The following is a 55,922-nucleotide window of genomic DNA, read 5'->3' as shown; positions in this document are numbered from 1 at the left end:
CGCCATGACCCGGTCAAAGTTCGCCTGACCGTCCGCCTCGCGCTGGGCCTTGGCTTCCAGCTCTGCCGATTCTTCCGGGGATAGATCAGCGGGCACTGACTGCAGATTCTGCGCTGCCATGGTTGCTCCTATGCAAAGGCCTTCAGGGACTAATTTATTTACCGACCGTTCGTTCAGGATATGCGGAAGGTTCGGAGGGCGTCAAGCAGCGGCGGTTCCCGCTGGTCCCCGCCACCGACGCTCTCTCATTACCTGCAGGTTTTTGGGCAACGCTCTCTCATTACCTGCGCGGAGCGGACCCTTTAGAAGACGCGCAGATTCACTTGCGACGCGCATATTACCTACCGCCCCCAAAATTTCGTGCGCGCATGGGAATTAGCGCGTCGACAACGCTTATGCGCGCCACGGCGACGTCGCCCAGAGCGACGTGCTTCAGTGTCCGTTACGGGCCTTGGCTGTGTGCTTTGCGCGCCGCCGCCTTCGGGTGAAGAGGAAGATGGCCCAGCCTCCCAGTATCACGATGATCCCGAGCAGGGCCTGGAGGGGCGGAGCCATTTCCTTGATCCAGGTGGTGACCACGTACATCAGCCCGATCTCCACCGTGATGGTTTCCCTGAAGGTCTCCACGGTGATGGTCCCGCCCTCCGGATCCGGGGCCAGCAGCCGGAGCACCATTTCATGCTGTCCGGACTCGACGGCGGTGAGGTGCCAGGCCCACTCACCGGCGCCTTCCCTGGGAATGGAGATGAGCTCGCTGCTTGCCCGCTCGATCGTCACGCCGCTGCTGCTGGTGAGATCGGCGCTCATCCGCTCACAAATGGGTGGCTGGCGCCTGGTGGGCTCGCCGGTTCCGGGAAGTCCGGTGGCGGGATCCACCGGTGACGTCGAGAGAGCCACCCGCACCACGAATTCGACTTTGTCGCCCTGCTGCAAGGGGGACGGCGGCCGGAATGCCAGTTTCCCTTCGAAGCAGCGATCCAAGATTTCCTGGCTGCGTTGCCCGGGCGGCGCCGTTGGCGTTGCCGTTTCCCCGTCGGAAGGTAGCCGGGTTGGGGTAGCCGACGGTTTTGGTGGAGGCGTTCCAGCCGTGGGGACAGGATCCACCGGGACGGTTTCAGACGGCCCTGGCGCGGTCACTGATGGGCTGGGGGAAGCAGGACCACCCGGGGGCGTGCACGACGGGAGCCCCATCATGATCGATATCGCGGCAACAAGGGCCAACCACCCGTTACCCGCACGTCGATCAGCCATTGTTTCCTCCGACCATTGAGCGAAACAAGGACACAACCCGCTCAATAGTGGCGGACAGGGCGTTACGCCCGCGTTACCGGCGCCACCGGCACCCAGGTGCGTGCCGCCGTCGTGCGTTCCTGCCCGGTTACCGTCCCCCTTCGATCTTCCGGCTGCGCTGCTCCTGCGCCATGGGCCCATAGGGATAAACGCCGACGCGCGGCTGGCTGGCCTCCGTCAACGCCCCAGTTTCGTCCGGGGTGAGGTTAAGGCCAGCGGCGGCCAGGTTGTCAGCCAGCTGCTCAGTGGTCCGGGCACCCAGGATCACGGACGTGACCGCGGGCCGGTCTGCCAGCCAGGCCAGGGCCACCTGCGAGGCGCTCACACCGTGGTCCGCGGCAATCTTTTCCACCGTTCCGATCACTTCCCAGGTGCGGGGATCGTCATTGCGAGCCTGCCACGCCTCCATCCCGCGCTTGGGATTCTCGCCCAGCCTCGTGGCGCCGGCGGGAGGCTGGTCGCGCTTGTACTTGCCGGACAGCCAGCCACCGCCCAGCGGGGACCACGGCAGCAGGCCGATCCCGGCGTCCAGGCTGGCCGGCACGATCTCCGACTCGATCTCACGGACCAGCAGGCTGTACTGCGGCTGCAGGGTAACCGGCGGGCTCCAGCCGTGTGCCCGGGCAACGTGGACCGCCTTGGTCAGCTGCCAGCCGAGGAAGTTGGAGAAACCGTAGTAGGCGATCTTGCCTTGGCTGACGGCGTCGTTCAGGAAGCGGAGCGTCTCCTCCAGCGGCGTGATGGGGTCCCACGCATGCATCTGGTACAGGTCAATCTGCTCCACCCCCAGGCGGCGGAGGGAGCTGTCCAGGGCGCGGGTCAGGCGGCGGCGGGAGGTCCCGACGTCGTTCGGTGCCGTTCCCATCGGAAAGCGGCCCTTGGTGGCGATCACCACGCGGTCTTTTGCCTCGGGCCGCTGCGCCAGCCAGCGGCCGATGATCTCCTCCGAAACGCCGGCACTGTAAACGTCCGCGGTGTCGATGAAGTTGCCGCCGGCGTCGAGGTAGCTGTCCAGGATGGCATGGGACGTTTCTTCGGTGGCCTCGGCCCCGAACGTCATGGTTCCGAGCGCGTAGTTCGAAACCACGGCGCCGCTGTTGCCCAGTGTGCGGTACTGCATGATGTTCCTCAGTCTTCTGTGGGGGTGGTCCTGTTGGGGTGGTAGGTCCGCCAGCTGTGCTCGGGCTCGAAGCCCAGCAGCCTCCTGGCCTTGCCGATGGAGAGCATGGTCTCGTGTTCACCGAGTTCCCGGGTCACGGTCACGTCCGGGAAGACCTCGGCGGCGAGGCTGGCGCTGGAACGGCTCATCACGGTGTCCGCGTTGGCGATGATGAACGCTTCAAACCCCGGCTTCCCGTTTTCCAGGGCCCGCGCCACCGCCTGCGCACCGTCACGGCCGTCGATGTAGCCCCAGAGGTTCCATTTGCGCAGCGTGGCGTCGGCATCGAAGGACGGGAAGCGTTCGTAGTCCGCCGCGTCCATCACGTTGGAGAACCGCAACGCCACGATGCTCAGCTCCGGATCCCAGCGCGTCAGCTGGACGGCCATCTGCTCCTCGAGGTGCTTCACCAACGAGTAAGTGCTCTCCGGGCGGGCAGGGTATTCCTCATCGACCGGGATGTAGGGCGGGTCGACGTCGAACGGCAGTCCCAGCACCGTCTCACTCGAGGCGTACACCACCTTCTTGATCCCGGCCCGGCGGGCCGCCTGGAACACGTTGTACGTGGAGAGCATGTTGTTCTCGAACGTTGCAGCGTCCGGCAGGATGCCCGGCGCCGGGATGGCACCCAAATGCACGACGGCGTCAAAACCCGTGTGCCTGTCATCCAGTCCCAGCAGCACATCCACCATCTGGCCGTAGTCGCGCAGGTCCACGACGGCCAGGCCCGGGCTCCGGTCCCCCGCACGGTCCAGGACCAGCACCTGATGCCCGTCCGCCGTGAGCCTGCGGACCACATGCCGCCCCAGCTTCCCGCTCCCGCCGGTCACCGCAATTCTCATGAACATGCTCCTTCACAGGGGCGGGGACCTCGGCGGTTCCCGGTCCGGGACGGCGGCGGTTCGATGGCCCACGCGGCCCGGTGTAAGGCACTGGCAAGCCTTCCGTTCAGGGCAGCTAGTCTTCGGCGTGTGCGGAGTGTGCCGCGTGTGCGGCCTGCGGGCGCTGGCACAACCGGCGCATCCGGCAAGGCACTGCGGCTCTCGAAGTTCACGTCGTTGATGAGGAGGTAAGTCAGTCGCGAGAAATCCATGGTCCTTTTCCTGTCACCCCTGCTGGATCCCGGCTCGGGAACCGCTTTCGTGAGGGCGTGAGTACGACGCTACGCAGTTTGAGGGTCCATGTCAGCAGGTTTGCCCAACCCTGATTTTCCTAGGACCGCCAGACCTACCTTCGTTGCAGGGAACCGCCCTGCGTACGTTCCTGCCCGGTTACTCTGCCTATCTTCACGACGGCGCGCCACGACGTCGGCGTGTCCCGCCTCAGATCGTCCGCTCGGCCGGGGGCAACTGGGCAGGAGCGCACAGCCGGGCTAACGGACTTTTGGGCGGGTGTGGTCTGCGGGCAATAATGTCAGACCCTCCCGCCATGATTGGTGTATGGGAAGAGCAGCGGTGGCGAAGGCATATGCGGATATCGATGCTGCCATTGCTGTGATTACTGCCGAGCTGGACGGGACCGGCTCAGGGGCGGACGGTGATGATGATCCGTTGCAGGACATGTCGGATCTTTGCCTGGACATCCTGGCCGGCGCGGCCCGGTCGGAACCGCAGATGGCCGCGGTGAAGGCCCTGGCCGCCTCAGAATACGCGGACACTGTCCGCTCGATGGCCGCCCCTGATGAGCCGGCGATGCCGCGGGAGGCCTCGGCAGCCGCGGAGATCGCCTGCGTCCTGACCCTCGGGCCGCGCGCGGCAAGTGTTTTCCTGTCCGACTCCCACGAGGTGACCAAACGCTTGCCGCTGACACTGTCCGCGCTGCAGGCCGGCACCATTTCCTGGCAGCACGCCCGGGTCATGGTGGACGAAACAGCCAGCCTCGATCCCGCCGGGGCCGCGGCCCTGGAAGCGCACTTCCTGGACCCTGACGCGGCAAACCCGGCCCGCGGCTGCCCTGCCGGGGAAATGCCCGCCTCCCGGTTCCGGCACAAAGCCCGGATCTGGCGCGAACGCCACCACCAAGACAGCATCGAGACCCGGCACGCCACATCCGCCCTGGACCGCCGGGTCGAATACACCCCGGACAAGGACGGCATGGCCTGGCTCTCCGCCTACCTGCCCGCGGACCAGGCCGCGGCGACCTGGAACCGCATCACCGCGATCGCCCGGGGCCTGCAGGGACCCGACGAGTCCCGGACCCTCACCCAGATCCGGGCCGACGTCTACGCCACCGCCCTCCTCAGCAGCGGAAACGCCCACAGCACAGATTCCGGGGACCATAGCGACGCCGGTGCAGTCAACGGAAACAGTGGCGGCGGGGAGACGGGGAATCCCGGGCAGGTCCCCACGCCCCGGGCCGAGGTCCTGGTCACCGTCCCGGTGCTTGCACTGCTCGGCGCCACCGACGAACCGGCCATGCTCGATGGCTACGGCCCGGTCCCCGCATCCATGGCCAGGGACCTGCTCGCCAACGGGGCCGAGTCCTTCCACCGGGTCCTGGTTGACCCGCGGGACGGGGCACAGCTGGAAATCGGCCGCAAGAGTTACCGGCCCACCAAAGCCATGCTGCGCTGGCTGCGGATGCGCGACGGACGATGCACCTTCCCCGGATGCTCCAACCAGTCCCTGGACAACGAAGCAGACCACCAACTGGCCTGGGCCGACGGCGGAACCACCGGCGTATCCAACCTGCGCCAGCTATGTCCCCGCCACCACCGGCTCAAACACGCCAGCACCTGGACACCCACCCCGGCCACAACGAACGAACCACCCGGCTGGATCTCACCCAGCGGCCGCCACTACACCAGCGAACACCAGGACTGGGAACCACCACACCTACCCCAAGAACTGCAGCCTGCCCTCAGGCAGGTCCCGGAACCGGAGGCGGCGGCAAAGCCGGAAACCACCGGCTGCAGCCCACCCCCAACCCCGCGAAACACCTTCGGCGGCCACGCGGACCTTGTCCACATCGGACTGTCCCTGGGGGAAGACGGCCTGGAGCGGTACCTCCACGCCCACGCCTGACCAGCTGCTCTCCGCTTGGGCGTTGAGCAGCCTGGTGCCGGGCATCGCCGAGCTGCGAGCTGGCCGAGCTGCGAGCTGCCTGGCGCGTGGCATCTCTGAGCGGCCTGGTGCCAGGCATCGCCGAGCTGCCTGGCGCGTGGGATCTCTGAGCAGCCCGGAGCCGGGCATCGGTGAGCAGCCCGGTGCCAGACAACGCCGAGCTGCCTGGCGCTGGGCATCGCCGAGCAGCCCTGTGCCGGGCATCGCCGATCAGCTTGCTGCCGGCCTGCATTGCCCGGCTCAGTAAGCTGGCCCCATGGCCATTATTGCTGCCTTGGCGCCCACCCTCGCGGCTCTGGTCATCCTTATCGCGCTCACCCTGGCCGTGCTTCGGGTATCCCGCACGCCCCATTTTTGGGCACCATCCGTCGCCATTCTGCGCGGAACCATCCAGTTGGCCCTCATCAGCCTGGTCCTGGGCGGCATCATCACCAGCTCCGTCTGGGTGGGCGTGGCCCTGCTGGTCATGTTCACGGTTGCCGCCGTCACCGCCACCCGAAGGCTGGCCTGGTCGTGGCGGCGGTTCATTGCCGTGGCCACCACGATGGCTGCAGGCATCGTGGTGACCCTCGCCGTGGTGTTCGGCACCGGGGCCATTGAATTCACGCTGCGCTACGTCCTGGCTGTTGGCGGCATCGTGATCGGCAACTCGATGACCATCGCCGTCCTGTCCGGACGCCGGTTCTTCGAAGCGGTCCACGAGCAGTGGCATGAAGTTGAGGGCTGGCTGGCCCTGGGCGCCACCGGCCGCCAGGCCACCCTGGCCCAGGCGCGGCAGTCGGTTCATGCCGCACTGATGCCTTCAACCGACCAGACCAAAACCACCGGCCTGGTCACACTGCCCGGAGCCTTTGTGGGCGCGATCTTCGGCGGCGCGTCCCCGCTGGAGGCTGGCCGGTTCCAGGTGGTGGTCCTGGCGTCCATCCTCGCAGCCGGCGCGATCACCGCCGTCGCGCTGATCCACACTTTCGCGGCAGTGAAGGTGCGTCCCGACGCACTGTGAGCGGACACAGAGAAATCATCCGGGCGAAACACCCCGGCAACTTCGCCACGGCATGCTTGGCCATACGGGGATACAACGAGTTGGAGGCGGCTCACATGGGAACTCAGCGAATCAGCACTGGCCGGATCCACACCGGACCGGTCCAGACGGAACGGGTCAGCACCAACCGGCTGCAGGCCGGCGACTACATCGAGGCGTGGCACAACGGCAAGCTTTTCCACCAGGGCCGGGTGACCGACGTCGTACCCAAACTGGATCTGTTCTGGATCCTGGACGCACGGACCGGCACCCGCAGGCTGCTGGACCCGGAGGCGCTGGAGATTATCCGGCGCGAAGACACGTCACTGGACGGCAGCGCACCCCGTAACTACCCAGCGGGAGCGCCGAACCGAACCCCTAATGCGGAGCCGATGTCCGCCTGAATTAGGGGGTTCCGCAACCGTTTGCGGGTGTAACGTCGAAATCGGGGACTTGGTTTCGGCGAAGGAGGCGGAACATTTGGACCAGAATCAGCTGGGGGAAACCACCGGCGAGAGCCGGACGGCGCGCGATGCGTCAGCGGGCGAGGACGAACACAGACTTTTGGAGCTTGTCCTGGACAGCCCTGAAATCACATCGTTCCTCACCGAGCTGGCCATCATGACGGCGTCCTGCCTCTCCACCCAGGACAATCTCATTGAGTGCGGCGTGACTGTTGTGCGGGAGAAAGGGCCGGCGGCGGCAGCCTGCAGCGATGCGCGGGCGGCATCCCTGGACGAGCTTCAAAACGGCTTCGGTGAGGGGCCGTGCCTGACTGCCCTGCAAGAGAACACCACCACGCTGATCCCTGACCTCCTGGTCGAGGAACGGTGGCAACGCTACACCGAGGCTGCGCTGGATAACGGCGTTCGGTCCATCCTGGCCGTCCCCCTGAACCTGGGCGGCGAGGCGCAGGGCGTCACCAACCTCTACTCCAGGCGTCCCAACGGGTTCTCCGACATGGACGTCCTGACCGCCGAGAACTTCGTGGCCAATGCATCCCGGTCCATGCAGCTCGCCCTGAGCATGGCACATCTCAAGGGGGTGCACGAGGACCTGGTGGCGGCCATGCAGTCGCGGACCATCATCGACATGGCGGTCGGCGTGATCATGGCGCAGAACGGCAGCAGCCAGGACGAGGCCGTCAGGATCCTCACCCGGGCGTCCAACAGCCGCAACCTGAAGCTGCGCGACGTCGCGTCCACCGTGGTGGGCTCCGTGGGCCGCAGGGATTCGGACAGCCGGGCTTCGTAAGCAAGCGGACAGAAACAGGCACGCTCGGCCACTGCAATGATGAATCTGTGACTATCGCAAAATCGGTTCTGTTGTTCGTCCTCGCCGCAGCCGCTGAAATTGGCGGGGCGTGGCTCGTCTGGCAGTCGGTCCGAGAGGGCAAGGAATGGTGGTGGGCCGGACTGGGAGTCATCGCCCTGGGAATCTACGGCTTCGCCGCAACCCTGCAACCGGACGCCCACTTTGGCCGGATCCTCGCCGCGTACGGCGGCGTGTTCGTGGCCGGGTCCCTGGCCTGGGGCATGATCTTCGACGGGTTCCGGCCCGACCGGTGGGACGTCACAGGCTCCATGATCTGCCTGCTCGGCGTCGCCGTGATCATGTTCGCGCCGCGCAGCGCGGCCTGAATAACCGGCCGGGCAGTACATCCTTGCGTGAATACAGGCTCAGCTGTACTTTGGTTGGGTGGAAACCCTCACGCATGCCCCCGTTCTTGCCCGTTTCGGCTACGCGGTCTCCGACCCTACCCGGGCACGGATACTGCTGGCATTGGCGGATGCGCCCGCGTACCCGTCAGACCTGGCCGAGTCCCTGGGCGTCTCGCGGCAGAGCATGTCCAATCACCTGACCTGCCTGCGGGGCTGCGGGCTGGTGGTCGCAGTTCCGGACGGCAGGCGCACAAGGTATGAGCTCGCCGATGCCCGGCTGGGCCACGCGATCAGGGACCTGCTGGGCGTAGTGCTGGCCGTGGATCCTGCCTGCTGCGCCCCGGACGGGACATGCCTGGCATGACCACCACCATTCAACGAGCGCCCACGGCCGGACGCCGGGCCGTACTGAGCCGCCGCATCCGCCTGTTCGCGGCCGCGACGATCACCTACAACATCATTGAGGCCGTCGCCGCACTCTGGGCAGGCAATCTGGCGGACTCTTCGGCCCTCATCGGCTTCGGCCTTGATTCGGTGATCGAAGTCGCTTCAGCAGTGGCCCTGTCCTGGCAGTTTTCCGCGAAGGACCCGGAACGGCGCGAGCGCCTGACACTGCGGATCATCGCAATCTCATTCTTCGCCCTCGCCCTGTTCGTCTCAGTGGACTCCGTCAGGTCACTGACCGGAGGCGGCGAGGCACAGCATTCCACTCCAGGCATCGTGATCGCCGCCCTGAGCCTGGCCGTCATGCCCGTCCTGTCCTGGCTTCAACGCCGCGCAGGCCGTGAACTCGGCTCCCGCACCGCCGTCGCAGACTCAAAACAGACCCTGCTCTGCACCTATCTCTCCGCAGTACTGCTCGCGGGCCTGGTTCTCAACAGCGCACTGAAATGGTGGTGGGCAGACGCCGGCGCGGCGCTGGTCATCGCCGGGATCGCCGCCCGGGAGGGCTTCAACGCCTGGAAAGGGGACGCCTGCTGCGCCGCCGTCCCGGGCAAGGACACCGCAGGGGACGACGGGAACGCTGATGCTTGCTGCGCTGGCTGCGGATCCGGTGCTGACTCGAACAGGGGCACCGTGCGAATAGAACTCCTCCACATCGATGACTGCCCGAACACGGCCGAAGCACTTGCGCGGGTGGAAGCCGCCCTGGCTGCCTTGGGGCACGACGACGTTCACGTCACTTTGCGGGAGGTCAAAACGCCGGCAGACATGTCCGCGACCGGTTTCGCCGGCTCGCCGACGATTACGGCAGACGGGGCCGACATCTTCCCCGATGCGGCGCCGGCCAGTGATCTCGCCTGCCGGATCTACAGCACGCCGGAGGGTCTGGCCGGCGTTCCCACCGTCGATCAGCTGACGAAAGCATTGGCGCACCATGGCCTCTGAGACCACATGACCACGTTCATTCTGATACCCGGCGCGGGCGGGACAGCCTGGTACTGGAGCCGCGTCGTTCCCCTGCTTCAGGCGGCCGGCCACGACGCCGTCGCCGTCGACCTGCCCGGTGACGACGACGGCGCCGGGCTGCCCGAGTACACGCAGCTGGTTCTCGACGCGATCGGCGAGCGGTCCGACGTCGTGCTTGTTGCGCAGTCGCTGGGCGGCTTCACCGCCCCGCTCGTGTGCGGACGGGCTTCCGTGCAGGAACTGGTCCTGGTGAACGCGATGATCCCGGCACCGGGCGAGACGCCCGGCGCGTGGTGGGACAACACCGGCTGGGATGCCGCGCGGCAGGCCGCAGCAGCGGCCAACGGCTACAGCCCGGAGTTCGACGACGGCACGTACTTCCTGCACGACGTTCCCCCGGACATCGCGGCCGAAGGGGAACCGTACCAGCGCCCCGAAGCAAGCGCGGTGTTTGCATCCGACTGCGACTTCGCGGAGTGGCCCCCAGTCCCGACCCGCGTGCTCGCCGGCGAGTCCGACCGGTTCTTTCCCATGGACTTCCAGCGCCGGGTGGCCCGCGAACGCCTCGGCATTGACCCTGACGTCATAGCCGGCGGCCATCTCCTGGCCCTGGCAAACCCCGAGGGCGTGGCCAACTACCTGCTGCGCCGCTGAACCCGCCAGGCCGTTAAATGGCTTCGCCCGCTTCCCCTTGGGGAGGCGGGCGAAGCCGATCCGCGGAGTGCCCTGCCGGGACTCCCGGCTTCAGCTGATCTTGCGGCGGTAGCTGGCGGTGGCGAAGGCGTAGGCGACGCCGAGAATGGCCACGAGCCAGGCGAGGGAGATCCAGATGTCACTGCCAACGGCTTCCTGCGCGAACAGGGCCCGGATGGTGTTCACGATGGAGGTCACGGGCTGGTTCTCGGCGAACCATGCGACCGGGCCGGGCATCGAATCGGTGGGCGCGAAGGCCGAGCTGATGAACGGCAGGAAGATCAGTGGGTAGCTGAACGCGCTCGCGCCGTCGACAGTCTTCGCCGACAGCCCGGCGATCACGGCGATCCAGGTCAGTGCGAGGGTGAACAGGACCAGGATGCCGACGACGGCGGACCAGGCGGCCACGGATGCTCCGGTGCGGAACCCCATGATGAGCGCGACGCCTATGACGAGCGCCACCGAGACCAGGTTCGCGGCAAGGGACGTGAGCACGTGTGCCCAGAGCACGCTGGACCTCGCGATCGGCATGGACTGGAAGCGCTCGAAGATGCCGCCCTGCAGGTCCAGGAACAGCCGGTACGCGGTGTACGCAACGCCGGACGCGATGGTGATGAGCAGGATGCCGGGGAGCATGTAGTTGATGTACGACTCGTCGGATCCGGTGTTGATTGCACCGCCGAAGACGTACACGAACAGCAGCATCAGCGCGATCGGGGTGACAGCGGTGGTGATGATCGTGTCGGGGCTGCGGAGGATGTGGCGCAGCGAACGGCTGGTCAAGACGCCGGTGTCGCTGAGGACGTGGGTTGTCATCGGACTTCCTTTCGTGCTGGAATCGAGCCGGCGCCGAGGTCGCCGTCGGCAGTGCCGGTGTCGCCGGCGTTGGTGTCGCCGGCGGTGCCGGTGTCGCCGGCGTCGGTCTCGCCGGTGTCACCGACGAGGGCGAGGAAGACATCCTCGAGGGAGGGCTGCTTCTCCACGTACTCGACCTTGGCCGGCGGGAGGAGCCGCTTCAGTTCGGCGAGGGTGCCGTTCTGGATGATGGTGCCCTTGTGCAGGATGGCGATCCGGTCGGCAAGCTGTTCGGCCTCGTCGAGGTACTGCGTGGTGAGCAGCACCGTGGTGCCCTGGCCGGCAAGCCGCTTCACGGTCTGCCAGACCTCGATGCGCGCCTGCGGGTCGAGCCCCGTGGTCGGTTCGTCGAGGAAGATGACCGGCGGGTTCCCGATCAGGCTCATCGCGATGTCGAGCCGGCGCCGCATGCCGCCCGAGTACGTGGCCACCTTCCGGGGACCCGCGTCAGTGAGGCTGAACTGCGCGAGCAGCCCGTCCGCGATCGCACCCGGGTCCTTCAGGTGACGCAACCTGGCGACGAGCACGAGGTTCTCCCGGCCGGTGAGTACTTCGTCGACCGCGGCGAACTGGCCGGTGAGGCTGATCGACTCGCGCACGTCGCCGGGCTTCGCGCCGACGTCGAACCCATTGACGGTGGCTGTGCCGGCGTCGGCCTTCAGCAGCGTGGACAGGATCTTCACCATGGTGGTCTTCCCGGCCCCGTTGGAGCCGAGAAGGGCGAAAATGCTGCCCGCCGCCACGTCGAAGTCCACCCCGCGCAGGACGTGCAGATCCTTGAAGGACTTCTCGATGCCCTGCACCCGGATTGCCGGTCCGCCGGGCCGGCTCCGCGTCACCTCGGTGCTCATGACCCTGCCTCCTTCGCTTTCGCCTTGTCGACCGCCTCGTTAAGACGGGCGCGTTCCTTGTCGATCCACCGCTTACCGCCGTATGCCTGGGCGAAGCTCTCGGCGAACTCGATGGGGTCCTCGCCGACGATCTCGCTCACGGGCGTGCCGTCGATGGCGGCGCGTTCCCACAGGTCCGCGAGGTCCGCGAACATCTGCACGATGGTGTCCCCCTCGGTGACCCCGCCGTAGTACATGAAGTACCGGTTGAACGCGGTCGCCACGGAGCGGTAGGGCTCAGGCAGGGCATCCAGCTGCGCCTTGGCCTGCTTGTACTGCTTCTTCTGCTCGAGCGAGCCGGTCACCAGCTCGATCCATTTTGCTGCCATGTCAGTTTCCTCCCGTGCGGAGCTGTTCCAGCCGTTCGGACAGGAAGCTCCATGTGTTCCAGAATTCGTCCAGTTCTTTTTCGCCCAGTGAATTGAGCGTGTACACCTTGCGTGGCGGTCCTTTTTCGGAGGGCCGCTTCTCGACGTCCACCAGGCCTTTTTGCTCGATCCGTACGAGCAGCGCATACACGGTGCCCTCGGCGATTTCGGTGAAACCCTGCGCCCGGAGCAGCGTCGTGATTTCGTACCCGTAGGCCGGGCTCCCGGTCAGGAGGGCCAGGACAATGCCCTCCAGCGTCCCCTTGAGCATCTCCGTCATTTGCTTGCCCACCGGACACCTCCTTCACTACTCAGTGTTACTAGCTACTAGTACATAGTAACGCTAAGTAGCCGAAGCGCAAGGCCTAAATTTGCCCCAGGAATGAGCCGCCAGGCGTCCGGACCGCAGGCACCGGCGCGGCGGCGTTAAGAACGCGTTAAGAACCCGGGTTTTCCCGCTGGAGGCCGCCGGCCCGGTGCTAGGCTCCGTTGGTTATTCGCCCCGATCCCGCCTGCGTGGGGTACAGAAAGTAACCCGTTGACTGCATCCACCCGCTTCTCCATTCCCGCCAGCGTCCCCAACCCGGAGCGCGACGGCGAACCCGGAAACCGGCTGACCCGGTGGCTGCTCGAACACACGGTCCACCAGCCGGTAGGCCCCGAAACCGCCGAGGACCACGCCCCCACCCAGAGCTGGTGGAAGGTCATGTGCCTCACCGGCGTGGACTACTTCTCCACGCTGTCCTACCTGCCCGGCATCGCCGCCCTGGCCGCCGGGGCGCTGTCCCCGCTGGCCACCCTCCTGATCATTGGCCTGACCCTGCTGGGCATGCTGCCCATGTACCGGCGGGTGGCGCACGAAAGCCCGCACGGCCAGGGATCGGTGGCCATGCTGGAGAAGCTGCTGCCGTTCTGGCGGGGGAAGATCTTTGTGCTGATCCTCCTCGGCTTCGTCGCCACCTCCTGGATCATCACCATCACCCTCTCCGCCGCCGACGCCACCGTCCACATGCTTGAAAACCCCTACCTGCCCCCGTTCCTGGAGGGCCAGGCGGTCCCCATCACCGTGGTGCTCCTGCTCATCCTCGGCGGTGTGTTCCTGCTCGGCTTCTCCGAAGCGGTGGCCGTGGCCATCCCCCTGGTGGGCATCTTCCTGCTGCTTAACGCCGTGGTCATCGGCGTGGGAATGTACGACGCCGTCACCCTGCCGGGTGCCCTGGCCGACTGGACTGCGGCACTCACCTCCTCCGGAACAGGTTTCGGCGATATTGCCGCGCCCGCCCTCCTCGCCTTCCCGCTGCTGGTCCTGGGCCTCTCAGGCTTTGAGACCGGCGTCAGCATGATGCCGCTGGTCGCTGCCGATGGCGCCACCGCCGAGGAACGCCTGGCCGCCCGCGTCCGCAACACCCGCAAGCTCCTCACCACCGCCGCCCTGATCATGAGCGTCTACCTGCTGGGCAGCAGCGTGGTCACCACGGTCCTGATCCCCGCCGAGGCCTTCCACGAAGGCGGCGAAGCCAACGGCCGTGCCCTGGCTTACCTGGCCCACGAGCTCCTCGGTAACGGCTTCGGCTCCGTCTACGACGTCAGCAGCATCCTGATCCTGTGGTTCGCCGGCGCCTCCGCCATGGCCGGGCTGATCAACATCGTCCCCCGCTACCTGCCCTCCTACGGCATGGCCCCCGACTGGTCGCGCGCCGTCCGCCCGGTCGTTCTGGTCTACACCGCCATCAGCGTCCTCATCACCATCGGCTTCAAGGCCGACGTCAACGCCCAGGCCGGCGCCTACGCCACCGGCATCCTGGCCATGATGGTCTCCGGCGCCGTGGCTGTGAGCATTTCCGCAGCCCGCAGCAAGAGGCGGGGCGCCGCCGTCGGATTTTCCATCCTGACCCTCATCCTGCTGTACGCGCTGGCCGCCAACGTGATCGCCAAGCCGGACGGCCTGGCCATCTCCGGCTTCTTCATCCTGGGCATCATTGTGGTGTCACTGGTCTCCCGGGTCAGCCGCACCACTGAACTCCGGGTCCACAACATCGAATTCGACGACAACGCCCGCCGCTTCATCACCGACACCATTGATTTCGACGGGCGGATCAACCTGATCGCCAACCGCCCGCAGGCCCGCGACGCCGAGGAGTACCGCGCCAAGGAAGCCGAGCAGCGGGAGAACAACCCCGTGCCCGGAACGGCCGACGTGATCTTCCTGGAAATCGATGTGACGGACCCGTCGGGCTTCAGTGACGTCCTGGCGGTGCGCGGCATCGAGGTGGACGGACACCGCGTCCTCCGCGCCGAAAGCCCGGCCGCGCCCAACGCGATCGCCGCGATCCTGCTGGCGCTCCGCGACGCCACCGGCGTGCGGCCCCACGCCTACTTTGAATGGGCCGAAGGCAACCCGCTGGCGCACCTCATGCGCTACCTGCTGCTGGGACGCGGCGACACCGCCCCCGTGGTCCGCGAAATCATCAGGGAAAACGAGCCGGACCCCGCCCGCCGCCCCGGCATCCACGTGGGCTGAACCCGTGCCACCGGAGCTGCGGGCCGCCAAGGCCAAGGTCACCAGGGACCGGAAGGAGAGCGCCATCAGGCGCGCCCTGACGCACCCCGTCCGGTCCGTCCCGCTCGCCTTCCTTGCGGTCATCCTTCTCGGCGCCGGCACGCTGACGCTGCCCATGGCACGGACCGTGGAGGATCCGGACATCTGGATGGATGCGCTGTTCACGTCCGTCTCCGCCGTCTGCGTGACGGGCCTTGTCACGGTGGATACCGCCACGTTCTGGACACCGTTCGGGCAGGCCGTCATCCTGGCACTCATCCAGCTGGGCGGCTTCGGCATCATGACCCTGGCCACCCTGCTGGCGCTCCTGGTTCGCAAGAGCATCGGCCTCAAGGGCCAGCTCGTGGCCCAGTCCGAGACCCACACCCTGAACCTCGGCGACGTGCGGTCAGTGCTGCTGCGCGTCGCTAAGATCATGCTCAGCATCGAGGCCGCCACCGCCGTCCTGCTGACCGGCCGGTTCTGGATCGCGTACGACGCCAGCCCGGGGACCGCCGTGTGGCATGGCGTGTTCCACGCGGTCTCCGCCTTCAACAACGCCGGGTTCGGCCTGTTCAGCGACAACCTCATCGGCTTCGCGGAAGATCCCTGGATCATCGTCCCCATCTGCGCGGCCATCATCGCCGGCGGCCTGGGTTTCCCCGTCATCATCCAACTGGTCCGCGGTGACCAAAAAATGAAGAACTGGAGCGTCCACCTCCGCCTGACCATCTACGGCACCCTGGGCCTCCTGGTTCTTGGCATCGGGCTGTTCGCCGCCTTCGAATGGAACCGCGCCGGGACGCTGGGCCCGCTGTCCTTCACCGGAAAGCTGCTGGGCTCCCTGGCCGGCGGGGTCTTCCCCCGCACCGCAGGGTTCAACAGCATCGACTACGGTGCCGCCGCCCCCGAAACCCTGATGGTGACCGACATCCTGATGTTCATCGGCGGCGGCAGCGCCGGCACCGCGGGCGGCATCAAGATCACCACGTTCCTGGTGCTGGGCTTCTCCATCTGGAACGAGGTCCGCGGCCGCGACGAGGTGACCATCGCCCACCGCTCCATCAGTGCATCCTCGCAGCGGCAGGCCCTGTCCGTGGCACTGCTGGGGGTCGCCGCCGTCGTCAGCGGCACGCTGCTCCTCCTGATGGTGACCGACTACAGCTTGGAAAAGGTCCTCTTCGAATCCATCTCCGCGTTCGCCACCGTGGGCGTGAGCACGGGCATCACGTACAACCTCCCGCCGGCGGCCGAATGGGTGCTGATGGCGCTGATGTTCACAGGACGCATCGGCACCGTGACGGTGGCGTCCGCGCTGGCCCTGTCCTCGCACCCCAGGCTGTACCGGCTGCCGGAAGAACGCCCCATCATCGGCTAGGCCCGGCGCGAACGTACACTTGGGGCCCTCGTGGCTGGGCCCCAAGTGTACGTTCGCGCTTAATGGGCGGGGCTGTTGCGGGCATAACCTGATGGGAATATGTTGTGGAGATGTCCACTAGCCCCGAGCGTGACCTCCTCCTTGAACTCCAGGACCTGATTGTCGGCGCCGAGTCCGTGGCCGAGTTCCTGGGCGGTTTCGCTTCCATCGCCGCCGGCGTCATGAGCCGCAGCGCCAATGAAACCATTGAATGCGGTGTGACGCTGAAGCGCACCAAGCGGACAGCGACGGTGGGCGGCAGCAGCCCCAAGGCCATCCATCTGGACAAGATCGAGCAGCGCGTGGGTGACGGCCCCTGCATCGCGGCCCTGAGGACCGGGGTGCCCACCCTTCTGGGCGATGTCCGCACCGACCCGCGCTGGCCGGAGTACCAGAAAGTGCTCTTTGACGAGGGGATCCTCAGCGCCCTGGGCGTCCCGCTGCAGCTTGGCGAGGACTCCGCCGCGGCGCTGAACTTTTTCGCCACCTCCACGGGCGTGTTCACCGCGGACATCATGAGGGAAGCCGCCAGCTTTGCCGATCTTGCCGGCAGCGCCGTCCGCCTGGCCGTCAAAGTGGGTACTGCCCAGGGCGCGGCGGACGACCTGAGCGCGGCCATGGCCAGCCGCACCGCCATTGACCTGGCGTGCGGGATCATCATGGGCCAGAACCGCTGTTCCCAGGCCGAGGCCATGACCATCCTGACCAACGTCTCCAGCCACCGGAACCAGAAGCTCCGCGACATCGCCGAGGAAATGGTGGTCAAGATCTCCGGCGGCAAGCCCAGCACCCACTTCGACGCGTAAAATGACGGCATGACACCGCAGGAACTGGCCAACCTGGCCCACCTGCGCCGGGCCCGTGACCTGATCGACCGCGAGTATGCCCGGCCCTTGGACGTGCCCACGATGGCCGCCGGCGCACTCATGTCCCCCGCGCATTTCTCCCGCCAGTTCAAGGCCGCGTACAGCGAAACACCGTACAACTACCTCATGACGCGGCGGATCGAACGGGCCATGGCGCTGCTCCGTGCGGGTTCGAACGTGACGGATGCCTGCATGGAGGTGGGCTGTACGTCGCTGGGCTCGTTCAGCTCCCGGTTCACCGAGATCGTGGGCATAACGCCCAGCGAATACCGGGCCCGGGAACACCACGCCGTGAAGGCCATGCCCAACTGCATCGCCAAGCAGCACACCAAACCGGACCGCAAGGGCAACAAAGCAGCCCGCGCCACACTGAGCAGGATTGAAGAAGCGTCCTGATTCCCGCTGCCATAGCGTGAAGACATGAACATTTCATTGAAGTACGCACACGTCACCGTCAACGATCTCGATGAGTCCCTCGCCTTCTACCGCGACGCCCTGGGCTTTGAAGTCCGGAACGACGTCGGCTCGGACGGACAACGCTGGGTCACCCTCGGCAGCGCCGCCCAGCCCGACCTCGAGCTCGTCCTTTCCCCTCCGCATGCCGGCCGCTCACAGGCTGACGGAGACGCCATCCAGGAGCTGCTCACCAAGGGCGTGATGCCCATGCTGGTGTTCACCACGGACGATCTCGACGCCACGTTCGAAACCCTCCGCGCGTCCGGCGCCGAGGTCCTCCAGGAACCGATCGTGCAGCCCTGGGGCCCGCGCGACTGCGCCTTCCGCGACCCGTCCGGAAACATGATCCGCATCAACCAGGGCTGAGCCCGAAGAACGCCAACGCCCCGGCCCGGATCCCTCCTTGGGACCCGGGCCGCCGCGTGTCCGCCCTGTTCAAATTCGAGTACCCACTACTCGTGTGCCGCCCGTCCGCTCCCCCGTATTCTCTGAATTGGCTGCAGTAGCGACGGCCCTTCTCACATGAAGGGGGCAATCACGTGAACGACGGTCAGACACAGACCGGTGGAGGCTCGGACGAGCTGGAACTGGACACCGACTGGCGCTGGAACGGCGCCGAACTACTTTACGACCTGACGGCCCCCACGGAGGCCGCATCCCTGGACCTGCTTGCCGACATCGGCGCAGCAGCCCTGACCCGGGCCGCCGACGCGGTCATTGACTGCGTGGTGACCCTCCGGGCGCCCCGACGGAAACCGGTCACGGCCGGCAGCCCGGACGAAGCCGTGCTGCTCACCAGGTGGGACCAGGAGCATTCGCACGGCCCGGCGTCGGAATCGCTGAACGGCAACGTGGCCATCCTGGTCAACGCCGAGTCGCGGGACCCGCGGTGGCCCCACTACCGGCAGCGGCTGCAGGCGGCCGGTTACCTCAGTGCCGTCAGCCTTCCCCTGGACGTGGACCACGGTTACGCCGGCGCGCTGACCTTCCTGGCCGCCGGAGCCAACGTCTTCACCACCGAGCTGATGTCCCAGGCTTTTGGCTTCCGGGACCTTGCGTCCAGGAGCCTGCGCCTGGCCACGCAGGTCCGGCGGGCGTCCGAGTTCACGGAGCAGCTCCGCTCGGCGCTGTCCAGCCGCACCGCCATCGACATCGCCTGCGGCGTGATCATGGGGCAGAACAGGTGCTCCTACAGTGAGGCCTTCGCCATTCTTTCCAACGCCTCCAGCCACCGGAACATGAAGCTCCGCCTCGTGGCCGAGGGCATCCTGGAGGGCTACGGCGGCGCACCGGAAACGCACTTCGAAACCTGACCTTGGGATTGCGGCGTAACGCTTGGCCAATTAGCTCACGAAAAGTTTGCTTAATTGGGAAATCTGGGTAATCTTCCTCTTTAGGCGAGCCTAACCTTGGCTTCCACGAGCCGAGGTGCACTGCCCATGACCGCGAACTATCTGATTGGCCTCCGTGAGGGCCTGGAGGCGACGCTTATTGTCGTGCTCCTAATGGCGTACCTGGCCAAAAGCGGCCGGTCCCACCTGCTCCCCAAGCTGTGGGTCGGCGTCGGAATCGCCGTGGCCGCCTCGATCGGTTTCGGTGCCCTCCTCAGTTTCGGCCCGCGCGGACTGACGTTCGAGGCGCAGGAAGCCATCGGCGGCAGCCTGTCCGTGATGGCCGTCGGCCTGGTCACCTGGATGGTCTTCTGGATGGCGCGGACCGCCCGCACCCTCGGCAGCGACCTCCGGTCCCAGGTTGACCTGAAGGCCGGCGGATCCGGCTGGGGTTTGGCAGTCGTCGGCGCAGTCGCTGTGGGCCGGGAAGGCCTCGAAACGGCACTGTTCCTCTGGGCCGCAGCCCAGTCAGCCGGCTCTTCCACGACGCCGCTGATCGGCGCGCTTCTGGGGATCGGCACCGCCGTCGCCCTCGGTGCCCTGCTGCACCGAGGGGTCCTGAAGATCAACCTCGGAAAATTCTTCACCTGGAGCGGCGCCGCCCTGATCGTGATCGCCGGCGGCGTCCTGGCCTACGCCATCCACGACTTCCAGGAGGCCGGCATCCTGCCCGGCCTGCACAGCCTGGCCTTTGACGTCTCAGCCGCCGTGCCGCCGTCGTCCTGGTACGGGACCCTGCTCAAAGGCACCCTGAACTTCTCCCCCGCCACCACCTGGCTGGAGGGCGCGGCCTGGCTGCTCTACGTCCCGCCGGTCATGTTCTTCTACCTCCGTTCCAACCGCCGCACCCCAACCGCGGCCGCAACCCCCAGGCCGGTCCGCGCTGCCGTCGGCTCCTAAGCTCTTCCCTCTCCCCAACCCGCATCACATCCCCAAAGGAACACCCCCATGCCCAAATCCCCCCAGACCACGCGCCTGCGATACCTGCTGGCCGCCGCCGTCCTTCCCCTGACGCTGGCCGCCTGCACCGACAACGCCGCCCCGGCCGCCACCGGCCCCATCAAGGTATCCAGCACCAATGACGTGTGCTCGGTGTCCAGCACCAGCACCAAGAGCGGCAACATCACTTTCGCCATCCAGAACGACGGCGACCAGGTCACCGAGTTCTACCTGCTCGCCGAAGACGGCCTGCGGATCATCGGCGAAGTGGAGAACATCGGCCCGGGCCTGACCCGCAACCTGGTGGTCACCGCCCCCGCCGGAACGTACACGACGGCGTGCAAGCCCGGCATGCAGGGCGAGGGCATCCGCTCCGCGTTCGAAATCACCGAATCCGGCGACAAGCCCGCGGTGGACACCAACATCAAGGCCCTCACCGACACGGGCACGGCCCAGTACCTGGCCTACGTCAAGGACCAGGCCGAGCAGCTCCTCGCCGGCACCAAGGAGTTCGCCGCAGCCTACGCCGCGGGCGACGCCGCGAAGGCCCGGGACCTCTACGCCGCCACGCGCATGCACTGGGAGCGGATCGAGCCGGTCGCGGAATCCTTCGGCGACCTCGACCCGAAGCTGGACGCCCGCGAGGCCGACCTCGCAGAGGGCGAGGAATGGACCGGATGGCACCGCGCCGAGAAGGACCTGTTCCCGCCCGCCGGATTCGCCGCGCTGACGGCCCCGGAACGCGAAGCACTCGCGGCGCAGCTGGTGGCCGACACCGAGGACCTGGCCGGCCGCACCCGCAGCGTTGAACTCACCGCCGACAAGCTGGGCAACGGCGCCAAGGAGCTGCTGGACGAGGTTGCCACCGGCAAGGTCACCGGCGAAGAGGAAATCTGGTCCCACACGGACCTTTGGGACTTCCAGGCCAACATGGACGGCGCCCGGATCGCCTTCGAGAACCTCAAGCCCGTGCTCGAGCAGAAGAACCCGGCACTCGCGGCCTCGCTCGAGGAGAAGTTCGCAGCCCTCCAGGCCGAACTCACGCAGCACGCCCGCGGCGAAGGCTTCGTCTACTACAACGAACTGACGCCCGAGCAGGTGCAGAAGCTCGCCGCCCTGGTTGACGCGCTCGGCGAGCCGCTGTCCAACCTGACCGCCGCCGTCGTCCTGTGAGCGGCTGCCCGTACGGCGGGGGCCAGCCCGGCACCGCTCCCGACGCCGTCCCCACCGTTTCCGCGCAAGGTGACGCCCCAGCGTCGCGCATGTCCCGCAGGGGCCTGCTGGCCCTGGCCGGCGTGGGCGGTGCAGGTGCCCTCGCCGGTGTGGCCGCAGGCCTGCTCAGCCAGGACGCCCTCGCCGCAGTGGCCGCCCCGGCCGAAGCCGGAACCAATGATGTGGTTCCGTTCCACGGGGCCATCCAGGCAGGAATCACGACGGCGGCTCAGGACCGGCTGCACATGGCCGCTTTCGACGTCATCACCGAGGACCGTGCTGCCCTCATCAAGCTCCTGAAAGACTGGACGGCCGCGGCCGAGGCCATGTCGCAGGGCCGCGAAACCGGAACCACCGGCGCCGTCAACGGCCCCTACGACGCTCCGCCGGAGGACACCGGCGAGGCGATGGGGCTCAGCGCCGGCAAGCTGACCGTGACCTTCGCGTTCGGCGCCGGCCTGTTCGAGAAGGACGGCAAGGTCCGCTTCGGCCTGGACGGCCGCCGGCCCGACGCGCTGATCGACCTGCCGCACTTCCCGGGCGATGACCTGCAGCCCAACCGCAGCGGCGGCGACATCATCGTCCAGGCCTGCGCCGACGATCCGCAGGTGGCCGTCCACGCCATCCGCAACCTCGCCCGCATCGGCTTCGGCACGGTCCGGGTTCGCTGGTCCCAGCTCGGGTTCGGCCGCACGTCCTCGACGTCGCGGAGCCAGCAGACCCCGCGCAACCTGTTCGGTTTCAAGGACGGGACCAACAACCTCAAAGCCGAGGACACGGACCTTCTGAACGAGCACGTCTGGGCCGGGCCCGGCACACGCGACGGCGAAGCCTGGATGCAGGGCGGCAGCTACCTGGTGGCGCGCCGCATCCGGATGCACATCGAGATCTGGGACCGCACCTCGCTCCGGGAACAGGAGGGGCTGATCGGGCGGACCAAATCCGAAGGCTCCCCGCTCTCCGGCGGCAAGGAGTTCACGGCCCCTGATTTCGCCATCAAGGGCAAGGACGGCGAACCGCTGATCGGCATGGACGCGCACGTCCGGCTGGCCCACGCGGACCAGAACGACGGCGTGCGGATGCTCCGCCGCGGCTACAACTACACGGACGGGTCCGACGGGCTGGGCCACCTCGACGCCGGGCTGTTCTTCGTTGCGTTCGTCAAGGATCCGCGCACGCACTACGTCCCGATGCAGATGGCCATGGCCAAGGAGGACACCCTGGCCCTGGAGTACCTCAAGCACACCGGCTCGGCCCTGGCAGCGGTGCCGCCCGGCGTCCAGCCCGGAGGGTTCATCGGCGAAGGCCTCTTCACCTGATGGCGGGCCAGACAATGACCGCCCCGGCGGAGAAGCCAGCATTGTCACGGCCCGGCATCCTGATTCCAGCCCTGTCGGTGGCAGCGGCAGCCGCGTGGTGCACGTCCCTTGCTGTGGGCCATACCCACACCTTCGACGTCGGCATCCACCGGCTGGCGCTGTCCGCCCATGTCCTGGCAATGGTGCTGGCCTTCGGTTCCGTGATTGTTGTGGACTGGGTAGGGTTCCTGTGGCTTGTCGGCAAACGCGGGCTGCGTGATACCAGCAGGCTGGAGCAGGCGGCGGCGCCGCTGATCTGGGCCGGCCTGGCGGGCCTGCTGGTGACCGGCGCGTTGATTCATCCGGACATCACCAGCCCGGCGACACAGCTGAAGATGTGCTGCGTCCTGGGCCTGATGCTCAACGGGATCTCCCTGATTCCGGTGATGCGCAGGCTGCACCTCCTCCCGGAAGGGACCATGTTCAAGGAGGTGTCCGGCAGCCTTCGCGCCCGCCTGCTGGTGGCGCTGGTGCTCTCGCAGGCGTTCTGGTGGACGGCGATTATGGTCGGTTTCGCGAACAGCATCAGCCGGCGCTGACGGGGCAGCGTCCGGACAGGGCTTTATCAGACGCGCGAGTGTCCGCCGGTTTGGGGCGGCGGACCCAAGCAGGATGTGGCCTCGACAGGCCCGACCACGAGGCCCGATTACATTCCGGGGATGTGCTGGGCCTCGTGGACCTCGATTTCGCTGCCCGGCATGTTCAGGTGCGGGTGCTGCTTGGCGAGTTCCAGGGCTGCCTCGGCGTTCTCGGCTTCGATCAGGCTGTATCCGGAGACTTCGAGCCTGCTCGGCGCGGTGGCTCCGCCGGGCGAAACGCGGACGCCGTTGGCCAGCGGGGTTCCGAAGTCGATCAGCCCGTCGCCCACCTTGGCACCCCAGGCGTTCCAGTCCCCCATGGCTGCTTCCATGTCCTCCGGTGCCGGCGGCGCTGCCTCCGCGGGTGTCATCGGGGAGTGGTAGATGAAGAGAAACTTGGACATTTTCTTTTCCTTCTTTCGGGATTGTTCTTCTGTTTACTGCGGGGGGTGCATCGATCGGTCAGACGGTGACGGTCCGGCCGGTGAATGCGATGAGCCGCTCAAGGCTGCCTGCGGTCTCCGCGACGGGCTTCGCGGGCGCGAAACTGCCGCCGGAGCGGACCTGCTCGGAGATGGTCGCCAGGGCCAGACCCTCCACGTAGTCCGTGACGACGTCGGACACGGCCAGGTCCTGGCCGCTTGCCTTCGCGAAGTCCCACGCATGGACCAGCAGCTCGAGGTTCACGATGCTGGCCACCATGGTGGCGGGGAGTTCGGCGAAGCCCATGTCGATGGTGCCGTCAACGCCGCGGCGGGCGAACGCTTCCAGCGTGGGCTGGGCGAGTTCGGCGATGCGGACCTCGGGAGCGGCATCGGCGCGGTCCGTGACGTCGGCGCCCAGGGCGGTACCGATGTTCTTCAGCGACCCGGCCAGGTGCTCGAGGAGTTCGTGGGCAGTGAAGTCCTCGCACGGCGTCGGCTTTTCCCGGTCTTCCGGCGTGAGCTTGCGCAGGACGCCGAGCAGGACTGCCAGCGACGCGTCGGCGGAGATGAGGTGGTCGATGGGGTCCGGGGCGGCGGCCCATTCGTCCGGGCCGGCACCCGCATCCGACGACGCCTCTTTGACCAGGCGTCCCAGGAAGTGGTTCCAGCCTTCGGCGTGCGCTGTGGACTGCTCGGGCGTGAGGCCCTCGTGCACCAGGCGCAGAGACGTGCCGCCGTCGACGGGCTCGAGCGTGATGGTGACCGTGGACGCGCCGGGCGGCAGATCCGTGGCGGACTCCCAGCCCCAGGTGAACACAATGCGCTTGCCCGGCTCGATTTCCTGGAACGTCCCCGCGGCGTGGTGGCCCGGGACGATGGTCCAGCGGTACTCGCCGCCGACGCGAAGGTCCACCCTGGCGGCGACCGTCTTCCAGCGGCGGAGGCGTTCCGGCTGCGTGATCAGGGCGAAGGCCTCGTCGGCGTCGACGGGAAGGAGGATGGTTTTATCGAAGCTCATCTGAGCGGTCCTTTGTCTAGGAAATGAAGTATCTAGCGTGGTGGTGCAGGGTCTCCTGACTGGGGACGGTTTCCGGCCAGCTCGGCGGCGTCTGCGGCCAGCAGGTCCAGCTCGTCAGTCCAGAACTGCTCGACCAGCGCACGGAGCCGGCCCATACCCTCGGGATCGAGCCTGTAGTACCTGTTCCGCCCCTCTTTGCGGGCAGCCACCAGGCCTGCCTGCTCGAGCAACAGCAGGTGCTGGGAGACTGCGGAGCGGCTGACCGTGAAATGGGCGGCCAACTCCCCCACAGGCTGTTCCTGGCGTGCCAGAAGGTGCAAAAGCCGGCGCCTGTTCGGCTCCGCGGCGATCTCCAAGGCATCCAACACAATTAATACGTTAGTCGTCACTAACGCATTAGGCAACCCCCTGCGCTCCCGAAGGCGCGGTTTCTAATGCGCCGGACTCCCCACCCACGTTGCGAACTCCGGCATGCTGCTTTCCACGGCGGCGCCCATTCCGATCCGCGCGTAGCGGCCCACTGTGACGCCCTCGCGGACGCAGGAATTCATCCCGACATGGACGCCGCGGCCCAGGCTCGCCCCGCCGCCCAGCGATGCCCCGGCACAGAGGGTGGCGAAGTCGGCTATGTGGACGTCGCAGCCGAGGTGGACGTTCGGCATCGCCACAACATGCCTCCCCAGGCTGACCGCCGGAGCAACGGTGACGTTATGCAGGAGGATGCTTCCCTGCCCGACAAATGTCATACCCATGAGGGGGATGTCAGGGTCCACCGCCGTCGCAAACCTGCCTTCGGGAAGTCCCAGCTGCGTGAGCCTGCCCACTGCCGCCTCACGCTCAATTTCCGATTCGATGCACACGATGACCTTGGCGTTCACGTACCGCAGCACACTCTCAACGCCCCCCAGGACTGTTGCCCCATCAACGGAAACGCCACGCAGTTCAACGTCGTCGTCAAGGATGCCGAGGACGTCGTACTGGCCACTGCTGCGGACCATCGCCAAAACCTCGCGCGCCAGTCCGCTGGCCGAAACAATCAGCAATTCCTCCACGACGCACGCCCCGGATTTTTCGACAGGATTGACTTCAGATCCCCTTTCCAGCAATGATAAGCATGCTTATAGATCATGGGAAGAGTTGCTTTTCCCAGCCTCCCGATTCTGGGCATGACGCGTGCCCCAAGGCGCCGGAAGGAACGGTTATCGTGGCGGAATCGCCCAGCTCCAACATGAGTGACGTGGTTGCCGGACGCTACCGGCTGGGTGAAGTGATTGGCCGCGGCGGCATGTCGTCGGTGTACTCGGCACGGGACGGGAATTTGGGCCGTGACGTGGCGCTGAAGCTCTTCGCACCCCAGGCGCCCGACGTCGGCGAGCTCAAACGCCAGGAGGCCGAGATCAAGATGCTGGCCACCTTGAACCATCCCAGCCTGGTGACGCTTTTTGATGCCGGCACCGATACCCGCATCCCCACCGAGCCGCGCCCGTTCCTGACCATGGAACTGGCGGACGGACAGGATCTGCGGACCCGCATCAGGCACAGCCCGGTCCCGCTGGACGAACTCGCGGTCATCGGCGCCGGGGTCGCCGACGCACTCTCCTACGTCCACAGCCTGGGGATCATCCACCGGGACATCAAACCCGCCAACATCCTCCTGGCGCAGACCCGCCCCGGCGAGCCGCTGCGGGCCAAGCTCACGGACTTCGGAATAGCCAGAATCACCGACGCCACGCGCCTGACAGCCACAGGGGCCATGGTAGGCACGGCGGCGTACCTGAGTCCGGAGCAGGCCATGGGCTCACCGCTCACCCCGGCCACGGACGTCTACTCGCTGGGACTGGTCCTGCTCGAATGCATCAAGCAGGCAGTGGAGTATCCCGGCAGCGCGGTGGAGTCCGCCGTGGCCAGGCTGCACCGGCCACCCGAAATTCCGTCGGACCTCCCGGCCGAATGGGCGGACCTGATCCGGTCGATGACAGCTATCGAACCCCTGGAACGCCCGGCCTCGGCAGACATTGAGACGGCGCTGCGACATGCCCTTGTTTCGCCCGAATCCGCCCCGGGCAGCCTCGCCCCGGCACCCACGCGGGTCCTGCCCAGCATGCCGTTCAGGGCGCCGTCCATCAGTTCAGCGCCGCCCGCCCCTCCCACGGACCCAATCCCCACCCAGGCCGCCACCCCCGCCCCCAAGGCTCCGGAAGCGCCCAGCCGCGCGCGGACTTCCAGCGCGCGACCCTCCCGCGTGCGGAGGCGGCTCTGGCCTGCAGCGGCATTGATCCTCCTCGCGGCAGCGGGCGGGTCTGTTGCGCTCACGGCGGGCCTGCCCTCGGAGTCCACTGCCGACGTCGTGCCTTACCCGACGGTCACGGGCGCCTTGGGTGACCACCTCCAGGAACTTCAGAAGAAGGTGGAACCATGACGCTTTTCCAGACCCGCCGCAGATGGTTCGAAACACGGCGATTGATTCGGCTGGCCACCGTCCTTGCCCTGGCCACGCTGCTCGCCGGCTGCGGCCCTGCCGAGACCGGCCTGCAGCGCGACGCCGCCCGCCAGCTTCAGGAACAAGTACTCGGCGTCAGCCAGGCTGCGGCCGCCAACGATCCCGCGGCAGCGCTCAAGGCGCTGGAGAGCCTGGAAGCCGGCCTTGCATCCGCAGCGGGCAGCGGACAGGTTTCCGAGGACCGGCGCCGGGGCATCATGACCAGCGTCGCCGCCGTCCGGGCCGACCTCACCGCCGCCGTGGAAGCCGCAGCGGCGAAAGCGGCCGAGGAAGCAGCAGCCGCCGCAGCTGCGGCAGAGGCCGAGAAGGCACGGGCTGAGGCAGAGGCGTCGGCCCAAGCCGCCGCGGAAAGTGCTGCGGCAGCCGCTCCCGCCCCCGCACCGGCCCAGGCCCCCGCGCCCGCACCAGCCAAGGGCAGCGAGGGCAAAGGCAAGGGCAAGAACGGCTGACCTCCCGCCTCGTTGCGGCAGGATATTGCCGGATGCCCTTCAGAGCCTCTTCGATAGACCCACCCTGGTACCGAACGGCAGCATATTGCCGAATTTGGGAGCCCTCCGATTTTGCGGGATTACCGCTCACGGGCTCCTGCGGCCCTGGCCCGCTTGAACGGTGCTGGCCCGAACCGCTCAAGCGGGCCAGGGCCGCTTTTGCGTCCCGGCTCAGCTATTGCACGTAGAGGACGCTGCGGCGGCGACACAAATGCTTGCGACTTCAACCATTGGCGCGTATATTTACTTTAAGCTTCAAGTAAGCGCCTCTCTTGTTTCGAGTGCAAGGAACCCCGGATGACCACGTTCTTCGAGTCCATCGCCGCGTCGCTGACGGCCCCCGCGACTGTCCGCAGCCGGGTGACGGTTCCGCTGCGTTTCCCGGACGGCTTCACCGCCGTCGCCGAAGTCCTGACCTTCCACGGGCTGGCCGACGGCAAGGAGCACCTGCTGCTGGCCTTCGGCGACTGGGACGGCATGCTGCATGACGCGGCCGACGGCGGCAACACGCCCCTGGTCCGGCTGCACAGCGAGTGCCTCACCGGGGACGTCTTCGGCAGCGAGCGCTGTGACTGCGGCCCCCAGCTCCGCGAGGCCGTGGAACAGATCTCGGCCGCGGGCGGCTTCCTCCTCTACCTCCGGCAGGAAGGCCGCGGCATCGGCCTGTACTCCAAGCTCGACGCCTACGCCCTGCAGGACACCGGCCTGGACACCTACGAAGCCAACCGGGCCCTGGGCCACGGCGACGACGAGCGCGACTACACCGCGGCCGCCCAGATGCTCGACGCCGTCGGGGCAACTTCCGTCCGGCTGCTCACCAACAACCCGGACAAGGCCGCCCAGCTCACCTCCCTCGGGATCACCATCGCCGAGCAGGTCCCCACCGGCGTCCACCTGTCCGAAGCCAACCATCGCTACCTTGCCGCCAAACGCGACCACACGGCCCACACGCTCGACCTGGCGCCGGCCGCCGTCGAACGCGTCCTGGACCCGGCCGCAGACGAACCCGCCCCGCCCGCCGTCGAGACTGTCAACACGGCCCCGGGCCCGGGCCGGATCCTGGACCGCGTGGACGCCCTCATCCCCCGGCTGCGGGAACGTGCTGAGGCGACCGAGCAGCTGCGCCGCCTGCCGGAATCGACCATGGCGGAGCTCAAGGCTGCCGGGGTTTTCGAGATGCTGTCGCCCAAGGCGCTGGGGGGATCCGGGCTGGGTGTCGACACCTACGCCGAGGTGGTCCGCCGGCTGTCCCGGGGGTGCGCCTCAACCGCGTGGACGGCCGGCCATCTGGCCGAGCACGTCTGGATGCTGGCGCGCTGGCCGCAGCGGGTCCAGCAGGAAGTCTTCGCCGGCGGGCCCGCTCCCCTGGCGGCCGCAACCGGCGCCCCCGTGGGCACGGCTGAAAAGGTTACGGGCGGCTACGCGATCTCCGGACACTGGAGCTTCGCGTCCGGCGTGATGCACTCGGAGTGGGCTCTCCTGGCAGTCCAGCACCACGGTGTCCGGATGCAGGCCCTGGTGCCAGTGGCTGAGCTTGAATTGCTGGATGTCTGGCACACGGCGGGCCTGCGGGGCACGGGCAGCAACGACCTCACGGCGGAGCAGCTCTTTGTGCCCGATCACCGCGTACAGGACTGGGCCCTGCTGGGCTCCGCGGACAACCCCGGCAGCCGGATCCATCCCGACCCGATCCTCCACACGCCCATGGCCATCCTGCTGAACCTGGTGGCGCCGTCCGCCGCGCTGGGAGCCGCGGAGCACGCCGTTGAACTTTTCCGCGAAGGAATGATGGTGCGCAGGGGCAAGAACACCGTGGAGACCCGGCAGTCGGATTCGCTGCTGGCGCAGGCCCGCTTCGCGCAGGCCTACGGGCAGCTGGCCACGGCCCGGCTGCACTGGGAGGAGGCGGTCCGGCTGGTCGCCGGGGCGGATGCCCGCCTTTCAAACCTGGACGACGGCGGCCGGGCGGCCTACCGGCTCTCGCTCGCCCTCAGCGGGGAAGCCTCCGCCGAAGCCGTGCGCCTGGTGGCCGCGGGATCCGGCGGCAGCGCCCAGCGGCTGGCCCACCCGCTCCAGCGGATCCAGCGCGACGTGAACGTGCTGCTCAGCCATCCGACGCTTGCGATCGACCCGATCCTGGAGCAGGCGGGCAGGGGCCTGCTGGGACTGGTCTTTACGGTCCCGTCGTTCTAGCCGCTGCCGGCTGCCGGCTTCCGCGGCCCTAACCCGCTTGAGCGGTGCTGCCCAGCGCCGCTCAAGCGGGGCCGGACCGCTTTTACTCCCAGGCCCCGCGGGCGTCCAGGCTCAGCTCTTCGTACCGGCCGCGGCTGCCGAGAGCTGCTTCAAGCCCTTTTCGAAGTCGCCGCCCACCAGCTTGTCCATGTTCATGAACAGGGCGAAGACCTTGGCCAGCCCCTTGTTCTCGCCGGTCATGGTCCATTTCACGGTGGTGCCGCCGTTTGCCGGGGTCAGGGTGAAGGACGTGGGGTTGACGGCCTTGAAGGGCTTCGTGAATTCGAGCCGGACCCGGAGGACACTGGGAGCGGTCGACTCGACGATCTCCATGTTTCCGCTGCCGGCCTTGCGGTTGCCGCTCCAGGCGTACTTCGCGCCCACGCCGGCGTCGTTGCCGGAGTAGTGGCGTTCCATGGTGGGGTCCACGGTCTCCCAGGGCGACCATTTGGTCCATTGGTGGAAGCTGTTGATCAGGGGGAAAATTGCCTCGGCCGGGGCCGGAATGAATGCGCTGCGGGTCACTTCATAGGTAGCCATGCAGCCAGCATAGTGGCTGGTCAGGGCTTGGTGGAGGCCAACGCCCCGTTACTCCGCGGCTAGGTGCTGAGGGCACCGATCTTGCGTTCGAGCGCCGCCCGCTCCGCGGCGTTTCCGCACATCTCCAGAGCTTCCCAGAGCGCGGTCCGGGCCTCGTCCCGCCGCCCCAGCCGGGTGAGGAGCTCCCCGCGGACCGACGGAAGCAGATGTGTACCACGCAGTTCGCCGCGTGCGGCGATCGCCTCCACCAGCACCAGCGCGTCGGCCGGGCCGGAGGCCATGGCCACCGCTACCGCCCGGTTGAGTTCAATGATGGGCGACGGCGTGAGCCGGCCGAGTGCCTCATACAGGCCAACGATCCGGGGCCAGTCCGTCCCGGCCACCGACCCCGCCACCGCATGGCATTCGGCGATGGATGCCTGGAGTCCGTAGGCACCCAGCCCGTGCCCGGCAGCCACAGCCCGGGCGAGCGCCGCGCGGCCACGACGGATCGCCGACTGGTCCCAGAGCAGCCGGTCCTGGTCCTCAAGCAGGACCGGCTGTCCGGACGCGTCCACTCGGGCCGGGAAGCGGGCGGCTGTCAGTTCCATCAGCGCGAGCAGCCCGAAGACCTCCGGTTGCGGATCGAGCCGGACCAGCGTGCGGCCCAGCCGCTGCGCCTCGGCGGCGAGGTCACGGCGGATCCAGGAGTCGCCGCCGGACGCGAACGACCCCTCCGTGAAGATCAGGTAGACCGCCTGCAGCACGGAGCCCAGCCGTTCGGCCCGCTCCTTCGGCTCCGGCACGGCGAACGGGACGTTGGCGGCGGCGAGGGTTTTCTTGGCCCGGGTGATGCGGGCCTGGATGGTTGCCACCGGCACCAGGAACGCCTTGGCGATTGCCTCGCTCCCCAAACCGCCCACCACCCTGAGCGTCAACGCGATCCGGGCCTCCTTGGACAGCACCGGATGGCAAGAGATGAACATCAGCGCCAGCACGTCGTCGTCGATCGCCTCCGGATCGAACAGCGCATCCGGCCCCGGCTCCTCCGGGGACAGGTCGCGGGCGAGCAGTGCGTAGCGCTCATCCCCTGCCGCCCGCCGTCGAAATGAATCGATGGCACGACGGCGGCCCGTGGTCAGCAGCCAGCCCGTCGGCTCAGCGGGGACGCCGTTGACGGACCAGGACACGAGCGCTTCGGCGAGCGCCTCCTGGGCCAGGTCCTCGGCGAGGGCGAAGTCGCCGGTAAACCGGGCGAGGGCGCCGACGATGCGGGCGGATTCCATCCGCCACACAGCCTCGACGGCGCCCCTCGCCGCGTTGGAACCCACTGTGTCTCAGGGCTGCCGGTTCAGAGCTGCCCGGTCTGCTCGCGCCAGGCACGTTCCTTCTGGATCCATTCGTTGTCCTGCGGGAACTCGTCGATGGTGGGCACCCGGCGGATCTCGGTCTTGCTTCCTTCGGTCATCGGTGCACGCTTGGCCCACTCGATGGCTTCCTCCTTCGAAGCGACATCAAGGAGGTAGAAGCCGTTGAACAGCTCCTTCGTCTCCCCGTACGGCCCGTCGGTGACCACTGGCTGCTCCCCGGTGAAGTCCACCACGACGCCCTCTTTGGGGTCGTCCAGGCCTTCCGCCGCCAGCAGCACTCCGGCGCGGATCAGTTCGTCGTTGAACTTGCCCATCGCGGTCAATGCCTCGGTGAAGTCGACGTCCGTGAACTTGGCGAGTGACTCGTCGGTTGCCCGCATGATCAGCATGTACTTGGCCATTGTGGTTCTCTCCTTTGGATACTTGGAAGGTCGCCTTTCGACCTTCTCACCCATAGGTCGAACGGCGCCACGGCAGATCGACACACGAAAAGAAAAACTTTTGCCTTAGCTGCGGGGGTGCGGCCGGTGGCGCTTCGGCTTGCCGCCCACCAGGTCACGGACGGCCGCATCCAGGCGGTCCTGGCCGGCGGGGCCCTTCGTGCCGTCGGGGTCGTCCGCCAGGGCAACGAGGTCTGCGGCCACGACGGCCAGTTTCATGTTGGTCCGGCTGCTGAGGCGGATCAGCAGCCTGAACGCTTCGTCGGAGCCGACGCGGAGCCTGCCCATCACCAGTCCCCGCGCCTGGTCGATGACGCTGCGGGTGGAGGTGGCCCGTTCCACTGCCTCGCGTGCCGCCTCCTCGGTTTCCCGCTGAAGGGTGGCCGTCAGGTCCACCATCATGCCGTCAATCGCAGACACCCTCCCCGACGCATCAACAAGTCCTTCGCCGGAGGTCAGGACCTGGTGCAGGCGGCCTTGGGCATCGATGATCCGGTGGTAGATGGAGAAGTGGCCGCCATGCCGGCTGATTTCCCCGATGATCTCCTGGGTCCGCGGCTTGTCGTCCGGATGCTTATGGGCGAGGATCAGCTCCATGGTGGGCACTACCTCGCCGCGTTCGTAGCCGTGGAGGTGATAGAGCCCGTCGGACCAGGCTGCCGTCCCGTGGACCAGGTCGATGTGGTACGACCCGGCCGGGCAATCGCCCGTACCGAGCGCGCTCGAATACGTGTGCGGGCGGCTCAAGTCGGACACTTTGGGCACCTCCGGGCGTTCTGTAGGCCGCCTCCCCATGGGCGGTCATCCCATTATGGCAAGGAAACCCGCATCCGAAACGTTTGTATCGCAAAGGTGACCTCCCCGCCGTCGGACGCTCTCTCACTACCTGCCGGTTTCCCGGCGATCCTCTCTCACTACCTGCCGGTTTCCCGGCAACGCTCTCTCACTACCTGCCGGTTTCCCGGCAACGCTCTCTCACCACCCGCGGCTGCCGCCGGGCGCGGCTGCAGGTAGTGAGAGAGCATCGTTGAATTTCCTGCATCAAGTGAGAGAGCGTCCGGGCAGGACGTACGACGGCGTCACACCAGGCAGCCTTTCGGCCCACCTTAGGTGCCGCTACCCCGCTAAACCGGGCCGCCGCCGTCGACCGCTCCCCGAAAGCGTGCCCGGCGTGACGCCGGGCGATCCCTACCACCGCCGCCGGCCGCCGGGTGTTGCGCACCCTTGACTCAGATACCCCCCGGGGGTATATTCGAGGTGTTGTCAGTGAAGTGGTATGTCCAGGCAGGTGCCCAGCACCGCCGTCACAGCCGTTCAACCCCAGCGCCCATTGGCCCTTTTTCAAGGAATGGATACTGACATGCCTGGTATTGGAAACCGCACCGAACTCCCACAGGCCACCCCGCACGCCGGCTGCAGCTGCTGCTCAACGAACGCCGCCACTCCTCCTCGGCAGGAGACGGCCGACGCCGAGTTCCTGGTTGAGGGCCTGACCTGCGGCCACTGCGTTGAGACCGTCAAGAAAGCCGCATCCACCGTGGAGGGCGTGAACGCCGCCACCGTTGAACTGGTAGCCGGCGGCACGTCGCGCCTGCGCATCGCCGGATCCGCCGATCCCGCCGCGGTCCGCGAGGCTGTCACGGCGGCCGGATACACCGTCAGCCGCTGACCCAGAGGATCCTCGCCAGGAGGCATCATGCAAGACCACACCGCAACCACAGAGCACCATCACCACGACAGCCACCACCCGCACAGCCACCACCGCGAGGACGACCATGCCGTCCACACCGCCGGCCAGCACGCCGGCCACAGCACGGCGATGTTCAAGAACAGGTTCTGGGCATCGCTGGCCCTGTCCGTCCCGGTGGTCTATTTCAGTCCCATGGTGGGCCACCTCCTGGGCTACATGCCGCCGATGTTCCCTGGTTCCGACTGGATTCCGCCCGTCCTGGGCACGGTGATCTTCCTCTACGGGGGCCAGCCGTTCCTCAAGGGCGGACTGCAGGAACTGAAAGACCGGCGCCCCGGCATGATGCTGCTGATCGGCATGGCCATCAGCGTCGCCTTCACCGCTTCCTGGGCCACCAGCCTGGGGATCGGCGGCTTCGACCTGGACTTTTGGTGGGAACTGGCCCTGCTGGTGGCCATCATGCTGCTGGGCCATTGGATCGAAATGCGTGCCCTCGGTTCCGCGCAGGGGGCCTTGGATGCCCTGGCCGCACTGATCCCGGATGAGGCCGAACGCGTGACGGGCACCGGCACCGAGACGGTCCCGGTTTCCGAGCTGCGCGAAGGCGACACCGTCCTGGTCCGCTCGGGCGCCAGGCTGCCGGCCGACGGCACGGTGACCGATGGGCAGGCCGAGTTTGACGAGTCCATGATCACCGGCGAATCCAGGACCGTCCCGCGCGCCCCGGGAGACGCCGTCGTCGCGGGAACCGTGGCCACCGACAATTCCGTCCGCGTGCGGGTGACCGCCGTGGGCGAGAACACTGCCCTGGCCGGCATCCAGCGGCTGGTGGCAGAGGCCCAGGCTTCCTCCTCCAAGGCCCAGGCCCTGGCCGACCGGGCCGCCGCTTTCCTGTTCTACTTCGCCGCCGGCGCCGGTGTTGTCACGTTCGTGGTGTGGACACTGCTGGGCAGCGTCCCTGAAGCCGTTGCCCGCACCGTCACCGTGCTGGTGATCGCCTGCCCGCACGCGCTGGGCCTGGCCATCCCGCTGGTGATTGCGATTTCCACTGAACAGGCGGCACGGGCCGGTGTCCTCATCAAGAACCGGATGGCCCTGGAACGGATGCGCACCGTCGACGTCGTCCTTTTTGACAAGACCGGGACGCTCACCACAGGTGAGCCGGAGCTCAAGGACGTAATAGCGTCCGACGGCGGCAGCCGGGACGGGCTGCTGGCGCTCGCCGCCGCCGTGGAGGCGGACAGCGAACACCCCGTTGCCCGGGCCATTGTCAGGGCGGCAAGGGCGAAGAACCTGCGCATTCCGGAGGCGACCGGCTTCACGTCCATGACCGGGCGCGGCGTCCGCGCCACCGTGGACGGCCGCGTGATCCACGTGGGCGGGCCGGCTCTCCTGCGCGAACTGGGCCTCACGGAACCGGATTCCGCGGCCGCCTCCACCTCGGCGTGGATGGAACGGGGAGCTGCGGTCCTGCACGTGGTCGACGGGAACCGGATCCTGGGTGCAGTCAGCCTCGAGGACGCCGTCCGGTCCGAGTCCCGCCAGGCCGTGGCCGCCCTGCACAACCGCGGCATCACAGTTGCCATGATCACTGGCGACGCACGCCAGGTTGCCCAGGCCGTGGCTGACGAACTGCAGATCGAGGAGGTCTTCGCGGAAGTCCTCCCGGCCGATAAGGACAAGAAGGTGGCGGAACTGCAGGCCCGCGGGCTGAGGGTGGCCATGGTGGGTGACGGAGTCAACGACTCGCCTGCCCTGGCCCGGGCAGAGGTGGGCATTGCGATCGGCGCGGGCACCGACGTCGCCATGGAATCGGCGGGCGTTGTCCTGGCCGGCAACGATCCCCGGGCCGTCCTGTCCATGGTGGATTTGTCCCGGGCGAGCTACCGGAAGATGTGGCAGAACCTGGTCTGGGCCACGGGCTACAACGTCATTTCCGTCCCGCTGGCCGCCGGCGTGCTGGCGTTCGCCGGGGTGGTGCTGTCCCCTGCGGCGGCGGCTATCCTGATGTCTGCGTCCACGATTGTGGTGGCCCTGAACGCCCAGCTGCTGAGGCGGCTGAAACTGAACCCGGACCAGGTGCGTTGAAAGAAACAGGTCCGTTCACGTCCGGCGCCGGGAGGAGGCACAGCATGACCGCATCGGCCCGTCGGCGACTCGCCGTGCTGGTTTGCCGCGCCGGCCTGCTCGCCGGCATCCTGGCCATAGTTGCCGGGATCCTCGGGATGCACACCCTGACCGGCAACCATGCTGCGCACATGCTGGGTGCCGCGCCGCCGCCGTCGTCAGCAGCTGCACCCGCGGGCATGGCACCTGCCGGCGGGCACAGCCACGGGCACTCCGCTACTGACGCGGCCGCTTCCGGTGCTGACGCTTCCGCCCCGCCCGCATCCCACGCCTCCGCGCGGTCCGCTGCCGCGCCGCCGTCGTCCGCTGCCGCCTGTAGCGGCAGCTTCGCCGGTACCGAACTGCCGGGCGCGGCCTGCACTCCCCTGGCCAAGGCAGGATCCCTTTCTGCCCCCGAGCCAGGCAGCGCCGGACAGCTGGCGGCCGCGGACACCAGTTCCCGCGCCGCTGTCCCAGGCTCGTACGCCTACCTCCCCGACGGCCCCTCGCCCGGGGACCTGTCCATCAGCCGGACGTAAAAGGGGCGACGCCGGGCCGCGCCCCGGCGGTATCCCCGCCTGATGCGCGCCGTCAGGCCGTCCGCCGCGCCACTGCGCGGCATGCCAAGATTTCCGGCGCCCCGGCGCCGAACCTCAACCTGAAGGACAGATTTCCCATGAACACCAAAACTTTGAGCGTCGCAGCCATCCTTGCCGCAGCCATTTCGCTCGCCGGCTGCGCCGCGGGGACCGCCACCACGCCGTCGCATGGCATGGACCACGGCAGTTCCAGCCCGATGTCCAGCATGATGCCGGACGCCGCCGCGGACCACAACGCTGCGGACATCATGTTCTCGCAGATGATGATTCCGCATCACGCCCAGGCCGTGGAAATGAGCGACATCATGCTGGCGAAGCCTGGCATTCCCGCGGCGGTGACGTCCCTGGCCACCCGTATCAAGGCGGCGCAGGCCCCCGAGATCGAGCAGATGACCGGCTGGCTGGAGGACTGGAACCAGCCCACCGGCATGATGACGGGCCACTCCATGCCCGGCGGTGGCATGTCCGGAATGGTCAGCGGCGAGGACCTGGACAAGCTCAAGGCAGCCCAAGGCGATGAGGCGGCGAAGCTCTTCCTCACGCAGATGATCGCCCATCATGAAGGCGCCATCGCGATGGCCCGGACAGAGGTCGACTCCGGCGAATACAGCGAAACCATCACGCTGGCAAAAGCGATCATCACCGCGCAGGAGGCCGAGATCGAGGAAATGAAGCAGCTGCTCGCCACGTCCTGACCCCGCGGGTGCTCGGGCCGACCGCCTGAGCCGTCTCCCGCCGTCGGACCCTCTCTCACTTGATGCGGGTTTTCCGGCCGACCCTCTATCACTTGATGCAGGTTTCCGTCGGACCCTCTCTCACTTGATGCGGGTTTCCGGCCGACCCTCTCGCACCTCGTGGCGTCAGCCCCCAGCCCGCCTCCGGGAAGTGAGAGAGCGTCGCCCGATTTTCTGCAGAAAGTGATAGAGCGTCGCCCGATTTGCTGCATCAAGTGAGAGAGCGTTTCGACGGCGGCGGCCGCAGCTTCACGTGTTAAGTTGAAATGTGCGGACCGACCGGTCCGGCGCGCCGGCTGGAAAGAGTATCCCTTTTGCAACTCCCCGAACCTGCCCCCGCCCAAGTGAGAATCCTGACCGTCTGCACGGGCAACATCTGCCGCTCCCCCGTGGCCGAGCGGCTCCTGCAGGCCGGCCTGGACCAGGCGGTTCCGGGCGGTTTTGTCGTCACCAGCGCCGGCACCCGGGCTCTAGTGGGCGAGCCCATCCAGCCGCCGTCGGCGGACATCGTACGGACCTTCGGCGGCAACGCGGAGGGCTTCGCCGCCCGCCAGCTGACCAGCAAAATCCTGCGCGGCGTGGACCTGGTGCTCACCATGACGTCGGGCCACCGCGGCGAAGTGCTGCAGCTGGACGCGTCCCTCCTGAAGCGCACCTTCACCATCCGCGAGTTCGCCCGGATGCTCGACGTGCTCGATGACCGCGCGGCCGCCGCACCGGACAGGGCAGAAGAAACAGCGCACGACGGCGGCGACCGGCTGGCCGCGAACGCGGCCTTCTGGCGCGGGCTGCCGGCGAGGGCTGCAGCTGTACGGCACCTGTCACTTCCGGCGGATTCATCCGAAAACGACATCATCGACCCGTACCGCCGCGGCCTGGAGGTCTACCACCAGATGGAAGACGAACTGGCCCCGGCGATCGTCTCCATCCTGCGCCACGCACGGCTGAACGCGCCCGCCTGACCGGGCTGCCGCCGTCGTACTTTTCGCTGCGGCTTATTGTGCGGCTTTTCTGCGGATTCCCCCGATGTAACGCCGGAACGCCGGTGCTAATTTTCGGAAATGGGCACCCTGTCCGCGCATCCGAGCTTCGCACATCCCGGCAAAACTGCACGCAATCCTGCACGCCGGCGTCGCCCGTTCCGGGCTGTCCTGCTGGTGCTGCTGGCGCTGGTGATCCTCATCCCCGCCTCCGCGGGCGCCTACCTCTTCAACCTCGGCAGGATCTTCGATTCGGAGACCACCAAGATTGAAAACGCCTTCCCCGATGAAGCCACCCGCCCGCTGCCGTCCGTTCCCGGCGGAGCCGCCGGCGGTGCTCCCGGAGCCGGTCCCGCAGCAGCGGGGACCCCGGCGTCGGACTCCGGCCGGTCGCTGAACATCCTGGTGATGGGCAGCGACAGCCGCGGCGCCACCACTGAGGAAGCAACGTCCGGAGCCGGATCAAACCAGCGTGCGGACACCCTGATGCTGGTCCATATCCCCGCCGACCGCAGCAAGATCTACTCCATCTCCCTGATGCGCGACCTCTGGGTGGGCATCCCGGATCACGGCCACGCCAAGATCAACGCGGCCCTGGCGTTCGGCGGCGTCCCGCTGATGGTGCAGACCGTGGAATCCATCTTCGGCCAGCGCATCGACCACATCGCCATGATCGACTTCGAAGGATTCGTAGGACTGACCGATGCCCTGGGCGGGGTGCAAGTGGACATCCCGGCGCCCTTTGTCTCCTACCACGACCAGATCTCCTTCCCCGCCGGCCCCAACACCCTGGACGGGAAGCACGCCCTGGAGTTCGTCCGCGAGCGCTACGCCTTCGCCGACGGCGACTACCAGCGCGTCCGCAACCAGCAGGCGTTCGTCAAGGCGCTGCTGGCCAAGAACCTCAGCGCAGACACGCTCCTGAACCCCCTGAAGGTCCATAACGTGGTCAGCGCCATGGCCCCGTTTATCAGCGTCGACGGCGGCCTGGACGCCGCCACGATCGCCGGTCTCGCCGTGGAACTCAAGGACGTCCGCCCCCGCGACATGGTGATGTTCACCCTCCCCACCCGGGGCACCGGGACCTCCACCGACGGCCAGTCGATTGTGCTCACCGATCCCGTAGCCATCGATGCCCTCTCCGCTGCCATGGCCGCCGACACGCTGGGCGACTATGTAGCCGCCAATGGCCTGGAGGGCGGAAACTGATGCCATGGAGGCACAACGATGAGCACCCCATCCGGTTCCGACCCCAGCGGTCCTGAGCCTTCCGCTCCCGCTGCGCCGCACCCGGCGCAACTGCCATGGACAGAACGACGCCGGCGCCTGATTGCCGCCGTCCTGGCAGTCGTGCTGGTGGTCGGGGTGGTCATCGCCGTCTTCAGCTTCAACCGCACCGGCTCGGAATCCGGGGCACCCGTGGTGTCGGAGACTGCCACGCCCACTGCCACCGAAACGCCCACGCCTACCGAGACCCCTGCCCCGGCGCCGGCCGCTCCCGCGCCGCCCGAGCCGATCCCGGACCTCGCCCCCGGCGCCATGAACGTCCTGATCATCGGCAGCGACAGCCGCGGCAACGCCCGGGAGCAGCAAAACCACACGCTGGCTACGGGCGAATCCTCAGACCACCGCTCGGACACCCTCATGGTGGTCCACGTCCCGCCGGACCGCCGGACCGTCCAGGTCGTCTCCATCATGCGGGACATGTGGGTGGACATCCCCGGCTACGGCGGCGCCAAAGTCAACACCGGCCTGCAGGTCGGCGGCATACCTCTGACGGTGCGGACCGTGGAGTCGCTGCTCGGCGTCCACATCGACCACACCATGATGCTGGACTTCGGCGGTTTCAAGGCCCTGATTGATGCGCTCGGCGGCATTGACGTTGCTGTCCCCGTGCCCTTCCAGGCCACCTTCGAGACCCATCATGTCTTCACCCCGGGGCTGAACCACCTGGACGGACAGGCCTCGCTCGAGTTCGTCCGCGAGCGGTACGCGTTCGTCGACGGCGACTATCAGCGGGTCCGCAACCAGCAGACGTTCGTCCGGGCATTGCTGGCGAAGCTGACCAGCGACGGCGCCTTGAACAACCCCGACGTGGTCCGGAGCCTCGTGGCCCTTTCCGGCCCATGGCTCACTGTCGACCAGGGCTTCGATGCCATGACAGTGGCGATCCTCGCCTACGGGATGCGCGGCATCGACTACAACGCCAGCACCTTTGTGACACTGCCGACAGCCGGAGTGGGCACCATCGCCGGGGCATCGGTGGTGCTGCCCGACTACGGAGGGATAGCCGGCGTTGCCGCGGCCCTAAGGGACGGCAGGCTGGCCGAATACGCCGCTGCCAACGGACTCTGACGCCCTGACCGCGGGGACCTGGCAGGCCCGCCAGACCGCTACGCCGGGCGCTCCGCTACGCCGGGCGCTGCAGCCTGGAAGCCCGCGTAACGGGTTCCTCTGCCTGGGCCATTTCGTCGGCCTTGAGCATCAGCGGGACCGCGAAGGTCACCACGAGGCGGGCATCGGCGTCGTCCGTGGACCGGATGGTCAGGCTCCGCGTGCCGAACGGCACGGAGGGGGTGAAGACCTGCAGGTTCCGGGAGCCGACGTTCGCGGAGTCCTGGAACGTGTAAACAGTGCCCCGGTGGTCCTCAATGGCAATGCCCGGCACCGGTTTCCCGACGGCGGACTCCACGTGGATGTTGACCACCAGGCAGGTGCTCCACACTTCCACGGAAAGCACCGTGTACTCCGCAGACCCCGTTAAATGCAGGCCGAAGGTGGGTGGCAGGAGCATCTGCCGGAGGGTGCCTTTCGGAATCAGGTTGCGCATCATGGTCCCCAATTTGCTAAGAGTGCTTATAATTACCGCGCGTTACTGACGCAGTGTCAAGGGTTACCAGATGACAGTTCAGTATCGTTTGATCCGGCCCATCAGGCGCTGCCAAACAGCCCAGTACGCCACTCCCACCGCCAGCGACAGGGCCACCGCCAGGACCGGATAATTGTCCTTCAGGTCCGGGAAAACCACCCAGTGCGTCACGTACACATACAGCGAAGCGCTGGCCAACAAACCCACCACACGGTGGAGGATGGCGGGCAGCGGAAGGGCCGGCACCCAGGCGAGCAGGAGGATTCCGGCGAGTATCGTGGCCTCCCGCCACGGGTCGCCAAAGTAGCCGGGAAGGGCGACGGCGGCAATTGCGGACAGTGCCAGCCGCTGCGGAACGGTGCGTGCCCGGGCAAAGGCCCAGCCCAGCGCAAAGAGCCACAGGACCGGCCGCGTGTGCAGGATGTCGAAACCGAGCAGGCCGTAGCGGGCCAGCAGCCCCGCCCCGATCAGCGCCACGGGGAAGGCCAGCGGGAACCGGCGTTCGGTCCGGTGCACCCAGGGGATGGCCAGCAGCGCCATCATTCCGAGCAGCACGTACACCAGCACTTCCACGAACCAGAAGTGCCAGGCGTCGGTCCAGCCCGCCGGCCCGATCATCGTATTGAGCAGGACCAGGTTCAGCGGGGTGTAGTGGAACTTGTCCGTCAGGAGCATGACCGCCCCGATAAACACCACGGTGGGCACCACGATCCGCGCCACACTGACCAGCTGGCGCCGCAGCCTGGGCAGCCTCTCGCCGCCCAGCTGGAAGCGGGCAAAGTTGTAGCCGGCCAGGGCCATGAGCACATGGGCGGTCCCGGGCCAGCGGATCAGGTCCACGTGCGTGCTGACGATGACGACGATGGCCACAGCACGCAGCACGATGCTGGTTTCCAGCGGCGCGAAGATCCGCCGGCGGCTGCGGCGTGGACGCGCCCGGGCCTGCAGGTCCCGGACCGGGGTCACGTGCCAGTCCGGCGCCAGGTGCCCGAGCGCCTTCTCCAGCCGGACGGACGCAGCCACGTAGGAGAGCGAGTCGCCGCCGAGCGAAACGAACGTGTCGCCGTCGGAAATGTCCTCGATCTCCAGCGTTTCGGCGAAGATCCGGCGCACATCCTCCGGCGCTCCCGGCGTCGTGGGGGCCGCCCCACCGGCGGCTCCTCCGGCGGCGGGTTCTGTAGGGCAAGGTTCGGCGCCTAGGGCCAGCACGGCAGGGTAGTCGGTTTTGCCCGTGCCCAGCCGGGGCAGCTCCCCGACGGCGTGCACCTCCACCGCAGCGCGCGGCAGCCCCAGGTCCTGGGCGAGCATCTTGGCCAGGAGCCGGGTGTCATGGCTGCCCTCGACGGCGGCCACCAGTTTCCGGTCCGTCCCGGCGCAGGCCGCCTGCAGGCCCATCCCGTGCAGCATCTTCTCCACCTGGCCAAGGTCGATGCGCAGGCCCACGATCTTCACGAAGCGGCTCCGACGCCCCACCACCTCGTACAGTCCGGCGGCGTTCCGGCGGGCGAGGTCACCGGTGCGCAGCTCGGTGACGGTGCGTCCGGCGGCAAAGTCGGCGGGGGTCTCCGCGTAGCCAAGCATCACGTTGGGTCCGGAGTAGACGAGCTCGCCGTCGTCGAGTCCGGGGACAGCCTCGATCCGGAAGCTCCCGCCGGGCACGGGCACGCCGATGGCGCCGGGGTGGGCGGCGGCCAGGTGCGGCGGCAGGTAGGCCATCCGGGCCGTGGCCTCCGTCTGCCCGTACATCACGAACAGCTCCCAGCCGCGGCTTCGGCCGTGCTCGGCGTAGCGGGTCACGGTCCCGGGCTCCAGCCTGCCTCCGGCCTGGGTGACGTAGCGCAGGTCCGGCAGGTCCATGTCCGTGAACCCCACCCGGTCCAGGAGTTCAAAGGTGTACGGCACGGCGGCGAAGGATGTGGCGTGCCGGTTGCGGAACAGCTGCCAGAAGCAGGGGTCCACCACCGACAGGTCCGTGAGCACAATCCCGGCGCCGCGGAGCAGGTGGCTGTTGATCACGGAGAGGCCGTAGCAGTAGGACATCGGGAGCGTGGTGGCGGCCCGGTCATCGGCGCTGATGTCCAGGTACGTGGCGATGGCCTCGGCGTTGGACTGGACGTTCTCCCGCGAAAGCCGGACCAGCTTGGGTGATCCGGTGGAGCCGGACGTGCTGAGCAGGAGCGCCAGGTCCGGGTGGAACGTGTGGTTCGTGACTGGCCGCACCTCCTCAAGGGCGGGCTCCCCCCAGGCGTCCCCCGCGGTCCCGGGCGTCCGTGCGGTCCCGGGCCGGACGATGACGTCCGGGTCGTAGGCGGCAACGAGCGATGCCACGGCGGCATCATTCCCGGCCGGCGCGAGGATCAGCGGGTGCCCCGAGGCGAGGGCGGCAAGGTACGCCACCAGCGAGCCGACGCTGTTGTCCGCCGCAAGCACCACCAGGCGGCGCGCCGTGCCCAGACGGGCGGCAAACGCGTCCACGCGGCCGGCGAGCTCCTGGTAGGACAGGACGCTGCCGCCGGTCAGGATGGCTGGCCGGTCTCCATGGCGCGCAAGGTCGGCGGCAAGGGCCACCCCGGCGAGTTCTAGGGAGGGAGTCACCGCGTAACTGTAAAGGCGAGCCTTACCTAACAACAACTCGATAAAAGGCCGCCCGCCCGATCATGACGCCGCGCCACACCAGCATCAAGCAACGCGGGGTCACTTCCGGCCCGATAATCCGTGGTCAGAGGGCCATAAGTGACCCCGCGTTGCTGTACGAGGGCGTTATTCCGCGCCAAAAGTGGGTACGCCGCTAGTGATGTCCCTTGCTTTCCGCATCCGGCGGTCAGCGTGCGGCACAGGGCGGATGGTGATGAGCGGTGGATGGCAGTGGAATGACGCAGGCGGTGCGGGAGGCCGGCGCGGTGGAGCTCATACTGGTCCGGCACGGCGAGAGCCATGGCAACGTGGCCGCGACCCTGGCCGACCAGGCCGGCGCCGACATCATCGAGGTGCCGGCCCGGGACGCCGACGTCGGGCTCTCCGCCACCGGCCAGGACCAGGCACTCGCGCTGGGCAGGGCGCTGTCGGGCGTCGCTGAGGAGCTCCGTGCCGACGCCGTGGTGTCCTCGCCCTATGTCCGCGCCCGGCAGACGGCGGAGATCGCGGTGGAAACCGCGGGCTGGCCGGTCAAAGTCCGCACGGACGAGCGGCTCCGGGACCGTGAGCTCGGCGTCCTGGACATGCTCACCCGCCGCGGCGTGGACAGGTGGCATCCCGACGAAGCCGAACGGCGGCTCTGGCTGGGCAAGTTCTACTACCGGCCGCCCGGCGGCGAATCCTGGGCCGACGTGGTGCTGCGGTTGCGATCGGTCCTGGGCGAACTGAACAACCTGGGCAGCGGGCACCGGGTAATGCTGGTCTGCCACGATGCCGTGGTCCTGCTGGTCCGGTACATCCTGGAAGGCATGAGCGAGGCCGAAATCCTGGACCTCGCCGCCGGCACTTCAGTCCTGAACGCGTCCATCACCCGCTATGTGCGCCCCGCCGGGCAGGGCCCGTGGACGCTGGAGAGCTTCAACGTGGCGGACCACCTCACGGCCCAGGGCGTCGAAGTCACCGAACACGCCGGGGATGCCAGTGTCCACCCGCGCCGGTGAGGGGCAGGGCCTCAGTTCGGGGCCTGGCACCGGTGGGGTGCCGGGCGGGCAGGCTTCGCCGGCGGGTCCGCCGGCCGGCACGCCGGCGAACGGTTCCCGGGCGGCGCCGGTCACGCCGTCGCTATTGCGCTCCTGGCCGTTGCCGTCGGCAGGTGAGGACAAGTATTCGCGCGGCGCAGTGATGGTGATCGGCGGCGCCCGAACTACCCCCGGCGCCGCCATGCTGGCCGGGACCGCCGCACTCCGGGCGGGGGCCGGCAGGTTGACACTGGCAGTGGCCGAATCGGTGGCCATGCATGTGGCCGTGTCCCTCCCGGAGGCCGGCGTGGCCGGACTACCGGAATCGGCGGACGGATCCGTGCTGGGATCCGGGCTGGAGCCTGTCCTGTCCGAACTTGGCAGCGCCGACGCAGTTCTGGTCGGCCCGGGGCTGGACAACATCGATCTCACGGAGAAGCTCCTCCGTACCCTGCTGGAGCTCGACGCCGACGCCGTCACCGGCCGCGGATCAGTGACCGGCGACGCGACCATCATCCTGGACGCCTATGCCCTGGGATGCCTGCCCCGGCTCGAAGAGTCCCTGGATCCGTGGCGGGGCCGGCTCATCCTCACCCCGAACCCCCACGAGGCGGAGATCCTGCTGGGCAGTGAGATAGACCAGTTGGAGTCTGCGGTGGCGGCCATTGCGGCGCGGTACCAGGCTGTGGTCAGCTGCCAGGGTTTTGTGGCCCGGCCTGCGGCCGGGCGGTCGGACGGCGAGGCCTCAGGCGGTCCCGACCTGTGGGAGATCACCACCGGTTACGGCGGGCTGGGCACGTCCGGAAGCGGGGACGTCCTGGCCGGTGCCATCGCAGGGCTCCGGGCCCGGGGCACCAGTGACGCCCAGGCCGCCTGCTGGGGCAGCCACCTTCACGCGGCCGCGGCGGACCGGCTTGCCAGCAGGCTGGGTCCGTTGGGCTTCCTGGCCCGCGAACTGGCCGACGAGCTGCCCGCGCTGATGCTCGAGCTCGCCACCTGAATCCACCCGCCCCCGCCTCTAAGCGCGAACGTATACTTGCGGCCCCGGCGCGGACGTGGGGATGGCCCCCGGCAACGCCGGGGGCCATCGTATCGGAGGGGATCACCGCAACTGCCGATGCGCTATTTGGCGCTGTGGCGTTCCTTAGTGGCAAATCGCCCTGAAGAGGCAGATATACAACGCGTTCGGATCCTCCCGGTACTGCCGTTTTAGCACTGGTTTGAGACCCAATACAAGGGGTTCCGGCGGGTAACTTAGCTCCGGGTGGGATCGGGGCGCAGGGGTGCCGGCCCCGGGTCAGGCACCGGCAGCGGACCAGGGGGCTCCGGCGTCGGAACCGGGCTGGGCCTGGCAGGGCCGGGGTGCCCCGGGAAGGTGGGGTCCGGGTTCATGGGATCGGGGCCGGGTTCCGGCGGGAACGGCTCGGGTTCGTGCACTGGCGGGATGGTCACTTAACTTCCCCTTTCAGGCGTGGTCACGCGGTGGCTGGTTGCCTTTGCGTGATCAGGATACGCCCGCCGCCTTCCCCTCCAGAAGCCGGTTGCTCCATCACTTATGGTCGTTCTCCGCGCTCAGAGGGACCATAAGTGATAGATCAACCGGACCGGCGGGGCGGCTCTCCCCCGGTAGCGAACGGCCCGCCCCATTGCCCGCAGGGGTCTATATATTGAAGGAATGACCCAGACTCCGCTGCAGGATTCCGCAACTTCTTCCCTCACGCCGCCGGTCGCCAGGAAGGTACCGCACGAGCGGACGCACCATGGCGACACTTTCGTGGACAACTACGAATGGCTGCGCGAGAAGGAATCCGCCGAGGTGGTGGAGCACCTCAAGGCCGAGAACGCCTACCAGGAGGCCGTCACCGCGCACCAGGAGCCGCTGCGGGAGGCCATTTTCCAGGAAATCAAGGGCAGGACGCAGGAGACAGACTTGTCTGTCCCGAACCGCAAGGACGGCTGGTGGTACTTCAGCCGCTCGGTTGAAGGCAAGGAATACGGCATCCAGTGCCGGGTACGCGCCGACGACACCGGCAACCCCGTGGCTGACTGGACTCCCCCGGCGGTGGAGGCCGGCGTCGACATCCCCGGCGAGGAAGTACTGCTGGACGGCAACATCGAAGCCGAAGGCAAGCCGTTCTTCTCGGTGGGCGGCTCCGCCGTCACCGTGGACGGGAACCTCTACGCCTACGCCGTGGACAACTCCGGCGACGAACGCTTCACCCTCCGGATCAAGGACCTCCGCACCGGTGAGCTCCTGCCGGACGTCATCGAGAACATCTTCTACGGCGTCAGCTTCTCCCCGGACGGCACCCGCATCTTCTACACCGTGGTGGACGATTCGTGGCGCCCGTACCAGGTCAAGTCCCACGTCCTGGGCACGCCCGTCGCCGACGATGAGGTGATTTACCAGGAGGACGACGTCGCCATGTGGCTGGGCTTTGAGCTCTCCTCAGACAGGCGTTACCTCGTGCTGGGCATCGGCTGCTCCGAGTACAGCGAAACCCGCCTGCTGAGCTTTGATGATCCGACGGCGGCGCTCACCACGGTGATTTCGCGCGACGAGCGCGTGCTCTACGAGGCGGAGCCGTTCCTGCTCGCCGGCCCGGACGGCGAAAAGCACGAGCGGATCGTCATCACGCACAACCGGAACGCCGTGAACTCCATGGTCTCGCTGATCGACCCGGCCGAGCTCGCCAAGCCACTGGCCGAGCAGCACTGGAGCACCGTCGTCGGGCATTCCGACGACGTCCGGGTCAACGGTGCCGGGGTCACCTCCACGCACCTGATCGTGTCCATCCGCAAGGACACGATCGAGCGGGTCCAGGTAATGGGCCTGGCCGGACTCGGAACCCCAGCGCAGGAAGCCCCGGTGGAACCCGCGTTCGACGAGGAGCTGTACACGGCCGGCGTCGGCGGGTCCGACTACGAGGCACCGGTGATCCGGCTGGGCTACACCTCCTACTTCACGCCGTCGCGGGTGTACGACTTTGTCCTGCCCACCCCGGCACAGCCCGCGGGCGAACTGCTGCTGCGCAAGGAAAGCCCGGTGCTTGGCGGCTACGACGGCAGCGACTACGTGGCCACCCGTGAATGGGCTACGGCGGCGGACGGCACCCGCATCCCGCTCTCCGTGCTGCGGCACAAGGCAGTCAAACAGGATTCGACGGCGGCTGGCCTGGTGTACGGGTACGGCTCGTACGAGCTGAGCATGGATCCGGGCTTCGGCATCGCGCGGCTGTCACTGCTGGACCGCGGCGTGGTGTTCGTTATTGCGCACATCCGCGGCGGCGGCGAGCTGGGCAGGCACTGGTACGAGGAGGGCAAGAAGCTCACCAAAAAGAACACCTTCACGGACTTTGTGGACGCCACCGACTGGCTGGCCACTTCCGGCTGGGTGGATCCGTCCAGGATTGCGGCTCTGGGCGGCTCAGCGGGCGGCCTGCTGATGGGTGCGGTGGCCAACCTGGCGCCGGAGAAGTACGCCGCTGTGGTGGCGCAGGTGCCGTTCGTGGATGCCCTCACCACCATCCTGGATCCGGAGCTTCCGCTGTCCGCGCTGGAGTGGGAGGAATGGGGCAATCCCATCACCGACCCCGAGGTCTATGACTACATGAAGTCCTACTCGCCCTATGAGAATGTGCACGCGGTGGCCTACCCCAAAGTTGCCGCGGTGACCTCCTTCAACGACACCCGCGTGCTGTACGTGGAGCCGGCCAAGTGGGTCCAGGAGCTGCGGAACAAGACCACGGGGACTGAGCCGATCCTCATGAAGATCGAGATGGACGGCGGCCACGGCGGCGCGTCCGGGCGGTACGTCCAGTGGCGTGAACGGGCGTGGGATTACGCGTTCATCGCCGATTCCCTCGGCGCCACCCGACTGCTCCCGGGGGCCGGCCTGCGCTAACCCCGTCCCGTAACGGCACGCCAGGGCCGCTCAGGCCTGCGGGTGCTCTGCCAGCCACCTGGCAAGCGCTTTGAGGTTTCCCCGGGCCAGTGACCCCGGAAACCAATCATGCTGACTCTTTGGTGCCCAGCTCCGGATGCTCTGCCAGCAGTTCCGCCAACGTCTCAAGGTTGGCGCGGACTGTCCTGGCCTGGGCTTTCTCAACCAGCCGGTCGGCAAGTTTCCCGAAAACACCGCCGAGGCCGGATGCTGCGTCGATCCTGTAGTTGAGCCGGGTCCCGTCGCCTTCAGGCTCAAGGGTGGTGGTGATGGTGAATTCCAGCGGACCGTCCACCGAGCGGGAGACGATGCGGCCCGGGGGCTCGTATTCCGTTATTTCCGCTTTCCAGTCGAACTTCCTTCCCATGACCTTGCTGGCGCCCTGGGCACGGATGCCCAGCGCCTCGGGAACACCGCCGATGGTCTCCGCGTGCAGGACCGACGAGTCCCAGACCGGAATGTTTTCGTTCTTCGACACGAAATTGAAGACGTCCTGCGGAGGACGGGCAATGTGGACACTTTCTTCTACGACGGGCATGGGAGGCTCTCCTTGGACACACCTGTCGCCGGCCCGGCTTGGCCGGCAGTCCAGGCACAGCGCCAGTGTGGCCCGGAGGCATTAGGCCGTCAAGAGCCGGCGGGCGATCACCGAGGCCGGGTTCGCCATTCGTCCTCAAGGACCGCATAGATCAGCTCCGTGGCCCACTGGCCTTTGTAATGCCATTTGTCCACGTGGCGGCCTTCCAGCCTCATGCCCAGCCGCTCGCAGAGCCCGGCCGACGCCGTGTTGAGGGCATCCAGCCGCGCCTCGATCCGGTGGAAGCCAAGTTCGCCGAACCCCAGGTCCAGCACGGCCGCCGCCGCTTCGGTGCCGTAGCCCTTGCCGCGCGCTGCCGGGGCCAGGGTCCAGCCAACTTCGCCCTGTCCACGGCCCGGCAGCCATTTCAGCACCACCTCGCCCATCAGGCCCGGCTGCCCCTTGACCTCGATGGCCAGGCACACCCAGTCGCCCTCCTTCTCGAACACGAAGTTGGCGTATCGGCCCACCCGCTCCATGGACTGCGTGTAGCTTTTGGCCGGCCCAGGCAGGAACCGGGCAGTCTCAGGCATCGAATGGTACGCGTGGAACGCGTCAAGGTCCTTGCCGTCGAAGCGGCGCAGGACCAGCCGCTCGGTGCGGAGGGGCAGCGGAATCTCAGGCATGGTGTGAGCGTATTTCATGGGATCTCGGCAGGCTCGATCACAGGACGGACAGGCACGGTCACCGGGAGCCGACGACGGCGGCAGTCGCCTCTGCGATGGCGCGTTCCTCGTCGGTGGGAACCACGAGGACGGGGATGGCGGACTCCGGCGTGGAAATCACCCGCGGTTCCTTGGCCCGCTGGCTGTTCAGGCCGGCGTCGAGCTCTATCCCGAGCGCACCCAGCTTCTCCGCCACCAGGGCACGGAACTGGTGCGAGTTCTCGCCGATGCCGGCCGTGAACACCAGGGCTTTGGCTCCCCCGACGGCCACGTGGTAGCCGCCGATGTACTTGGCCAGCCGGTAGGACGTGACCGCGAGCGCCGTTGCAGCCCGGGCATCACCGGCCTCGGACGCCTCCACCACCGAGCGCATGTCGTTGTTGCCGGCAAGCCCCTTCAGGCCTGATTCGCGGTTGAGCATGGTGTCGATGTCCTCCGGCGTCCAGCCCGCCCTGCCGAGGAACACCAGGATGGACGGATCGAGGTCGCCGGAGCGGGTGCCCATAACGAGGCCCTCCAGCGGGGTGAAGCCCATGGACGTGTCCACGGATTTTCCGCCCCGGATGGCCGTGACCGAGGCGCCGTTCCCCAGGTGGGCGATCACGCCGTCGAACTCCTCCACCGGCAGGTCCAGCAACGCGGCGGCCCGGTGCGTCACGTACTCGTGCGAGGTGCCGTGGAAGCCGTAGCGGCGGATCCCGTGGTTGGTATAGAGCTCGTCCGGCACCGCGTAGCGCCAGGCGTGCTCCGGGAGGGTGCGGTGGAAGGCTGTGTCGAACACGGCCACCTGGGGCAGGTCCGGCCACTTCCTGCTGATGGCCCGGATGCCCAGCACGTTCGCGGGGTTGTGCAGCGGCGCCAGCGGGTTGAGCCGCTCGATGGCTCGGGTGATTTCGTTGTCGATCAGCACGGGCTCGGCGAACCGCTCGCCGCCGTGCACCACGCGGTGCCCGACTGCTGCGAGTTCGAGGTCGCCGAGCTCGGCGTGGATGGCGGCGTCCACCTGTTCCAGCGCCTCCGCATGGTCCCGCGGGCCCTCGATTTCGCCGTCCCCGTCGCCGCCGTTGCCCATGCCGATCTTTTCGATCAGCCCTTCGGTCAGCACACTGCCCGCCGCCACATCGCGGACCTGGTACTTGAGCGAGGACGAGCCGGAATTGATGACAAGCACGAGCACTGGGGCCTCCTGAGCCTTGCTTCGGGATGCTGCCGGGGCAGCGGTAGGCGTCACGCCGGAGCCTGGCGCAGCGCTCCGCACTGCCCACTTTAGTAGCCAGCCTTCCGTTTTGTATTTGAGAACTATTCTCATTAGAATGATCGGCATCATCTCACTGTGATCAGCTCCCTGGAGGCCCTGTGCCGCCAGCAGGCCTGCGAGGCCATGGCGGCCGCGAACCCCCAAGGCCCCGCGCAGCACCTGGCCCCGTACTCAAACTGACCCAATCCCAACAAAAAGGAGCACCACCATGAAAGTCAGAAACTCCCTCCGCGCCTTGAAGAAGGTTCCCGGCGCGCAGATCGTCCGACGCCGGGGCCGCACCTTTGTCATCAACAAAAAGAACCCGCGGATGAAGGCCCGCCAGGGCTAGGCTGCAGCCCGACTCGCCGCGCGCCTGCCGTTGCGTTGGCAGCGGCAGGCGCCTAGAGTCGGCGGACACGCAGCACCACGCAGAGAGGGACTTCCATGACGAACGGCACCACTCAGCCAGACAACACAGGGCCCGGCGGCGACTCCGGCAGCACCGGGTCAGGCACCAAGGATCCCACCGGCGTCGAAGGCGCCAACCCCGCGCTGGACGACACCGGGAACCCCAAGGCAGAGGAGCTGGGCGACGCCGCGGAGCAGCCAAAGGATCCCGAAAACCTGGACCTCACACCCGAGGGCCTGTCCGACGAGCCGGCCAAGCAGGAGGACCCGGACAGCGTGGCCAAACCATAGAACAGCTGACCGGCACCGCTGAAACGGTCGACGGCACCCGCCCGGGTGCCGCCGTCGCACGCTTGAGCCTGTAGCCCCCAACCTCAACGCGGGGTCAGTCAATGCCCAATAATGCCTCCGAAAGAGGCATTTAGTGACCCCGCGTTGCTGTCCTCCCTCGCCGCTACTACGTGACCGGAGCCTGCGCCTGGATGGCCGTGATGGCCACGGTGTTGACGATGTCCTCCACGGTGCAGCCGCGGGAGAGGTCGTTGACTGGCTTCCGCAGTCCCTGCAGCACGGGCCCGACGGCCACCGCCCCGGAGCTCTGCTGCACGGCCTTGTACGTGTTGTTGCCCGTGTTGAGGTCCGGGAAGATGAACACCGTGGCCTGCCCGGCCACCGAGGACCCGGGCATCTTGGACTCAGCGATCGAGGCGTCCACGGCGGCGTCGTACTGGATGGGGCCTTCGACGGCGAGGTCCGGGCGGCGTTCGCGCACCAGTTCGGTGGCCTGCCGGACTTCGTCCACGGCCTCCCCGGACCCGGAGCCGCCGGTGGAGTAGGACAGCATGGCCACGCGCGGCTCCACCCCGAACTGCACGGCGGTTTCGGCCGAGGCCAAGGCAATGTCCGCGAGCTGCTCCACGTTGGGGTCGGGGTTGACGGCGCAGTCGCCGTACACGAGCACCCGGTCCGGCATCAGCATCAGGAACACCGAGGACACGATCTTGACGTCGTCGCGGGTCTTCACGAATTCCAGCGCGGGCCGGATGGTGTGGGCGGTGGTGTGCGCGGCGCCGGACACCATGCCGTCCACCACGCCCAGCTGGACCATCATGGTGCCGAAGTAGCTGCCGTCCTGCATGATCTCCAGCGCCTTGGCCAGGTCCACGCCTTTGTGCGCCCGCAGCTCGGCGTACTTTTCCGCGAAGCCCTGCCGCAGCTCCGAGGTGGCCGGGTCCACGATGTTGATCCCGGAGAGGTCGATGCCCCGTGCAGCGGCCAGCTCGCGGACGTCGGTTTCCCGGCCCAGGAGGGTCAGGTCGCAGACGTCGCGGCGGTGCAGGATCTCGGCGGCCCGCAGGATCCGCACGTCCGTCCCCTCCGGCAGCACCACATGGCGGCGCTCCGCCCTGGCCCGTTCGATCAGGTCGTGCAGGAACCGCAGCGGCGTCATCCGCTCGGCCCGCGGCAGGTGCAGCCGCTCCACCAGCTCCACTTCGTCCACGCGCCGCGACCACAGGCCCAGCGCCGAGGCCACCTTGCGGCGGTGCCCCGACCAGATCTCGCTGCGCACCTCGGACACGCGCTTGGCGGTGGTGTAGGTGTCCTGCGCCGCGGCAAAGACGGGGAACGGTGCCTGTGCCAGCAGCGGGTAGATGTTGGCGTCCGGCGCCAGGCCGCCCGTGAGGATCAGCGCGGACGGAACCGGGAACTCCGGCGAGAACGACGACGCCAGGCACGCCACCATCACGTCCGCCCGGTCCCCCGGCACAATCACCAGCGCGCCCTCGTCCAGCACGTTCAGGAAGTTGCCCACGTTCATGGCCGCCACCTTGATGTCCTTGACGTCGCGCTCCATGTCGGCGCGGCCGGCGATCTGCCGCACGCCAAGGGCCGCGGCCACCTCGCCGGTAGTGGGCCGGGCGATCTCGTCGAGCTCCGGCAGGACGTACACGGGTCGGCCGGATGCGCCCAGCTTCACCGCGGCCGCAATTTCGTCCACCAGGTCCGGGTCGGCCCGGTTCACCATGATGGCCAGCAGCGTGCACTGTTCGGCGGTCAGTTCCTTGCGGGCAACCTCGACGGCGGCCCCCGCCTCGGCGACGCTCAGCCCCTTCGCGCCCACCACGGCCACCACGGGGGCACTGAGGTTGTTGGCCAGGCGGGCGTTGAGGTCAAATTCGACGGCGGAGTCCTGGCCGGTGAGGTCGGTCCCCTCCACGATCACCACGTCGCAGTGCCTGGACATTTCGGCGAAGATCTCCACGCAGCGGGCATCGATGTCGGCGCGCCTGCCTTCGGCGAGCAGGGCCCGCACTTCGGTGCCGGTCAGGCCGCCGCGGCACCGGTCGTCGTCGAGCTGGAAGCGTGCCTTCATCAGGGTCACCATGGGGTCGTCCGCCGCGTCCGGGCCGTGGACTACGGGCTTGAAGAAGCCGATCCGGTCCGCGTGCCGGTGCAGCGTGTCCGCCAGCCCCAGGGCCACGAGCGATTTGCCCGAGCCGGGAGTGGTTGCGCTGACGTAAATGCCTTTGGCCATGGTCCGCCCTTTGCTGTGCTGGTTTGGAGCTGCCGGTTATCCCATCCTGTCACTTCCGCCTGAGGTGCGTGCCCGCCGTCGTCCGATCCGGCCCAGATTTGGAAAGCGTGGCCCGGAGGGACCGGCCAAATCTCGGCTCGCGGCGCGGAAAACTGGGCCAGAACGGCCCTGCGCCACCGCCCCACCCTTGACACCGACCCCCTCCATGGGATTACCTAATGAACATTCGGTAAATAAAGCTGGAGGCAATGACGCATGGCTGAAGCAACACTCTCCGGGGCGACCCACCCCATCCTGGAAAACGACTACGCCTCCGAATGGATGGGCATCAAGGTCCTCGCACTCAGCGACGGCCACGCCACCATCCGCATGACGCTGCGGCAGGAAATGCTCAACGGCTTCGGCATGGCCCACGGCGGAATGATCTTCGCCTTCGCCGATACCGCCTTCGCCCTCGCCTGCAACCCGGTCAACCCCGGCCCCGGCGACGCGGACAGCATCACGGTTGCCGCCGGCGTCGACATCAACTTCCTCAAGCCGGCCTACCGGGGCCAGGTGATCACCGCCGTCGCGGACCGCCGTTCCAGCGCGGGCCGCAGCGGGCTCTACGACATCCAGATTTTCGCCGCCGACGCCGCGCCGCCCGGTTCCGAACCCAGTTCCGGCACCCCGGGCGAACTCATTGCCGAGTTCCGCGGACGCAGCCGAACCATCCCCAAGAAGTAGGAAACCATGACCCTCCACGCCCCCGAAACACCCACCTCCCAGCCAACCACCGCCACCGACGCCGTCCTGGACTACGAGGAAACCATCTCCCGCGACGAGCTCGAGGCCCTCCAGCTCAGCCGCCTGCAGCACACCCTGGCCTACGCCTACGACCGGGTGCCGCTGTACAAGCGCAAGTTCGACGACGCCGGCATCCACCCCACCGACCTGCGCGAACTGGCCGACCTCGGCAATTTCCCGTTCACCACCAAGGAAGACCTGCGCGCGGAGTACCCGTTCGGCATGTTCGCGGTGCCGCAGAGCGAAGTAGCCCGCGTGCACGCCAGCTCCGGCACCACGGGCCGGCCCACCGTCGTCGGCTACACCAAGCAGGACCTGGCCGACTGGGCCAAGCTCGTGGCCCGCTCGCTGCGCGCCTCCGGCGTCCGGCCCGGGATGAAGGTCCACAACGCCTACGGCTACGGCCTGTTCACCGGCGGGCTGGGCGCGCACGCCGGCGCCGAAGCACTCGGCTGCACCGTGATCCCGATGTCCGGCGGCCAGACCGAACGCCAGATCCAGCTCATCCAGGACTTCCGGCCCGACGCCATCCTGGCCACGCCCACGTACCTGCTGACCATCGCCGACGCCATGGCGCACATGGGCATCGACCCCGCCTCCACATCGCTCAAGTACGCCGTCCTGGGCGCCGAGCCGTGGACCCAGGAGATGCGGCACGAGCTTGAGGTCACCATGAACATCAAGGCCTGCGACATCTACGGCCTGTCCGAGGTGATGGGCCCGGGCGTCGCCGGCGAGGCAGTGGAGACGCAGGACGGCAGCCACATCTGGGAGGACCACTTCCGCCCCGAAATCATCGACGCCTTCAACCCCGTGGTGGGCAAGGAGAACGTGCTGCGCGACGGCGAACACGGCGAACTCGTGTTCACGTCGCTCACCAAGGAGGCGCTGCCGATCATCCGGTACCGCACCAAGGACCTCACCCGCCTGCTGCCCGGCACCGCACGCCCCGCGCACCGCCGGATGGGCCGGATAACCG

General features: G+C 67.6%; 57 protein-coding genes and 1 pseudogene (2 of these 58 only partly in view). 35 read left to right on the top strand and 23 right to left on the bottom strand.

Translation table 11 applies throughout. The annotated features are described in order from the left end of the window. The 4 genes from paaA to J2X42_RS13850 all read right to left on the bottom strand — a co-directional run. Window positions 1–120 carry the 5' end (the start) of a 1,2-phenylacetyl-CoA epoxidase subunit PaaA gene (gene paaA, locus J2X42_RS13865; RefSeq protein ID WP_310166054.1) on the bottom strand. Its footprint begins 903 nt before the window's first position, so only the first 120 of its 1,023 coding nucleotides appear in the window; the start codon lies at window positions 118–120; the stop codon falls past the left edge of the window. 312 nt (window positions 121–432) lie between these two features. Then, window positions 433–981: a hypothetical protein gene (locus tag J2X42_RS13860; RefSeq protein WP_310166052.1), complete on the bottom strand. Its 549-nt coding sequence runs from the start codon at window positions 979–981 to the stop codon at window positions 433–435. Window positions 982–1,378: 397 nt separating this feature from the next. Further along, complete coding sequence (locus tag J2X42_RS13855; protein WP_310166050.1) at window positions 1,379–2,410, bottom strand: aldo/keto reductase; 1,032 nt, start codon at window positions 2,408–2,410, stop codon at window positions 1,379–1,381. An 8-nt stretch (window positions 2,411–2,418) separates the two neighbouring features. After that, window positions 2,419–3,291 carry an NAD(P)-dependent oxidoreductase gene (locus J2X42_RS13850; protein WP_310166048.1) on the bottom strand — a complete coding sequence of 291 codons (873 nt, stop codon included), beginning with the start codon at window positions 3,289–3,291 and terminating at the stop codon, window positions 2,419–2,421. A gap of 597 nt (window positions 3,292–3,888) precedes the next feature. Between J2X42_RS13850 and J2X42_RS13845 the strand changes: the two genes are divergently transcribed. From J2X42_RS13845 to J2X42_RS13810, 8 genes and pseudogenes are all read left to right on the top strand, one after another. Then, on the top strand, window positions 3,889–5,472 hold the full coding sequence (locus tag J2X42_RS13845; RefSeq protein ID WP_310166047.1) for a DUF222 domain-containing protein: 1,584 nt from the start codon (window positions 3,889–3,891) through the stop codon (window positions 5,470–5,472). A gap of 295 nt (window positions 5,473–5,767) precedes the next feature. Next, window positions 5,768–6,514 (top strand): ABC transporter permease, encoded by a 747-nt coding sequence (locus tag J2X42_RS13840; RefSeq protein ID WP_310166046.1) that lies wholly within the window; start codon window positions 5,768–5,770, stop codon window positions 6,512–6,514. A gap of 95 nt (window positions 6,515–6,609) precedes the next feature. Next, entirely contained in the window at window positions 6,610–6,936 is a 327-nt protein-coding gene (locus tag J2X42_RS13835) for a hypothetical protein (RefSeq protein ID WP_310166042.1), read from the top strand. A 76-nt stretch (window positions 6,937–7,012) separates the two neighbouring features. Beyond that, window positions 7,013–7,786: a GAF and ANTAR domain-containing protein gene (locus tag J2X42_RS13830; protein WP_310166040.1), complete on the top strand. Its 774-nt coding sequence runs from the start codon at window positions 7,013–7,015 to the stop codon at window positions 7,784–7,786. Between the two features lie 47 nt (window positions 7,787–7,833). Continuing rightward, window positions 7,834–8,172 carry a YnfA family protein gene (locus J2X42_RS13825; protein ID WP_310166038.1) on the top strand — a complete coding sequence of 113 codons (339 nt, stop codon included), beginning with the start codon at window positions 7,834–7,836 and terminating at the stop codon, window positions 8,170–8,172. A gap of 58 nt (window positions 8,173–8,230) precedes the next feature. After that, window positions 8,231–8,557 (top strand): winged helix-turn-helix domain-containing protein, encoded by a 327-nt coding sequence (locus J2X42_RS13820; RefSeq protein WP_310166036.1) that lies wholly within the window; start codon window positions 8,231–8,233, stop codon window positions 8,555–8,557. Continuing rightward, window positions 8,554–9,252, top strand: a pseudogene (locus tag J2X42_RS13815) (cation diffusion facilitator family transporter); the annotation flags it as partial. The gene J2X42_RS13820 and the pseudogene J2X42_RS13815, both read left to right, overlap by 4 nt. A gap of 336 nt (window positions 9,253–9,588) precedes the next feature. Beyond that, the gene (locus J2X42_RS13810) at window positions 9,589–10,257 is read left to right on the top strand and encodes an alpha/beta hydrolase (RefSeq protein WP_310166035.1); all 669 of its coding nucleotides are present in this window, start codon (window positions 9,589–9,591) and stop codon (window positions 10,255–10,257) included. 90 nt (window positions 10,258–10,347) lie between these two features. Here the strand turns inward: J2X42_RS13810 and J2X42_RS13805 are convergent, their stop codons facing one another. From J2X42_RS13805 to J2X42_RS13790, 4 genes are read right to left on the bottom strand one after another with little or no spacing between them, the layout of a single operon-like run. Further along, the gene (locus J2X42_RS13805) at window positions 10,348–11,112 is read right to left on the bottom strand and encodes an ABC transporter permease (protein ID WP_310166034.1); all 765 of its coding nucleotides are present in this window, start codon (window positions 11,110–11,112) and stop codon (window positions 10,348–10,350) included. Then, window positions 11,109–12,002: an ATP-binding cassette domain-containing protein gene (locus tag J2X42_RS13800; protein WP_310166032.1), complete on the bottom strand. Its 894-nt coding sequence runs from the start codon at window positions 12,000–12,002 to the stop codon at window positions 11,109–11,111. The genes J2X42_RS13805 and J2X42_RS13800 overlap by 4 nt, the downstream gene beginning before the upstream one ends. After that, window positions 11,999–12,370, bottom strand: coding sequence for a DUF1048 domain-containing protein (locus J2X42_RS13795; RefSeq protein ID WP_310166031.1), 372 nt, complete (start codon window positions 12,368–12,370; stop codon window positions 11,999–12,001). Before J2X42_RS13795 ends, J2X42_RS13800 begins: the two co-directional genes overlap by 4 nt. A 1-nt stretch (window position 12,371) precedes the next feature. After that, window positions 12,372–12,701, bottom strand: coding sequence for a PadR family transcriptional regulator (locus tag J2X42_RS13790; RefSeq protein ID WP_310166030.1), 330 nt, complete (start codon window positions 12,699–12,701; stop codon window positions 12,372–12,374). Window positions 12,702–12,947: 246 nt separating this feature from the next. Here J2X42_RS13790 and J2X42_RS13785 point away from each other — a divergent pair, with 246 nt between their 5' ends. The 10 genes from J2X42_RS13785 to J2X42_RS13740 all read left to right on the top strand — a co-directional run bounded on the left by J2X42_RS13785 (window position 12,948) and on the right by J2X42_RS13740 (window position 23,126). Then, window positions 12,948–14,930, top strand: a complete 1,983-nt coding sequence (locus J2X42_RS13785; RefSeq protein ID WP_310166029.1) for an amino acid transporter — start codon at window positions 12,948–12,950, stop codon at window positions 14,928–14,930. A 4-nt stretch (window positions 14,931–14,934) separates the two neighbouring features. After that, a complete protein-coding gene (locus J2X42_RS13780) occupies window positions 14,935–16,326 on the top strand; it encodes a potassium transporter TrkG (RefSeq protein WP_310166027.1) in 1,392 nt (463 codons plus the stop codon). A gap of 110 nt (window positions 16,327–16,436) precedes the next feature. Beyond that, window positions 16,437–17,171, top strand: a complete 735-nt coding sequence (locus tag J2X42_RS13775) for a GAF and ANTAR domain-containing protein (RefSeq protein WP_310166025.1) — start codon at window positions 16,437–16,439, stop codon at window positions 17,169–17,171. Between the two features lie 9 nt (window positions 17,172–17,180). Further along, complete coding sequence (locus J2X42_RS13770) at window positions 17,181–17,627, top strand: helix-turn-helix transcriptional regulator (RefSeq protein ID WP_310166024.1); 447 nt, start codon at window positions 17,181–17,183, stop codon at window positions 17,625–17,627. A 24-nt stretch (window positions 17,628–17,651) separates the two neighbouring features. Then, the gene (locus J2X42_RS13765; RefSeq protein WP_131135253.1) at window positions 17,652–18,053 is read left to right on the top strand and encodes a VOC family protein; all 402 of its coding nucleotides are present in this window, start codon (window positions 17,652–17,654) and stop codon (window positions 18,051–18,053) included. A gap of 173 nt (window positions 18,054–18,226) precedes the next feature. Further along, window positions 18,227–19,000 (top strand): ANTAR domain-containing protein, encoded by a 774-nt coding sequence (locus tag J2X42_RS13760; protein WP_310166022.1) that lies wholly within the window; start codon window positions 18,227–18,229, stop codon window positions 18,998–19,000. A gap of 126 nt (window positions 19,001–19,126) precedes the next feature. Continuing rightward, entirely contained in the window at window positions 19,127–19,978 is an 852-nt protein-coding gene (efeU, locus tag J2X42_RS13755; protein WP_310166021.1) for an iron uptake transporter permease EfeU, read from the top strand. A 48-nt stretch (window positions 19,979–20,026) separates the two neighbouring features. Further along, complete coding sequence (gene efeO, locus J2X42_RS13750) at window positions 20,027–21,190, top strand: iron uptake system protein EfeO (protein ID WP_310166020.1); 1,164 nt, start codon at window positions 20,027–20,029, stop codon at window positions 21,188–21,190. Further along, the gene (gene efeB, locus J2X42_RS13745) at window positions 21,187–22,548 is read left to right on the top strand and encodes an iron uptake transporter deferrochelatase/peroxidase subunit (RefSeq protein WP_310166019.1); all 1,362 of its coding nucleotides are present in this window, start codon (window positions 21,187–21,189) and stop codon (window positions 22,546–22,548) included. Before efeO ends, efeB begins: the two co-directional genes overlap by 4 nt. Next, window positions 22,548–23,126, top strand: coding sequence for a hypothetical protein (locus J2X42_RS13740; RefSeq protein WP_310166018.1), 579 nt, complete (start codon window positions 22,548–22,550; stop codon window positions 23,124–23,126). The genes efeB and J2X42_RS13740 overlap by 1 nt, the downstream gene beginning before the upstream one ends. A gap of 107 nt (window positions 23,127–23,233) precedes the next feature. Here the strand turns inward: J2X42_RS13740 and J2X42_RS13735 are convergent, their stop codons facing one another. The 4 genes from J2X42_RS13735 to J2X42_RS13720 are packed head-to-tail and all read right to left on the bottom strand — an operon-like array spanning window position 23,234 to window position 25,660. Beyond that, window positions 23,234–23,569, bottom strand: coding sequence for a hypothetical protein (locus J2X42_RS13735; RefSeq protein WP_310166017.1), 336 nt, complete (start codon window positions 23,567–23,569; stop codon window positions 23,234–23,236). A 58-nt stretch (window positions 23,570–23,627) separates the two neighbouring features. Next, window positions 23,628–24,608, bottom strand: a complete 981-nt coding sequence (locus tag J2X42_RS13730; protein ID WP_310166016.1) for a TIGR03086 family metal-binding protein — start codon at window positions 24,606–24,608, stop codon at window positions 23,628–23,630. Window positions 24,609–24,640: 32 nt separating this feature from the next. After that, a complete protein-coding gene (locus J2X42_RS13725; RefSeq protein ID WP_310166015.1) occupies window positions 24,641–24,997 on the bottom strand; it encodes a metalloregulator ArsR/SmtB family transcription factor in 357 nt (118 codons plus the stop codon). Between the two features lie 42 nt (window positions 24,998–25,039). Next, a complete protein-coding gene (locus tag J2X42_RS13720; protein WP_310166013.1) occupies window positions 25,040–25,660 on the bottom strand; it encodes an acetyltransferase in 621 nt (206 codons plus the stop codon). A gap of 149 nt (window positions 25,661–25,809) precedes the next feature. Between J2X42_RS13720 and J2X42_RS13715 the strand changes: the two genes are divergently transcribed. From J2X42_RS13715 to ribA, 3 genes are all read left to right on the top strand, one after another. Next, window positions 25,810–27,027 (top strand): serine/threonine-protein kinase, encoded by a 1,218-nt coding sequence (locus tag J2X42_RS13715; RefSeq protein WP_310166137.1) that lies wholly within the window; start codon window positions 25,810–25,812, stop codon window positions 27,025–27,027. Then, window positions 27,024–27,557 (top strand): hypothetical protein, encoded by a 534-nt coding sequence (locus tag J2X42_RS13710; protein ID WP_310166011.1) that lies wholly within the window; start codon window positions 27,024–27,026, stop codon window positions 27,555–27,557. The genes J2X42_RS13715 and J2X42_RS13710 overlap by 4 nt, the downstream gene beginning before the upstream one ends. Before the next feature lie 336 nt (window positions 27,558–27,893). After that, window positions 27,894–29,789: a GTP cyclohydrolase II RibA gene (gene ribA, locus J2X42_RS13705; protein WP_310166009.1), complete on the top strand. Its 1,896-nt coding sequence runs from the start codon at window positions 27,894–27,896 to the stop codon at window positions 29,787–29,789. A 111-nt stretch (window positions 29,790–29,900) separates the two neighbouring features. Here ribA and J2X42_RS13700 read toward each other — a convergent pair whose 3' ends face one another. From J2X42_RS13700 to J2X42_RS13685, 4 genes are all read right to left on the bottom strand, one after another. Next, on the bottom strand, window positions 29,901–30,368 hold the full coding sequence (locus J2X42_RS13700; RefSeq protein ID WP_310166007.1) for an SRPBCC family protein: 468 nt from the start codon (window positions 30,366–30,368) through the stop codon (window positions 29,901–29,903). A 59-nt stretch (window positions 30,369–30,427) separates the two neighbouring features. Next, window positions 30,428–31,678 (bottom strand): DUF6596 domain-containing protein, encoded by a 1,251-nt coding sequence (locus J2X42_RS13695; protein WP_310166005.1) that lies wholly within the window; start codon window positions 31,676–31,678, stop codon window positions 30,428–30,430. Between the two features lie 20 nt (window positions 31,679–31,698). Then, the gene (locus J2X42_RS13690) at window positions 31,699–32,118 is read right to left on the bottom strand and encodes a YciI family protein (RefSeq protein ID WP_310166003.1); all 420 of its coding nucleotides are present in this window, start codon (window positions 32,116–32,118) and stop codon (window positions 31,699–31,701) included. A gap of 105 nt (window positions 32,119–32,223) precedes the next feature. Then, window positions 32,224–32,913: a PAS and ANTAR domain-containing protein gene (locus tag J2X42_RS13685; protein ID WP_310166001.1), complete on the bottom strand. Its 690-nt coding sequence runs from the start codon at window positions 32,911–32,913 to the stop codon at window positions 32,224–32,226. A gap of 604 nt (window positions 32,914–33,517) precedes the next feature. On the opposite strand from J2X42_RS13685, the gene J2X42_RS13680 reads away from it, so the two are divergent. The 7 genes from J2X42_RS13680 (at window position 33,518) to J2X42_RS13650 (ending at window position 40,621) form a co-directional block, all read left to right on the top strand. Next, the gene (locus J2X42_RS13680) at window positions 33,518–33,826 is read left to right on the top strand and encodes a heavy-metal-associated domain-containing protein (RefSeq protein WP_310165999.1); all 309 of its coding nucleotides are present in this window, start codon (window positions 33,518–33,520) and stop codon (window positions 33,824–33,826) included. A gap of 27 nt (window positions 33,827–33,853) precedes the next feature. After that, window positions 33,854–35,935 carry a copper-translocating P-type ATPase gene (locus J2X42_RS13675; RefSeq protein ID WP_310165997.1) on the top strand — a complete coding sequence of 694 codons (2,082 nt, stop codon included), beginning with the start codon at window positions 33,854–33,856 and terminating at the stop codon, window positions 35,933–35,935. Window positions 35,936–35,979: 44 nt separating this feature from the next. Then, complete coding sequence (locus tag J2X42_RS13670) at window positions 35,980–36,492, top strand: hypothetical protein (protein ID WP_310165995.1); 513 nt, start codon at window positions 35,980–35,982, stop codon at window positions 36,490–36,492. Window positions 36,493–36,629: 137 nt separating this feature from the next. Further along, the gene (locus J2X42_RS13665) at window positions 36,630–37,247 is read left to right on the top strand and encodes a DUF305 domain-containing protein (RefSeq protein WP_310165993.1); all 618 of its coding nucleotides are present in this window, start codon (window positions 36,630–36,632) and stop codon (window positions 37,245–37,247) included. A gap of 383 nt (window positions 37,248–37,630) precedes the next feature. Then, on the top strand, window positions 37,631–38,248 hold the full coding sequence (locus J2X42_RS13660) for a low molecular weight phosphatase family protein (protein ID WP_310165991.1): 618 nt from the start codon (window positions 37,631–37,633) through the stop codon (window positions 38,246–38,248). Window positions 38,249–38,347: 99 nt separating this feature from the next. Beyond that, window positions 38,348–39,475 carry an LCP family protein gene (locus J2X42_RS13655; RefSeq protein WP_310165989.1) on the top strand — a complete coding sequence of 376 codons (1,128 nt, stop codon included), beginning with the start codon at window positions 38,348–38,350 and terminating at the stop codon, window positions 39,473–39,475. Window positions 39,476–39,493: 18 nt separating this feature from the next. Further along, window positions 39,494–40,621: an LCP family protein gene (locus tag J2X42_RS13650; protein ID WP_310165986.1), complete on the top strand. Its 1,128-nt coding sequence runs from the start codon at window positions 39,494–39,496 to the stop codon at window positions 40,619–40,621. A 55-nt stretch (window positions 40,622–40,676) separates the two neighbouring features. On the opposite strand, the gene J2X42_RS13645 is transcribed toward J2X42_RS13650, so the two are convergent. Further along, on the bottom strand, window positions 40,677–41,099 hold the full coding sequence (locus tag J2X42_RS13645; protein ID WP_310165984.1) for a hypothetical protein: 423 nt from the start codon (window positions 41,097–41,099) through the stop codon (window positions 40,677–40,679). Between the two features lie 75 nt (window positions 41,100–41,174). After that, window positions 41,175–43,730, bottom strand: a complete 2,556-nt coding sequence (locus J2X42_RS13640) for an AMP-binding protein (RefSeq protein WP_310165982.1) — start codon at window positions 43,728–43,730, stop codon at window positions 41,175–41,177. 275 nt (window positions 43,731–44,005) lie between these two features. On the opposite strand from J2X42_RS13640, the gene J2X42_RS13635 reads away from it, so the two are divergent. Both J2X42_RS13635 and J2X42_RS13630 read left to right on the top strand, forming a co-directional pair. Beyond that, window positions 44,006–44,770, top strand: a complete 765-nt coding sequence (locus tag J2X42_RS13635; protein ID WP_310165981.1) for a histidine phosphatase family protein — start codon at window positions 44,006–44,008, stop codon at window positions 44,768–44,770. Next, window positions 44,745–45,788, top strand: coding sequence for an NAD(P)H-hydrate dehydratase (locus J2X42_RS13630; RefSeq protein ID WP_310165980.1), 1,044 nt, complete (start codon window positions 44,745–44,747; stop codon window positions 45,786–45,788). Before J2X42_RS13635 ends, J2X42_RS13630 begins: the two co-directional genes overlap by 26 nt. 254 nt (window positions 45,789–46,042) lie before the next feature. On the opposite strand, the gene J2X42_RS13625 is transcribed toward J2X42_RS13630, so the two are convergent. Further along, window positions 46,043–46,240: a hypothetical protein gene (locus J2X42_RS13625; protein ID WP_310165979.1), complete on the bottom strand. Its 198-nt coding sequence runs from the start codon at window positions 46,238–46,240 to the stop codon at window positions 46,043–46,045. A gap of 223 nt (window positions 46,241–46,463) precedes the next feature. Here J2X42_RS13625 and J2X42_RS13620 point away from each other — a divergent pair, with 223 nt between their 5' ends. After that, on the top strand, window positions 46,464–48,692 hold the full coding sequence (locus J2X42_RS13620; protein WP_310165978.1) for a S9 family peptidase: 2,229 nt from the start codon (window positions 46,464–46,466) through the stop codon (window positions 48,690–48,692). Between the two features lie 106 nt (window positions 48,693–48,798). On the opposite strand, the gene J2X42_RS13615 is transcribed toward J2X42_RS13620, so the two are convergent. The 3 genes from J2X42_RS13615 to J2X42_RS13605 all read right to left on the bottom strand — a co-directional run bounded on the left by J2X42_RS13615 (window position 48,799) and on the right by J2X42_RS13605 (window position 51,150). After that, window positions 48,799–49,269, bottom strand: a complete 471-nt coding sequence (locus tag J2X42_RS13615) for an SRPBCC family protein (RefSeq protein WP_310165976.1) — start codon at window positions 49,267–49,269, stop codon at window positions 48,799–48,801. Between the two features lie 107 nt (window positions 49,270–49,376). Continuing rightward, window positions 49,377–49,934, bottom strand: coding sequence for a GNAT family protein (locus J2X42_RS13610; RefSeq protein WP_310165975.1), 558 nt, complete (start codon window positions 49,932–49,934; stop codon window positions 49,377–49,379). Between the two features lie 58 nt (window positions 49,935–49,992). Beyond that, window positions 49,993–51,150 (bottom strand): acetate kinase, encoded by a 1,158-nt coding sequence (locus J2X42_RS13605; RefSeq protein WP_310165973.1) that lies wholly within the window; start codon window positions 51,148–51,150, stop codon window positions 49,993–49,995. 289 nt (window positions 51,151–51,439) lie between these two features. On the opposite strand from J2X42_RS13605, the gene ykgO reads away from it, so the two are divergent. Together ykgO and J2X42_RS13595 are read left to right on the top strand one after the other, a co-directional pair. Further along, window positions 51,440–51,562, top strand: coding sequence for a type B 50S ribosomal protein L36 (gene ykgO, locus J2X42_RS13600; protein WP_058931424.1), 123 nt, complete (start codon window positions 51,440–51,442; stop codon window positions 51,560–51,562). A gap of 95 nt (window positions 51,563–51,657) precedes the next feature. After that, on the top strand, window positions 51,658–51,912 hold the full coding sequence (locus J2X42_RS13595; RefSeq protein WP_310165972.1) for a hypothetical protein: 255 nt from the start codon (window positions 51,658–51,660) through the stop codon (window positions 51,910–51,912). A gap of 166 nt (window positions 51,913–52,078) precedes the next feature. Here the strand turns inward: J2X42_RS13595 and pta are convergent, their stop codons facing one another. Continuing rightward, entirely contained in the window at window positions 52,079–54,157 is a 2,079-nt protein-coding gene (gene pta / locus J2X42_RS13590) for a phosphate acetyltransferase (RefSeq protein WP_310165970.1), read from the bottom strand. 255 nt (window positions 54,158–54,412) lie between these two features. Between pta and J2X42_RS13585 the strand changes: the two genes are divergently transcribed. Both J2X42_RS13585 and paaK read left to right on the top strand, forming a co-directional pair. Then, complete coding sequence (locus J2X42_RS13585; protein ID WP_310165968.1) at window positions 54,413–54,883, top strand: hotdog fold thioesterase; 471 nt, start codon at window positions 54,413–54,415, stop codon at window positions 54,881–54,883. Between the two features lie 6 nt (window positions 54,884–54,889). Beyond that, window positions 54,890–55,922, top strand: partial view of a phenylacetate--CoA ligase PaaK gene (gene paaK, locus J2X42_RS13580; RefSeq protein ID WP_310165966.1) — the 5' portion only. 329 nt of this gene lie beyond the right edge of the window; 1,033 of the gene's 1,362 nt are visible here — the first part of the coding sequence; its start codon is at window positions 54,890–54,892; the stop codon falls past the right edge of the window.

The organism is Arthrobacter sp. BE255, assembly GCF_031457335.1.
In the GTDB taxonomy this organism is placed as follows: domain Bacteria; phylum Actinomycetota; class Actinomycetes; order Actinomycetales; family Micrococcaceae; genus Arthrobacter.
This window is presented reverse-complemented; position numbering and strand designations above follow the sequence as displayed.

Coding starts and splice junctions, on each gene's coding strand:
- ykgO (WP_058931424.1), top strand. CDS start 51,440: ATGAAAGTCAGAAACTCCCTCCGCGCCTTGAAGAAGGTTCCCGGCGCG.
- J2X42_RS13635 (WP_310165981.1), top strand. CDS start 44,006: ATGACGCAGGCGGTGCGGGAGGCCGGCGCGGTGGAGCTCATACTGGTC.
- J2X42_RS13775 (WP_310166025.1), top strand. CDS start 16,437: ATGTCCACTAGCCCCGAGCGTGACCTCCTCCTTGAACTCCAGGACCTG.
- J2X42_RS13645 (WP_310165984.1), bottom strand. CDS start 41,099: ATGATGCGCAACCTGATTCCGAAAGGCACCCTCCGGCAGATGCTCCTG.
- efeO (WP_310166020.1), top strand. CDS start 20,027: ATGCCCAAATCCCCCCAGACCACGCGCCTGCGATACCTGCTGGCCGCC.
- J2X42_RS13850 (WP_310166048.1), bottom strand. CDS start 3,291: ATGAGAATTGCGGTGACCGGCGGGAGCGGGAAGCTGGGGCGGCATGTG.
- J2X42_RS13840 (WP_310166046.1), top strand. CDS start 5,768: ATGGCCATTATTGCTGCCTTGGCGCCCACCCTCGCGGCTCTGGTCATC.
- J2X42_RS13655 (WP_310165989.1), top strand. CDS start 38,348: ATGGGCACCCTGTCCGCGCATCCGAGCTTCGCACATCCCGGCAAAACT.
- J2X42_RS13835 (WP_310166042.1), top strand. CDS start 6,610: ATGGGAACTCAGCGAATCAGCACTGGCCGGATCCACACCGGACCGGTC.
- J2X42_RS13800 (WP_310166032.1), bottom strand. CDS start 12,002: ATGAGCACCGAGGTGACGCGGAGCCGGCCCGGCGGACCGGCAATCCGG.
- J2X42_RS13615 (WP_310165976.1), bottom strand. CDS start 49,269: ATGCCCGTCGTAGAAGAAAGTGTCCACATTGCCCGTCCTCCGCAGGAC.
- J2X42_RS13665 (WP_310165993.1), top strand. CDS start 36,630: ATGAACACCAAAACTTTGAGCGTCGCAGCCATCCTTGCCGCAGCCATT.
- J2X42_RS13805 (WP_310166034.1), bottom strand. CDS start 11,112: ATGACAACCCACGTCCTCAGCGACACCGGCGTCTTGACCAGCCGTTCG.
- J2X42_RS13670 (WP_310165995.1), top strand. CDS start 35,980: ATGACCGCATCGGCCCGTCGGCGACTCGCCGTGCTGGTTTGCCGCGCC.
- J2X42_RS13675 (WP_310165997.1), top strand. CDS start 33,854: ATGCAAGACCACACCGCAACCACAGAGCACCATCACCACGACAGCCAC.
- J2X42_RS13690 (WP_310166003.1), bottom strand. CDS start 32,118: ATGGCCAAGTACATGCTGATCATGCGGGCAACCGACGAGTCACTCGCC.
- J2X42_RS13735 (WP_310166017.1), bottom strand. CDS start 23,569: ATGTCCAAGTTTCTCTTCATCTACCACTCCCCGATGACACCCGCGGAG.
- J2X42_RS13650 (WP_310165986.1), top strand. CDS start 39,494: ATGAGCACCCCATCCGGTTCCGACCCCAGCGGTCCTGAGCCTTCCGCT.
- J2X42_RS13845 (WP_310166047.1), top strand. CDS start 3,889: ATGGGAAGAGCAGCGGTGGCGAAGGCATATGCGGATATCGATGCTGCC.
- J2X42_RS13610 (WP_310165975.1), bottom strand. CDS start 49,934: ATGCCTGAGATTCCGCTGCCCCTCCGCACCGAGCGGCTGGTCCTGCGC.
- J2X42_RS13765 (WP_131135253.1), top strand. CDS start 17,652: ATGAACATTTCATTGAAGTACGCACACGTCACCGTCAACGATCTCGAT.
- J2X42_RS13680 (WP_310165999.1), top strand. CDS start 33,518: ATGCCTGGTATTGGAAACCGCACCGAACTCCCACAGGCCACCCCGCAC.
- J2X42_RS13710 (WP_310166011.1), top strand. CDS start 27,024: ATGACGCTTTTCCAGACCCGCCGCAGATGGTTCGAAACACGGCGATTG.
- J2X42_RS13620 (WP_310165978.1), top strand. CDS start 46,464: ATGACCCAGACTCCGCTGCAGGATTCCGCAACTTCTTCCCTCACGCCG.
- J2X42_RS13855 (WP_310166050.1), bottom strand. CDS start 2,410: ATGCAGTACCGCACACTGGGCAACAGCGGCGCCGTGGTTTCGAACTAC.
- ribA (WP_310166009.1), top strand. CDS start 27,894: ATGACCACGTTCTTCGAGTCCATCGCCGCGTCGCTGACGGCCCCCGCG.
- efeU (WP_310166021.1), top strand. CDS start 19,127: ATGACCGCGAACTATCTGATTGGCCTCCGTGAGGGCCTGGAGGCGACG.
- J2X42_RS13595 (WP_310165972.1), top strand. CDS start 51,658: ATGACGAACGGCACCACTCAGCCAGACAACACAGGGCCCGGCGGCGAC.
- J2X42_RS13740 (WP_310166018.1), top strand. CDS start 22,548: ATGGCGGGCCAGACAATGACCGCCCCGGCGGAGAAGCCAGCATTGTCA.
- J2X42_RS13795 (WP_310166031.1), bottom strand. CDS start 12,370: ATGGCAGCAAAATGGATCGAGCTGGTGACCGGCTCGCTCGAGCAGAAG.
- pta (WP_310165970.1), bottom strand. CDS start 54,157: ATGGCCAAAGGCATTTACGTCAGCGCAACCACTCCCGGCTCGGGCAAA.
- J2X42_RS13630 (WP_310165980.1), top strand. CDS start 44,745: ATGCCAGTGTCCACCCGCGCCGGTGAGGGGCAGGGCCTCAGTTCGGGG.
- J2X42_RS13810 (WP_310166035.1), top strand. CDS start 9,589: ATGACCACGTTCATTCTGATACCCGGCGCGGGCGGGACAGCCTGGTAC.
- J2X42_RS13700 (WP_310166007.1), bottom strand. CDS start 30,368: ATGGCTACCTATGAAGTGACCCGCAGCGCATTCATTCCGGCCCCGGCC.
- J2X42_RS13585 (WP_310165968.1), top strand. CDS start 54,413: ATGGCTGAAGCAACACTCTCCGGGGCGACCCACCCCATCCTGGAAAAC.
- J2X42_RS13730 (WP_310166016.1), bottom strand. CDS start 24,608: ATGAGCTTCGATAAAACCATCCTCCTTCCCGTCGACGCCGACGAGGCC.
- J2X42_RS13770 (WP_310166024.1), top strand. CDS start 17,181: ATGACACCGCAGGAACTGGCCAACCTGGCCCACCTGCGCCGGGCCCGT.